Consider the following 57,671-nt stretch of genomic DNA (forward strand, 5'->3'; position numbering starts at 1 on the left):
GTGCGCCGTGAGGGAATCGAACCCCCAACCCGCTGATTAAGAGTCAGCTGCTCTGCCAATTGAGCTAACGGCGCGGTGGTCATGCGACCAAGTGGATACTTTACCCCTAACCCTGTGGGGAACTCAAATCAACACAACGAGGATCAGGACACATTCACCTCTAGGGCCACTACTTGCAGCACAAGTATGAGGCGCTACGCTAAGTGAAGCACATACTGAGGAGGCCACATGTTGGAACCTGCCCCCCAAGCGGCAGCATCAACCGTTGCTCAGGACTACCTCAAAGCCATATGGGCAGCAGAAACAGACGGGGGAGTGGGCCTGAGTATCAATGAACTGGCCCGCCGCACGGGGGTGGTTGCATCAACAGCCTCAGAAAACGTGCGACGCCTAGCCGACCAAGGATTAATCGACCACACTCCCTACAAAAAAGCGCGCCTGACCGCAGCTGGCCGTGCCGTCGCAGTCGGCATTATTCGACGCCACCGCATTCTGGAAAGCTACCTGCATGAAGTGCTTGGTTTCGAATGGGATGAAGTACACGAAGAAGCCGAAATCCTTGAACACGCCATCTCCGACCGCCTTTTGGACCGCTTGGATGCTGCGCTCGGCTACCCCACACGAGACCCGCACGGAGACCCCATTCCATTAGCGGATGGCACATTGAAACAACCAGTGACGATCACCCTCAGTGAACTCCCACACCACGTGAAAGCCCAAGTGTCGCGTGTCAGCGATGAAGACCCAGCCGCCATGCGAGCCATCAACGACGCTGGCCTACGCCTCGACGCGAAGATCAGCATCGAGGCACGAAGCCTCCACTCATTGACCCTACGCATAACAGACAGCGGCGCCCTTGGCGTCCTTGACAGTGCCTACAGTCACCTAGTCCACGTCGAAATCGTCGACCACTAAGCGGTCACGACCACCAAGCCGTCTCGGTCGCTTAGCCCGCTCGACCAATCAGCCCGCTCCAGCGGTGGCCTGAGGCCATTCGCCACTTGAACACTTATAGGAGCGCGTCGATGCGGGTAGGCACATAAGCCCCGTGCCCCTGCGTCTGCAAAGTCTTCCGCAAACGCTTGGCCGCCTCGTCAAGCTCCTGCGCTGATGCTGCCTGCGCATTGCCGAGGTGACAATCCGCTTCGCTGCGCGCAGGAATTACGTGCAGATGCGTGTGCGGCACCTCAAAACCGGCAATAATCAGCGCGCAACGATCCACCTCAAAGGTTGTTTCCTGCGCCAATGCAATAATGCGAGCCACTCGCATGAGATGCTCAGCGATATCGGATGGACAGTCAGTCCATTTTGCCCACGGCTGACGCGGAATAACGAGCGCATGACCTGGCCCTACCGGCTCGATCGTCGAAATCACCACGCAGATATCGTCTGCCCACAGAAAACGCCCAGCCCACTCGCCCGAGATAATCTTTTCAAAAACAGTGCTCATGCGTGTAATTGTCTCTCGCCTCACTGCCTCATGTCGTGGATTCGAGCGGGTTTGGGACGCATCATGGACTACCCTAGGATGACGTTAGATCAGTGAAATCACCGTTGGACCGACAAGGAACGTGCGCATATGTCCTCGACTCAGCCCGCCATCCCCGCCCATCGCTATACGGCCGAGCTTGCCGAGACGATTGAACTTAAATGGCAAGACCGGTGGGAGGAGCGCGGCACGTTCCATGCGGATAACCCCGAAGGTGACCTTGCGGGCCCATTGGCGGACAAACACCCCTTCTTCCTGCTCGACATGTTCCCTTACCCGTCAGGTAAAGGTCTACATGTGGGGCACCCGCTGGGTTATATCGCCACCGACACGGTGGCACGCTTCCACCGTATGAAGGGCGACAACGTCCTGTACACCATGGGCTACGATGCATTCGGCTTGCCTGCAGAACAATACGCTGTCCAAACGGGGCAACACCCGCGCGTGACAACGGACGAAAATATTGCCAATATGCGGCGCCAACTGCGCCGCCTAGGCCTGTCTCACGACCAACGCCGCTCGCTGTCGACAACCGACGTTGACTACGTGCGGTGGACGCAATGGATCTTCACCCAGATTTTTAACAGCTGGTTTGATCCAGAGGCAATCGCTCCTGACGGTTCACAAGGAGCCGCCAGGCCAGTATCCGAACTGCGTGACAAACTAGCTGCCGGCGACGTTGCACTTCCCGATGGCCGCCCCTGGGAGGAACTGAACGCAGTTGAGCAGGCACGCGTCGTCGACAGTTTCCGCCTGGCCTACATTTCCGAGGCGCCCGTCAACTGGTGCCCTGGCCTGGGAACTGTCCTTGCCAACGAAGAAGTTACCGCTGACGGACGCTCAGAACGTGGAAATTTTCCTGTCTTTAAACGCAACCTCCGCCAATGGATGATGCGGATTACCGCTTACGGTCAGCGCCTCGAAAATGACCTGGACACCATTAACTGGCCTGACAAAGTGCGGTCTATGCAGCGCAACTGGATTGGCCGAAGTGAAGGTGCCACCGTCACCTTCCAAGTACCAGGCGCCACCCAGGCAGGTAGCGTCGTCAACGAACTACAGGTGTACACCACACGTCCTGACACCCTTTTCGGCGCCACTTTCATGGTGGTCGCCCCCGAACACCCACTCCTCGGTGGCACCATCGGCGGCGAAGCGGACGATGCTGACGCGCTGACAGTGCCTGCCCTTTGGCCGGACGGCACCAAGGAGGCATGGCGCGGAACCTACGCTTCGCCTCGTGACGCAGTTGCTGCCTACCGCGCACAGGCGGCCCGCAAAACCGAAATGGAACGCACCGCGGAAGACCGCGAGAAGACCGGCGTATTCACCGGCTTTTACGGGACGAACCCCACTAATGGCCACGCTGTCCCCATTTTCGTTGCTGACTACGTCCTGTGGGGTTACGGTACAGGTGCCATTATGGCCGTACCTGCCCACGACCAACGCGACTGGGATTTCGCGCGCGCCTTCGACCTTGACGTGATCCGCACAATCGGTGACGCGAACGATCCCTATGGGCATGATCTCGATGACAGCGCATACACGGGCGACGGCATTGCGGTGGACTCGGCGAATGATGAAATCAGCTTGAATGGCATGTCAAAAGATGAAGCCAAGGCAGCAATGACCCAGTGGCTGGAGTCGAAGGGACTCGGACACGGTACGGTCACCTACCGCCTCCGGGACTGGCTGTTTAGTCGTCAACGATACTGGGGTGAGCCTTTCCCCATTGTGTGGGACGACAACGGACTTCCTCACGCATTGCCTGAAGACATGCTGCCTGTGGAACTGCCGGAAATCTCTGACTATTCACCGCGTACCTTCGACCCGGATGACTCCCAGTCCTCACCGGACGCGCCCTTAGGTCGAGCAGACGAATGGGTTGAAGTGGAACTTGACCTTGGAGACGGCCTGAAGAAATATCGCCGTGAAACCAATACGATGCCGCAATGGGCAGGGTCATGCTGGTACGAAATGCGTTATACCGACCCCAACAACGACGAAGCTTTGGCGTCTGCGGCGAATTTGGACTACTGGATGGGCCCCAGGGAAGGTAAACCCAGTGGCGGCACTGACCTTTATGTTGGCGGTGTTGAACATGCGGTACTTCACCTGCTGTATGCGCGTTTCTGGCAGAAAGTACTGTTCGATTTGGGCCACGTACCCGATGCCGAGCCTTACCACACACTTTTTAACCAAGGGTATGTGCAGGCCTACGCTTATACCGACGAACGTAAACAGTACGTGCCTGCCGACGAAGTTGAAGGTGACGAGGCTACCGGATTTACGTGGAATGGCCAACCTGTTAACCGCGAATACGGCAAGATGGGGAAGTCTCTGAAGAATATCGTCACCCCAGATGAAATGTATGACGCCTATGGTGCAGACGTATTCCGTGTCTACGAGATGAGCATGGGACCACTCGACGTTTCCCGTCCGTGGGAAACGCGTGCAGTGGTTGGTTCGCAGCGCTTTTTGCAGCGCCTATGGCGTAATGCTGTCGACGAAAATACCGGTGAAGTGACTGTCACTGACGAGGCCGCGGATTTGGAAACACGGCGCCTGCTGGCTCGCACTATCGCCGACGTCACCGTTGAGTATGAAAATATGCGGGTCAATACGGCGGTTGCGAAACTCATCGTGTTGAATAACCACATCACGTCGTTGCCTGCAGTGCCACGCGAAATCATGGAGCCACTAGTACTGATGGTGTCTCCCGTTGCCCCGCATATCGCAGAAGAACTTTGGGAACGACTGGGCCACGATGAATCATTGGCGCGTGTTCCCTTCCCTGTGGTCACTGATGAGTCGCTGCTGGTTGAAGACACGGTTACTGCCATTGTTCAAGCCAACGGAAAGGTACGTGCACGTCTCGAGGTGTCGCCAAGTATTAGTGGTGATGACCTGCAGGCTGCCGCGCTGGAGTTGGCGCCAATTCAGCGACTCCTTGACGGACGCGAGCCGTTGAAGGTGATTGTGCGCGCACCGTCACTGGTCAATATTGTGTTGCCGAAGAACTGACGATGCCTGAGGGAGATGCGGTCCGTCGCCTTGCCGACACATTCGACCATGTCTTTTGTGGGTATGCGTGTGAGGTGACATCACCGCAGGGACGTTTTGCTGCCTCGGCGGCGCGTATTAATGGGATGGTACTTGTTGGTGCGCGTGCCGTGGGCAAACATATGTTCCTTGGTTTTGCTCCACCTGAGCTTGCGGTACCTACTGTCAGCGAATATGCGCGTGCGGTGCGGCCAACGCAACCTATCGACGGTGTCGTGCACTGGGTGCATATTCACCTGGGGCTTTATGGTTGGTGGCGTTTTAACGGCGATAGTTCTATTGACGACGCTGGACATGGCGTTGTACGTCGCAACGTGAGTCGGGTTGGTCCTAAAGATCGTCACCGCCCTATGAAGTGGGGTGGGGGAGCAATGAATGACGATGACGTGCCCATTGACGAGGCCGAGGCGGGGCATCCGTGGCAGGTGCCCGAGCCGGTGGGGCAGGTTCGTTTGCGCCTTGTTGCACCCCATGCGGTTGCCGATCTTGCAGGTCCAACACGATGTGAGTTGGTCAGTGATGAGCAGCGTTGTGTGGTCGAGGCGAAATTAGGTCCTGATCCGCTGTGGCCTGGTGCGCGTGACGACGCCGAGGCGATGGCATGTTTCGTTGTCGCTGTACGCAAAACAAAGCGGGTCATCGGCGAATTATTGATGGATCAGTCGATACTTGCAGGAGTTGGCAATATTTACCGGGCTGATGCACTGTTCTTGGCGGGGATTTCGCCGATGCGTCAGGGGCAAAGGGTGTCGCGCACCAGGTTGGAGGACCTGTGGCGTATTGTGTGTGACCTGATGAATCGTGGCTTTGAGGCTGGTTATCTCATCACGATGGACCCGCTTGAAGCACCTGATCCTCCGATCGAAGGTGACGAGGAAGCATCCCGTTGGTATGTCTATCACCGTACTGGTAGGCCGTGCCTGCGGTGTAATACTCCTATCGCGGAAAAAGTGTTGCAGGGGAGGCGCCTTTTTTGGTGCCCGTCATGCCAGCGCTAGCGGGGCTTGTGACTGTGCGAGGTTTGCAGGTTGTTCGGACTGTGCGAGGTGCGCTGGTGTCTGACTATGCGAGGCGCACTAAGGTACGCTGACGGGCCACCGCACGGGTGTGGGGCTGGCCCGGCGGAGGCGGCCGGCACCTTCTTAATCCTCGTCGAAACCTAAAGTGTCGTAGAGGCTCGCGGCAGCGCTGTGGTGCGCATCGAGGCGCAAGGTGAGGGTTTCCTCGCCCCAGGCGGTACACCGCCGCGCAATTTCGCCGACGAGTGCTGTGGCGATGCCGCGGCGTTGAAACTCTGGGTCAACCATGAGATCAAGAACAACGGGTCCTTGTGTTATTTCGTCGTCCCACTCGGGGTGCGTCACTGCGAAAAGTGCGCCGACGAGTGTGCCTTCAAACCAAGCGCCAACAAAGGAGTCGTCGCGAGGCTTTCCAAAGGCGCCATCGAAGGTCATGCGTATCTCATCGGTGGCTGACCACAGCGCCTCTGCTGTTTCAGGCTCACCATATGCGGCCATGTGGAGGGCAGCAATTGCCGGAATGTCGTGGCGCGTAAGCGTCGCGATCTCGTAGTCGGCTGGTCGTTCGACATCAGCCAACACATCTAACTGTGCTCGTAACGTTCGCTGTGTCATGAACCCAGTGTAAGTGACCTGATGCACATTTGGCGGGTCTTATGTCCAGCACGTCGCCTGTTCTGTCATGATGAAGTGAGGCAACGCGGGAGTTGCCCAGAATGCCCGTCAGGAAATACCGATCGACATGGTACATGTTGGAGAGCAAAACTCCCACGACGCTGCGAGTTTAGTGATTCGGACTGGTGCTGCGCCAGCGTCACCCTAGCGAGGCGGGTCTGCCTGTCAGATGTGGGGGAGGCGGACAGATGGTTCCACGCGGCGCGTTGCTAAATGTAGACCGATGGGTCCTCATAGCAGCATGGGTCAACGATGAGGTCTTCATCGCGTTGGCGTGGCTTCGATGTTGGACGAATCTTCGCGGGAATGCCGATAGCAACTGAATCTTCCGGCATATCTTTGGTGACCACAGCATTTGCTCCGACTTTTGAGCCTGAGCCGATGGTGATAGGTCCGAGGATCTTTGAGCCCGCCCCCAACATCACATGGTCGCCAACAGTAGGGTGTCGTTTACCTGGCGTCATTGACACGCCACCAAGGGTGACACCGTGGAAGATGACCACATCATTGCCGACCTGCGCGGTTTCACCGATGACGACACCGGTCGCGTGGTCAATAAAGACTCTGCGTCCGATGCGCGCTGCGGGGTGAATGTCGACTCCGGTGAAGGAACGTGCAATTGACGACAAGATACGGGCAGGTGTGACCATGCCGCGATTCCATAACGCGTGGGAAATTCGGTGCGCCCACAGCGCATGAAGGCCGGGATAGGCCAAGGCAACCTCAACTTTTGAGCGCGCTGCAGGATCACGGCGCCGCACCGTGCGCACATCTTCCCCAAGTAGGGCGAAGGCGCTGGGGGTGTTGTGTAATTTCATCAGGATCCTTGTCACAGGGACCGTGTTGTGGGGCGACGAGGCGCTTGGTGCCGCGCCCCACAACGGCTAGTCGCGAAGGTCTTCGAATAGCTTAGTTGAAAGGTAACGTTCACCGGTATCGGGTAGAACCACAACGATGGTCTTGTCTGCGTTTTCAGGTCGTGAGGCCACCTCGATAGCTGCATATAGTGCAGCGCCGGAGGAAATGCCAACGAGCAGTCCCTCCTCGGCGGCGGCGCGACGAGAGGCATCCATCGCCTGGGTAGTTCCGACGGAAATTACTTCGTCAACGACGCTGGGGTCGTAGTTTTTGGCCACAAAATTTGGGCCAATGCCTTGAATCCCGTGCGGAGCAGGCGATCCACCTGTCAGTAGTGGCGATTCTTCCGGTTGGACGGCAACGATGTGCACCTCTGGTTTACGCTCTTTGAGGACCGCGCCGACACCTGAAACGGTACCGCCGGTCCCGACACCGGCTACGAGAATATCGATATTACCGTCCGTGTCAGCCCAGATTTCTTCCGCCGTGGTACGGCGGTGAACCGCAGGGTTAGCGGGATTGTCAAATTGTGAGGCGATGATGGACCCGGGACGCTCATCGCGTATACGTTCAGCCTCTGCCACGGCACCTTTGATGCCTGTAGCGGGGTCGGTGAGAACCAATTCGGCGCCGAATGCGCGCATGAGGATGCGTCGCTCAATACTCATTGACGATGGCATGGTGATCACCACGTTATAGCCACGCGATGCGCCCACCATAGCTAATGCCACACCAGTATTACCTGAGGTGGCTTCAATGATCGTGCCGCCCGGTACCAGTGCACCTGAGGCTTCGGCAGCGTCAATAATCGAGGCGGCAATACGGTCTTTGACCGACGATGCGGGGTTGAATGCTTCAACTTTTGCCAAAACCTTGCGGTGAGCTCCAGTGAGTCGGTTCAGGCGAACGAGGGGGGTATTGCCAATAAGTTCTGAAACATTGTTCGCGATACGGGGCATGGGGTCTCCTTAAGACAGATATTTGAAAAACATGGTGTTGCGGCACAGCTGTCACTACATGGGCGAACGACGGTGCACAAAAGCACCTGTAAGGCCATTCGCCCTACAGACAGGAAAGACAAAAAAGGGTGCGATAGCGCGACGTGTGACCCAAGAGGGGGTAGACGCTTCGCAATTCCAACATGCTGCAACCTTAAAACGAGTCGTCGCTTGCGTCCACTTCAACGCATGTGCTGCCCGCCCTACGGACGATTGCTCTACCTTGGCTAAGGCGTGCCAACAGGCTGACAAGGGCTTTGTGGAGTGTGTTGTCAATGCCTAGCCGTAGTCTGACATCGTCGCCCCATGCCACGTCAAGGACCCGCGCACCCAGATGACGCACCTCGGCCTCAATGCGTCCCGCCTCCATAGGGTCAAGGTGAACGTCATATACCTCAACCTGTGTCCGCAAGGAGCGGGGGACAGTATGGAGACATTGCGCTACAGCGCCGGAGTAGGCGCGGATTAAGCCACCAGTTCCAAGTAGGACGCCACCGAAATAGCGAACCACGACCGCAGTAACATTCCACATGTCTGATGCACGCAGTACTTCAAGTATTGGTGTGCCAGCAGTGCCGGCAGGCTCGCCATCGTCGCTTGAATGTTGGTGAGGGCTGTGTCCTTCTTCGGCAATGAGGTAGGCACTGCACACATGTCGTGCCTGGGGATGCTGCTGGCGAATACTGTCGATAAAGGCACGTGCATCCTGCGGGGTATCGGTGCGCGCGATGTACGAAATAAAGCGGGAGCGTTTAACTTCCATTTCGTGTACCGTGACGCTAGCCGCCTGTGGTACAAGGATTGCCGCATTATGCATGTGTGTGTCCAACCTCCATCGCACTACTGTAATTGTCCCACGTGGATGCAGGTGTATCGACCTCGTTGGCATTGCGGCAGTAGAGGCGTCCCGAAAGCGTCTATGTGGATGGAGGTATTTCGACCCCGTTCGCCGAGTACCACAATGACAACACAGCCGGGCATTAGTCGTGAGGCGTGAACCAATGACTGAGCCCGTCGTCGGCTCCGATCCACTCGAAGGCATGATGGAGTTCTGTGTCATTCATGAGGATGCGCTGAAAGGTTGCGGTTATTTCGTCACGAAGGTATGCCACGTCCTGTGTGCCGGTGACGATGATATGTGTGTGCGCTGAGTCGTCCCAAGAACCTGCAACTCCTACACTGGCACTACCGCCGCTAACTTCCCAGGTGCATACGGTATCGGGGCGTGACGGTAACCAGAAACAGCCTCGTGCGCAGGTGCTGTGTGCTGCCAAGTCGGCGGCGAATTGTGCTAATCGCTCAGGATGGAATGGTCGATCTGAATGTAGGTCGAGGGTCCATACCCCATGTGTATGGGGGCCGCCCCATGCGAGTGTTGATGCTGGGTGTATGCGTGCAATGGCGGCGTCGGGATCGTGGCGATGATCAAAAAGCAGCGTGTCGGTGACATCGTCAAGGTGGTGCACCATGAGTGTGTCAAACGGTCGTAGATGCTCAGCGAGTTCGCCGCCCACGGGATCGTCGCCGAGGCTCAGTACAAGATCGGCGTAACCGATGCCGTTCATTAGCACTTCTCCTGCGCAGCGATCGTCATCATCGCTCAGATGGCATCCCAGCTCACGTAGCGGCGTGTGAGTGAGAAGGTCGCGTTTAACGGTATCAGTGTTGACCGCATGGATGCAGGTGGTCAATACGCAGTGATCTAAGTATTGGCCAGGTGCAGTGTATTCATGAAGGAGGGGAATGACCGTAAGAGCCTCAGCTGCGGGTGGAAGGGCAAGGACGAGGCGGTCGACACCCATGTGGGCAAGGTTTGACAGAGCAGGGATGATGGCTTCGCGTAGTGAACAACTCAGGCAGGAATGGGCAAGGTCCACCGTGCTTTTCGAGGCAAGGTCGAAGGTGTGGAAGTGGCGCAAGGTCACGCTATCGGGGGAGAGGTCGCATACGAGGACGTCAGCCTGATCTGACAGTGTCAGGGTGATGAGATCACGCAAGAGTGGTTCGGTGGTTGTCAAAGTGGAGATATGCATGAATCCTCGAATGAATAAATTTGCGATATTGAGAACGGTTATCAATAATAGTGGAATGAGTAGAAAATGTCAGGTCACCCAAGCGGAACCAGGATTCGGTAATAACGTCTCTCACTCTCACCGTCGTACACGTCGGCGCTGGGACATTAATTTGCAGCGCAAACGATACTGGGTGCCATCACTGGGACGCACCGTTACGCTGCGACTGAGCACCAAAGGCATCAAAATCATTGATCAACGTGGCATCGACGCAGTGATTGCCGACATGCGTGCACGAGGAGAACGATTCTGAATATGGCTCGCTCACAAGGAAAAGACCTCCGCCCAGTCATCACGCTCCAATCAACGGCAGGAAGCGGATACCGGTACGTCACACGAAAAAGCCGTCGAAATACACCTGATCGGCTTCGCATCAAAAAATACGACCCCATCGTGAGGGCTCACGTCGAATTTGTGGAGATACGCTGATATGGCAAAAAAATCTAAGATCGCGCGCGAACTACAACGCCAAAAAATAGTCGAACGCTACGCTGCTCAACGGATGGAACTAAAAGCGCGCAGTATCAATCCTCACCTCAGTGAGACAGAACGTCAGGAAGCGATGCGCGCCCTTCACGCATTGCCGCGCGACGCCTCGCCAACGCGCCTGCGTAACCGCGGATGCAATGATGGTCGCCCGCGGGGCTACTTGCGTAAATTTGGCCTATCCCGTGTCCAATTCCGCCAACGCGCGCTGAACGGAGAACTTCCCGGCGTTACCAAATCCTCTTGGTAATACCTGCTGTCAACAGAAAGAAATATGACATGAAACCCGGTATTCACCCTGACTATCATCCCGTTGTTTTCCGTGACCGCAGCGCAGGATTCGCCTTCCTCACACGCTCCACTGTCACCTCGTTGCAAACCATCGAATGGGAAGATGGCAATACCTACCCCGTAATAGATGTCGAAATATCATCTGCATCGCACCCATTTTGGACAGGTAAACAACGCCTTGTCGACACCGAAGGACGCGTCGAACGTTTCTACGCACGCTATGGACGCAAATAGCTGCGCCAATGTATTACGAAAGGCCAATGATGAAAGTACGTGCATCGATACGATCCCTCGCTCAACAACCTGGATCAAAGGTGGTGCGTAGACGTGGGCATCTGTACGTGATCAACAAGAAAAATCCTCGCCTTAAAGCCCGCCAAGGATGAGACGAGTATCGCAACACTCCTTCCCGCCTGTAACTGTCGTCGGATGGGAAGAACATGCTAGTATTTCCGGGTTGCCAACTGCGCGCGTAGTACACCAATGCGCCGCATTCGCCGAGCCGAGGATGAGGGTCCGAGGATCGTCATCCGGCACGACATAGGTCCACGACAAGAGAGGGGTAGGGAAATGGCAGTTCCAAAGCGCAAAATGTCCCGCGCCAACACCCGCACTCGCCGGTCTGCTTGGAAAGCTGACCTCACCGAGCTGAACACCATCAAGGTTGCCGGCCGTGAGGTTCGCGTGCCGCGCCGCCTGGCGAAGGCATACAAGAACGGTCTCATCGACGTCGAAGCCTGATCTTCGACGCTACATGAGGGCCTGGCACATTGTGCCGGGCCCTTTTGTCATACAAACACCCGCTTTCAACCGCCTGCCGCCCCATTAACCTCGGCCTTTGCGAGCCAAACGTTTGACACCGCTACCATTGATGCGGCCTCAACGAAGAGGCTGCGAACACTGACGTTCGCACACCTATCCACCCAGAAGGACGAGTATCACCGATGTTGAGAAGAAAAATTCTCAGCGGATTGGCGGCGCTTGCACTGATCACAGGAGGTTCAGTGTCACCTGCATTGGCCGACCCGCCATCCGCACCAACCACCGACGAAACCGTCACAGGTATACCTGCCGTCGTGCCGCGCTCCGACGATCCCCGTATCGCGGCATGGCAAGACCTCCAATTTGGCCTATTCATGCACTGGGGGGTCTACTCACTCTACGAAGGCCGCTACAACGGTCGTGATCAAGTGCGCGGTTATCCTGAGCAAATCAAAGCCTGGATGAGAATTCCTCGGGACCGGTATCTGCGCGACGCTGCAGCAATGCAGGCTTCTCAATGGGATGCAGCCCAGGTCTGTGCCAGTGCAAAAGCAGCGGGCATGAAGTATGTGATGATCACCTCGAAACACCACGATGGCTTTGCCATGTGGGACACAAAAACGACGGACTACAACATCGTTGACGCCACTGCATTTGGTAGAGATCCTCTGAAAGAACTCGAAGTCGAGTGCGGAAAAATTGGCATGAAGCTTGCCTTTTATTTCTCCATCATTGACTGGGAGAAACACGCCGCTGAACCCAATGCGAACCTTAATCCGATATCGGATGAACACCACCAGTACAACCTTGCTCAGATCGACGAGCTCATGACTAACTATGGGCCAATCGCCGAGTTTTGGTTTGATATGGGTGCCCCCACGCCTGCCCAATCGCAAGAATTGGCTGAAAGAGTCCGGCAACACCAGCCCACCACTACCGTCGTGAATTCGCGAGTGTGGAACGAGAAAGGTGACTTCGAAGTCGGCGGTGACAATGTTGTCCCAAAGACATTTAGACTCGGACCGTGGGAATCAATCCTGTCAATCTTCCCCGACTGCTGGTCCTATTGCTCAACAAGCAAAGCAGACCGCAGTGAAGACAACAAGGCTGCGAAAGTACGTGAAGCGGTCGACGGGTTAGTCACAGTAATATCAGGCGGCGGCAACTATGCCTACAACATCGGACCTAAAGGTGATGGTTCGATTCATCCCTTTGACCAGCATGTATTATCGGAAATCGCTGCTTGGCGCCAACGTCATCCTGACGCCATCGACGGAGCTCGGGCTACATGGTTCCCCATCCCACAGTGGGGACGTATCACCACCAAAGGTAATGCCCTTTACCTGTTCCCCAACAAGTGGAGTGCAGGCAGCATCCTTTCCCTACCAGGTTTAGCTTCGAAGGTCACCGGAGTGACCATCGACGGAACCGACACCGCTCTCGAATACGAACACGACGGGGGTACTTTGCGCGTTGTCCTTGCAGGCGAAGCCCCAGATGCTGTGAAACCGGTCATTAAGGTCCAGCTAGATGGGCCCGCCATGATGCTCCCCACGACGGTTGTCGACGTGGCCAACGGTACAGCAACTATTGGTCACGACCAGATCACAGCACTGCGCAACGCGCAGGGGAGCGACACCGCTGCCTTGGATGCCTACATCGTTAATCGCAGCGACACGACCTTTGCAGATCTGTCCCTGACATTAACTGCGAACAGCGGATTAAGTAGCCCAACGCTATATAAAGTCACAGTTGGCGACACAACTGTCGTCGCCTCCGGCGCTGAAATTGCTGCTGGCCCTATCGGAGGCTTCGCCCTGGCCGCACATGCTGCCGCACGTATCCGGATTGAGCTTGCCACCCCGACATATTACGCAAGCCCGATGCCGCTTACGTTGCGATCCATCGGCGTACAAGCCACGCAGAACGCTCCTCAAACCAGCGTCCCGCAGTTTAGTGCCCAACCGGCCTCCGCCTCGGCACGCGTCGAACAAACGGTGACATTCAGCGCTATTGCCACCGGCAGCCCCAAACCCACCTATCAGTGGTACCGGCAAATAGCTGGCGGTGAGCGACAAGCCATCGAAGGAGCCACGCACGCGGTCTATAGCTTTGTTGCGAGCACTGCCGACGCGAACGTGTCATTCAGCGTCGATGCAATAAACTCAGCGGGACGAGTAACCTCCGATTCAGCGCTGCTCACCGTACTACCAGCAAGCCAAAGTATTGCCTTGGGCAAGCCGACCAGTCAATCGACCACGGCCAACGGATACATGTCGTCACGTGCGGTTGACGGTATTACTGACGGCGTGGGAGAAAACGGTTCGGTCGCGGCCACGACGAGTACAACCTTTAATTCGTGGTGGGAAGTTGATCTCGAAGCGCCTCGGACGATCACTGCCATTGACCTGTGGAACCGCCATCACGATGACCAATGCGGTTCACGTACATGCGCGTCAAATATGGCAAATGTCTATGTACTGCTGTCGAAAAAGCCCATTGATGGCAATATGTTCCTCAATGAACTCATCGCCTCGCCCGACATCACCTCACACAAAATAACCGAGGAAATTGGCTATCCCACGCGCGTCGAATTTAATTCAGTACAAGCGCGGTACATTCGCATCTACCTTGAACGCCGTGGCCGCCAACTAGGCTTGGCAGAAGTCGAAGTCTTCGACAAGCCGCTGAGTCAGGCTCCAACAGTAGGCGCCATCACTGCGACAGGCACACCTGAAGAGAGCTTCGTGACCTCAGGCGATGGTCAACATCGGACAGTCACCGGTCTTCCAGGAACCCAGGTAATGCTGGAGGCGCCAATCACAGGCACACCTGCACCGACGTTGCAGTGGCAGCGTGCAGATAGCGAAGGGGGCGCGTGGCGAGCAATCGACGAGGCTCAGGCAGATCGTTACACCTTCACTTTGAGTGACGCTGATGATGGGGCGCAGGTGCGACTTGTCGCAAGTAACGATGCGGGAAGTGCTGCGTCACAAACGGTATCGCTGCGAGTCAACCAGGCGCCGACGCTTGTAGGACCTGAATTGCTTGATGTCGAAGGTGAAGTCGCCTATCAGGACCCGGATGTCGATAGCGATATTAGGCAACTGAAGGCTGCCTCGGGCGCGCAATTCACCCTCGCTGCCGAAGCACAAGGGCGGCCGACACCAGCGCTGCGTTGGCAATATCGGGTAGCGGAAGATACGGATGCGGCCTGGATCGATATCACTGAGGCGAGTGGATCAACAATGACGTTGACGGCCACTGGGGAATGGAATGGACGTCACCTTCGTGTTGTTGCTCGTAACTCGGTTGGCGAGACGGTTTCACCTACCGTTGCCATCACCGTAACCTCGAACGATGAGCCGGGCACAGACGATCCGCAAGAACAACCACCTTCAGGTGGTGACGACAGTGGCACGCCAAGTCAGCCGGGCAGTGGCGATGACAATCCGGGTGAGCCGGGTGAGCCGGGTGACAAGGATGACAACCTTGACACCCCGGGCGATTCCGGAGGAAGTGAAACACCAGGTGAAACCCCCGGTACAGGAGGCGAGGATCCGTCAACGGGAAATGGTACAGACGGTTCCGAGAATGACCCTGACACCCCCCACGACACTCAGGTTGAAGTTTCAACGCCACAGGTAGCACTGGGTGGCACTGTGACCTTTAGCGCGGCGAATTTTGTGCCAGGAGAACTCGTCACGTTCACGGTGCATTCAACCCCACGTGTCATAGGCACAGCAACGGCCGACCAGACTGGAAGGGCAACACTCACCTGGACGGTTCCTGTCGAAATGGAATTAGGTGCACATCGCATTGTGATGAGCAGCGCTCACCATGAGACCAGCGGGACATTCACCATCGTCGCCACTGGCAGCCAAGCGGGTGGCACGACACCTTCCGACGGTAGCCAAGGGGTAGGCACCTCCACATCGAAGGAATCTACTGGGACCACGAAGGTCGCCGCACCGACGCGACTGACTCAGGGCACATCTGCTCTGGCAAAGACCGGTAGCGACGCTGCGCTACTCATTAGCGCAAGCGCAGTCATCGCACTTGCCGGAATAGCGCTGAATTTGCGCAGGCGACACGGATGACTCATGGCGGGCTGGTGCACGTTTAGTGTGCCAGCCCGCTCAGTCGCACCGCCCCCCCAATTGTGGGGATGGACGCGAAACACCCACAGCCCACACCTCCTCGTTAAGGTGACGCAATATGCGTCGGCGTACGCTACCCTTAATAGGTCGCCGATTGGCGCATGCCTCCATAGCTCAATGGATAGAGCACCGGCCTTCTAATCCGTAGGTTGCAGGTTCGAGTCCTGCTGGGGGCACTTTTCATGTCTGAGGACATCGTTTTGCTCGCCGCGTAGTGTCGATATGCCTCGCGCGGTGAGCGCATCGTGTTACAAAGGTTTACTCCCTGAGCGTGGACGTCGCCCTGGCGCATGGGCACGCACACTTACATCATGATGATGCGCGCACAGATTCTCGGCCACCGTCACGGTGGCATCCGTGCACGAATGTGCTCCTGAGACACCGCCTGTTCATTTTGCCTCCACACGGGGTCGTTCTATCAGGAGAAATATGCTCACCACATCCGATCTGTATGCCTCGCCGTGTCGGCACGACCACGAACCGACCCTAGTCTCGTTTGAGGTCATGCCGCCACGAAAACCTGAGGCGGCACCTCAATTTTGGTTAACAGTTGACCAACTGATTGAAGCACGCCCCGACTTTATGTCGGTCACCTACGGTGCGGGAGGCAAAGACCGTAGCAGCGCCCGCGCAGTTGTCGACCGCCTCGTCCATGACAAACCAGTAACCCCGATCGCGCATCTGACCTGCGTGGGCACGACCCGTGACGAAGTCGTCGCGACCGTCGCGGACTACTTGGATTCAGGTGTGCGTACCTTCCTTGCTTTACGAGGCGACCCACCGCAGGGTCAACCGGATTGGCAACCGCCACGCGAAGGTGTGCACTCGGCAACGCAACTCATCCACCTCATTCGAACAGTCGAAGCGCGGCGATGTGCCGCTCATCCGGGCGAGGCGTTGCGAGCGGCAGTTGCCCCACTCGCCATTGCGGTGGCGACCTTCCCGGCAGGTAACCCCGCTGCAGGTACAACGCAGGACGAAGAAATCCAACGTCTATTGGTCAAACAGGCTGCAGGTGCGTCTTTTGCGATCACGCAACTTTTTTGGGAAGCAGACATCTACCTCAGTTTCGTTGATAAAGCTCGACAAGAAGGGGTGGGGATTCCCATCGTCGCAGGTGTTTTGCCGCCCACCGATCCGGCTCGCCTACATCGCGTTGCGCAGCTTACCGGGGTGAGCGCCCCCAACAGCATTATTGACACACTGGCCTGGGCCGATACCCCTGCTGCACAACATGATCTGGGTGTGGGTGTGGGCGCACGACTCGTCGACGAGGTTCTTGATGGTGGTGCCCCAGGTGTGCACCTTTATACCTTTAATCGGGCACGGCCTGCTCTTGACATTCTCACGCTACTTGGACGCAATCCCGCTAAGTTTACCGCCGACCATGGACAGGACTGAATACCTCTTCACCGATAGCGACGCCATCATAGGTCGCCCCCAAACACCATCATCCACCCCGGAACACCATGAGATTTGAACCCAACAGAACGGATAATTCCATGTCATCATTTCCTTCAGCTACCATCCTTGGGTACCCGCGGATTGGACGTGGCCGCGAACTGAAAAAGGCCCTCGAATCCTTTTGGGCAGGCAAGATCAGCGAATCTGACCTTTTAGATTCCGAGGCGACGCTACGCAAAACCAACTTGGCGCGCCTCGTTGAGCTGGGCCTTGATGCCCAAAACTCGTCCTTGCCAGAAAACTCAGCATTGTACGATCAAGTGCTCAATATTACGGCGCTCCTTGGTGCTACTCCTGAGCGTTTCGCGGGTCGCACAGGCCTGGACCTTCATTTTGCTTTGGCGCGAGGTGACCATGGTGTAGCTCCGCAAGAGATGACGAAGTGGTTTGATACTAACTACCACTACCTTGTGCCAGAAATTGGACCGGATACACCTATTAATTTTGCTGATAATGCTATTGTCCGACGCTTCGTCCAAGCCAAAGAGTGGGGGTATCTGACGCGCCCTGTGCTGGTTGGGCCGGTGACCTATCTTGCGTTGTCGAAGGTTTGCGAATCTGCCCCCGAAGGATATGATCCCTTCCTTCGTCTTGATGAGGTTGTGGCGGTCTATCAGCAGCTTCTTGCTGAACTGTATGCCGCAGGCGCGCAGTGGGTACAGCTCGACGAACCCGCATTGGTGACGGATAACCTCACGCACCCCCGCTCACGCCTCGGCGAATATGCAGGGCAGGTGTACCACCAACTAGCGTCGCCCAGCCTCGACGAACGCCCCCGTATCCTTGTGACGACCCCCTACGGTGATGGCCGCCTTGCGTTGCCTCATTTGCTTGCCAGCGGTGTCGAGGCTGTACATCTGGATATTGTCCGCGGCGCGTTGCCGACGGGCGGACTGTTGGATTTTTCGACCGTAGATTTAGTCGTTGGCGTGGTTGATGGACGTAATATTTGGCGGACCGATTTGGCTCAGGCACGCACACTCCTTGACGAGGCTGCGCGTCTTGGTGCGGCAAGCGTGAGTGTGGCGACAACGAATTCTTTGCAGCATGTGCCACACGACACAGCTTTAGAACAATGGGATGATGCCGAGCTCAACGCCAATCTCCACAAATGGTTGGCTTTTGCTGATCAAAAGGTGTCTGAGATAGTGACCTTAGCTACCGGTGTGACACAGGGATGGGAGGCGGTCGACGGCGCCATCGAGGAGGTCACTCGTGTCCTTGCGCAGCGTGCCGAGGCGGTAGGGGTTGTACGTTCGGATGTGCGTGCGCGCGTGGCCGCCTTGAGCGCAGCTGACCGTAGTCGCGGGGAGTACTCGCTCAGAGAATCGGCCCAGGCACAGCGTCTTGAACTGCCAGATCTGCCAACCACGACGATTGGATCTTTCCCACAAACGGTGGAAATTCGTCGAGCACGCGCTGCCTTTGGTCGTGGTGAACTCACCGAAGCAGAGTATCGACAGCGCATGGAAGCAGAAATTGCGCAGGTAATCGCGTTGCAAGAGCGCCTCGGTCTGGATGTTCTTGTGCATGGGGAGGCAGAGCGCAATGATATGGTGCAGTATTTTGCTGAGCTTCTTGAAGGTTTTGCTGCGACACGCCATGGGTGGGTTCAGTCCTACGGTTCGCGTTGTACCCGTCCATCCATTCTGTGGGGTGATGTTGCACGTGTTCAGGCGATGACCGTTGAATGGGCGACCTATGCGCAGTCGCTGACTGACAAGCCAGTCAAAGGCATGTTGACTGGTCCGGTGACTATTATTGCGTGGTCGTTCCCACGCAATGACCTGTCCTTGGGTGAGGTTGCTGATCAGATTGGTTTGGCGTTGCGTGATGAGGTGAATGACTTGGAAGCTGCAGGTATTGCGGTAATCCAAGTGGACGAGCCTGCATTGCGTGAGTTGTTGCCTTTGGATGCGGATCAGCATGCCGATTACCTCCGTTGGTCTGTCGATTCCTTCCGCGTCGCAACTGCCGGTGTACGGTCTGATACACAGATACACACGCATTTGTGTTACTCGGAATTCGGTCAGATTATCGACGCAATTGCTGCGCTTGATGCTGATGTCACATCAATTGAGGCAGCGCGTTCGCGTATGGAGGTGCTTCCTGAACTGGCTGCGCATGGTTTCAATCATGGGATTGGCCCAGGGGTGTGGGATATTCACAGTCCACGCGTGCCTTCAGTTGAGGAATTGACCGAATTGATCGAGGCGGCGGTAGCTTCGGTTCCGCGGCAACGACTGTGGGTCAATCCAGACTGTGGATTAAAGACCCGAGGGTATGACGAAACCGAGGCGTCGTTGGCCAACCTTGTTGAGGCAACAAAACGAGTGCGGGAGGTGCGTCGCTGACAACCAACTGATCGTCTACGCGTCATCAGGATAAGACGTGGCAATTGACAAAGGGGTGGCTTCTGCAGCATGTGTGCTGCAGAAGCAGCCTTTTTGTGTCGGGTGCGCATGTGCACATCCGTTACTGAATGTCAGTATGTGGACACCTGTCGCCGTGCGTGAATAATTGACGATACTTGAAACATGACTGCTTTCGAGATGCGAATGTGCCGCCCAATGTGCGGCTCCATGTGCTCTCGAATGTGTATGTGATCGACGCTCGTTGCCCTTAGTCGATCTAGCCGCAGATTTGCCCCAATTATTTTGCTTCCCTAAGTGGAGTGGGCCTTGCGGCTCCGTGAGAAACGGATACACCAATGACACTCGTTTACACCCCTGAAACTACTGCGACCTGCGCAGAACCCACATCATTTGATGCCTTTCTTGCCGTGCTTGACGGACTTCGACTCAGTTCGGTTCGCGTCGACCTCGACCTGGACAACCATGTGGTGCGTATTGGCGGCAAAGTGGTGGCATTGTGCAATAAGGAATACGAGCTCCTCACCCATTTGGCCGCTCGCTGCGATCGTGCAGTATCGCGTGAAGAGCTCTTTGAAACCGTGTGGCATGGGAGTGGACTGAGCGCGGATAATTCACGCACGGTTGATGCCCATATCCGACGCTTGCGCGCAAAACTCGCCACACCGGACCTGATTTCGACCGTTCGCGGTCAAGGCTACCGCTTCAATTCTGCCGCCGACGTGCGCGTCACCCTGACGCCAGTACATACTCTTGCGGCGTAGGACGCCTCGGTGTTGCTGGGAGACACTCTGGCTGGATAGTGCAAGTTGCAGTGTCGCAGGCGGATACCCTGCCTGCGTAACGCGCCTTGTGGTGGCGTTGGTGCATATCCTGGCGCGTCCAGCTGTTGCGCATATTCGCCTTGTTAAATGACGAGCCGGTAGAAGTCAGAATCCGCTTGTAGTTCTTCGACGTGCAAGGGAGAGGCTTCCATACGGCGCCGCAGAGGATGGATGTCATCTTTGCACGACAGATCAATGCCGACCAGCGCGGGGCCAGAGTCACGATTATTTTTCTTCGTGTATTCGAAATGCACGATGTCATCATGAGGACCCAAGACGTCTTCGAGGAACATGCGGAGCATACCGGGTTGTTGAGGGAAGGTCACTAAGAAGTAGTGACGCAATCCCTCGTGGCGAAGTGAACGCTCCATTATTTCTGCATAGCGTGTCAAATCGTTGTTTCCTCCAGATACAAGGCACACGATCGCGCCATCCTTACCACCAAGCAGGCGTTCTCGGACATCGCGATTCGCCAGGAAGTGGAGTGCTGCTGTTGATGCTAAGGCACCAGCAGGTTCGGCGATGACTCCATCGGATTGGTACAGCTCTAACATTTCGGTGCACACCGCGCCTTCGGGTACGACCAAGACGTCGTCGACCTGTGCGATGACGGTGTCGAAGGGGAGGGTACCGATTTGTCCAACGGCGGTACCATCGACGAAGGGATCAACAGAGTCGAGGCGGACTGGTTGTCCAGCGTCGAGAGCTGCGCGCATACTCGCTGCCCCTACAGGTTCGACACCGATGATTTTGATACCTGGTCGTCGTGCTTGGAGGGACGTCAATACGCCGGCAAGAAGGCCGCCTCCGCCTACAGGGACCAGAACTGCCGCCGTGTCGGCCGGCATTTGGCGGTCAAGTTCAACACCGATTGTGCCTTGTCCTGCGATGGTCAATGGGTCGTCGTAGGGGTGAACATAGGTGCGTCCAGAAACGCGAGCAGCCTCCTGCGCCAAAGCATTGGCTTTGTCGAAGGTGCCGTCGACAATGACTTGTTCAACCCACGCGCCGCCGATATCGGCTATGCGATTGCGTTTTTGCCGAGGAGTATTCGACGGAAGGTAGATGGTGCCACGTACGTGCAGGTGGGAGCAGGCGTAGGCGACACCTTGGGCGTGATTACCCGCTGAAGCGCACACCACGCCTCGTTCGCGTTCAGTGGGGGATAGGGCTGCCATTCGCGCGTAGGCACCGCGCACCTTGAATGAGCGACATTTTTGTGTGTCTTCACGTTTGAGATATACCCGAGTATCTATGGCGTTGGTCAGTCGGGCCGAAAGATCAAGGGGGGTTTCACGCACGATGCCTTGCAATACCGTCGCTGTTGAGTCGACGAGTTGTGGACTCACCAATGTGATGTTGTGTGGCGTGGTCATGACGGGTCCTTCCAAACGTGTGCCCAATGATTGTAGAACCCACGGGCATTAATGTGGTGCAATGATCATTGCGCGGAAACGGCACTAGCACCATGTGAGGACCCTCTTGAGAAACCGGGGTTGACAGGCGCGGACGCAGGCGTGGCAGCTAGAGGCAAGTGAAAGCCTGGCAAGTAGTGCGGTATCACCATGCACGTACCGACGGCATGGAGTGGAATTAACTGACGTTGTATGCGGCAGCGTCTTACACTTACCGGGTGAATAAAACCCTCAAAGACCCACTCGTGTGGATTGACTGTGAAATGACCGGGTTAAATGCCGAGACAGACGCCCTGATCGAAGTGGCGGTCGTGATCACGGACGCGCAACTCAATGTGGTTGCACCAGGTATCGATGTCCTTATTGCCCCAGAACACGGAGCACTGGACCGCATGAATGATTTTGTTCGCCAAATGCACACCGCTTCGGGTCTCCTTGAGGATCTTGAGGCAGGCGTGACAATGGAGCAAGCATGCGACACAGTGCTTGCCTACGTGAAAAAATACGTGCCTGGAGCAAATAAAGCGCTGTTGGCGGGTAACTCTATTGGCACTGACAAGCGTTTTCTTGAAGTGAATATGCCGCTGCTCATTGATCATTTGCATTACCGTGTCGTCGACGTGTCAACACTGAAGGAACTCGCGAAACGTTGGCATCCTGTGGCCTATGAATGCGCGCCGACCAAGCAGGGTGGGCATCGCGCATTAGCAGATATCCTCGAGTCCATCCAAGAGCTCGCCTATTATCGCCGGGTTTTGTTCCCTCCCGTGTCCCTGGTACGTGACGACGTTATTCGCATCCGAGACGAGGTGATGGCGCAGTACGCTCCTATTCTTTCCACAGCGGCGTCTCAGTAAGCCATTTTTACACACCCTTTTTCACCCTCGTCCTGTTTCCACAGGGCGAGGGTATTTTCGTGTCACTAGTAGGTGATTTCCGTCATTGTTGAGGCATCACCCTCATGTCACGAAAGGACGGAATATCATGAGCGGACAAACACTGACACTGCGCGGCCGTGTCGCTACCGACCTGAGCAGCCAACGGACAATACATGGGCATACCAGTGTACGTTTTCGTTTGTGTTGCCCCCAGTGGCGCCTCACCGATGCGGGCGAGTTCCAAGAAACATCGACACAGTGGTACACCGTGAAAGCCTGGGACAAACTTGGCGACAACCTGATGGCATCACTACGAAAAGGTCAAAAAGTCATCGTGATTGGTCGACCTGTTGCTGAGGCGTGGGCTGACAAATCTGGAGAGGTCCGATCAGCGTTGAGTATTACCGCTGTGGCAGTTGGACATGACCTTAGCGCTGGGATTGCGCAGTTCTATTCGCCACCGCGCACTACTCGCCAAAGCGATGAAGAGGCCAACCTAGAAGCACCAATGAATGAACCACGATTAGTACAGGCAGCACCACAAAAGGATGACCCATGGGAGCTCACACCCTCGCCGCCCATCATCGACAGAAACACCCATGACCAGAAAGCACCGTTCTCGGCCACTTCACATGACGCTCAGTGTGATACTGGTGTAAATATTGAGCCGAGTCAATGCCCCGGTGGCGAGATAAACGGTGAGCAGGAACGACCCGTAGTTCATCGTGGCGCATTTGCTGACGAATATGGCGGTGCGATTGGCCACTTGAGTGACCAGGACGAACCGGAAGAGGCGCCAGTGTCTTAGCATTGGACTGGCAAGCCAGAATCACACAACCTTGGATGGAGCGAAGTGGCTGAGTACATCTACCAGATGATTAAAGCGCGCAAGGCGCACGGCGACAAGGTAATCCTTGACGACGTCAGTATGTCATTCTTCCCCGGCGCAAAGATCGGCATGGTTGGCCCTAATGGTGCCGGAAAGTCATCGATCCTGAAAATCATGGCAGGTATTGACGAACCATCCAATGGTGAAGCTCGGCTTACACCTGGATATACCGTCGGCATCCTCCTGCAGGAACCAGAACTTGACGACACCAAGACGGTTGTAGAAAACGTGCGTTTAGGCGCGGCAGACATATTTGCCAAACTTGACCGTTTCAATGAGATTTCAGCTGAAATGGCAAACCCTGACGCTGATTTTGACACGCTGATGGATGAGATGGGCAAGCTTCAAACTGAGATCGATGCTCTTGACGCATGGGATATTGATTCGCAGCTTGAGCAAGCAATGGAAGCATTGCGGTGCCCACCTCCAGATCAGATGGTGAGTGTGCTTTCTGGTGGCGAGCGTCGCCGTGTAGCCCTGTGCAAACTTCTCATCGAAGAGCCTGATCTTCTACTACTTGATGAGCCGACTAACCACCTTGATGCCGAGTCGGTTCTTTGGCTGGAAAAACACCTCGCTTCGTACCCTGGCGCGGTCATTGCCGTTACCCACGACCGGTATTTCCTTGACCATGTTGCTGGTTGGATTGCTGAAGTTGACCGCGGTCACCTGTATCCTTACGAAGGAAACTACTCCACCTATCTGGAAACCAAAGAGAAGCGCCTTCAAGTGCAGGGACAGAAAGACGCCAAACTTGCTAAGCGTTTGAAAGAGGAACTTGAGTGGGTACGGTCCAACCCTAAAGGACGCCAAGCCAAGTCCAAGGCCCGTTTGGAACGCTACGAAGAGATGGCCGCGGAAGCCGAGCGTACCCGCAAACTTGACTTTGAAGAGATTCAGATCCCGCCAGGTCCACGTTTGGGCAGTGTTGTTATTGAAGCGAAAGACCTGAAAAAAGGCTTCGGTGACCGTACGCTGATCGACGGCCTCTCGTTCTCGCTGCCACGTAACGGCATCGTTGGTGTCATTGGCCCCAATGGCGTCGGCAAAACAACACTTTTCAAAACCATCGTCGGATTGGAACCTCTTGATGGCGGCGAATTGACTATCGGCGAGACAGTAAAAATCTCCTACGTCGATCAGAGCCGTGCAGGTATTGATCCCGACAAGAGCCTGTGGGAGGTCGTCTCGGACGGATTAGATTTCCTTCAGGTGGGCAATGTTGAAATGCCGTCACGTGCCTACGTTTCCGCTTTCGGTTTCAAAGGTGCGGATCAGCAAAAGCCTGCTGGTGTTCTTTCTGGCGGTGAACGCAACCGACTCAACCTTGCCTTGACCTTGAAGCAAGGCGGTAACCTGTTACTTCTTGACGAACCAACCAACGACCTTGATGTTGAAACCTTGGGTTCGCTTGAAAATGCTTTGCTGCAATTTCCAGGTTGTGCTGTTGTCGTCACCCATGATCGTTGGTTCCTTGACCGCGTCGCAACCCACATCCTTGCATGGGAAGGTACTGACGAAAACCCAGCGAACTGGTTCTGGTTTGAAGGAAACTTCGAGTCTTACGAAGCCAATAAGGTCGAACGACTTGGTGAAGTGGCCGCTCACCCGCACCGTATGACACACCGTAAACTCACGCGCGGCTGAATTCAAAGGCGCAGCTGATTTCTGAAGTACCACTGAAATCGGTAGTGCCACGGCATACGCAAGTGCCGTCTACGGGGATGTCCGATCCTCGGTAGACGGCACTTCGTCGTATATCGGCCAATATGGCACACACCTGCTAAGCCATTGCGCTCGTCAGTTTGCCCGTTACTGGATCAACACCAAAACCCCAACTGGACGAACCTGAATGCTCCTCATTGGGGATGCGGAGCATCGCCTGTTGTTCAGCCTCGGCTACGAGTATGCCTTCACGTGTGAAGATGCGCGTGCGAGTAAGAACTTTGCCGCTATTGATATTGGAACAGGTGCCTTCATACAACAGCCATTCGCTCGCATCAACGTCCCTGTGGAACCACATTGCGTGATCGAGGGAGGCCGCTGACATGCCTGGCGTCATCCACGACAAACCTAGAGAACGCATAGCAGGTTCCAACATCACCTGATCAACCACATAGGCAAGTAATGCCCGGTGAATATGCTGGGATAACCCTTGGGGGAGTGGGCTGCGTGGACGCATCCACAAATGCTGGGTGTTCTTCAACGTGGGATCGGCTGACGCGTACAAACTTTGTTCCACATGGCGCACATCAAAGGATGCAGTTTTACCGAGAAAACGCCCAACAGGATGATCCATCATTCTGAAAATCTCGAACGCGGATTGAAGATCCTCAGGCTCAGGCACTTCTGGGCCGCGTTGATGCCATTCTGCCCCTGCCTCCGTGGCAACGAAGGACGCTGCCAATGACATGATTTCACGGCCGTCTTGTTGTGCTGTCACACGCCGTGCCGTGAATGATCGGCCTTCACGTAGGCGGTTTACTTCCAGAGTGAAGGGAGTATTGGGGTCACCTCCCCGCAAAAAGTAGGCGTGTAGTGAGTGGATCATCCGCGAAGGGTGATCTAGTGTCGCTGCTGCTGCCAATGCTGCCTGCGCCAATACTTGTCCGCCGTAGACCCGTGTTACCTGCGGCAACGAGTGTGCGGTAAATATGTCATCGCCAGCTTCCGTTAGCGAAATAATACGCAGCACCGAGGCAATCGGTTCGTCGCTCGTCAGCGGTACGGGGATAGGACGTGTCATAGGTCTATTGTCCGTGTCTCTTTGAGGTCGATGCACCAGCGAAGGCTAGGAAGTAACTCACAGGCACATTATTTGCTCCTTTGTCGACATGATGCAGCCGTGAGAATGCAGAACATAGTGATATATCACGAAGAAAAAGGCTGTCATGGCGTCCTGATCGGGCTTTGGGCGACTAGGATAAGATAGCACGCTCTTTAAAACCAGCAAGGATTATCCATGGCACTGAATGCACCTGCAGGCGACGACATCGAACTTCTTCGCAATCTCGCTCAGCGCAATGGGGTTGCCACTGGCTTTTGGGATTGGTATGGGCAACGCAAAGATGTGTCGGCTGATTCTCTTTTGCGTGTACTACAATCTTTGGGCTTACCTGTAGATCCCTCCTCAACGGTCGCTGACGTGCATGTCGCAATGAACGAGACCGAAAATAATATTTGGCGCGCCACGCTTCCTCCCACGGTTGTCCTGCGTGAAGGCGCCGATACAGAGATCAACGTCCATGTTCCCGACGGTGAGTGGGTCAGCGTCGAATGGATCACTGAAAACGGAAACCGCGGCTACTGTGATCAACGCGATAACTGGGATCCGCCTCGTGTCGTTGACGGCATATTAATGGGGCGAGCAACCTTCCACATCCCATCCCATCTCGGCTTAGGGTGGCACCGCCTCGAAGCGCATACGCAGGGTGGACATCACGCGCACGCAACCCTGATTGTCGTACCGAATGCCTTAACGGTGCCCACGAAAGACGGGAAACGTCGTTGGGGTATGGCCGCGCAATTGTATTCGACGCGTTCACGGACCTCGTGGGGGATGGGCGATGCGGCGGACCTTGCTGATCTGCTTGCTGTCAGTGCCGAGGCGGGGGCAGATTTTCTGCTGATGAATCCAGTGCATGCGTCAGCGCCCATCGCGCCTATTGAAAACTCGCCGTATCTTCCCGTTACCCGACGCTGGGTTAACCCTATTTACATTCGACCCGAGCGTATCGACGAATACGGCGCCGCCCCAGAAAGCGTGCGCCGATACGTGGATGCGCTGCGTGAACGGACCGCGTGGCATGACGGCGACCTCATTGATCGTGATCGTACGTGGGCCGCAAAATGCGCGGCGTTGGAACTGATTTTCCCGTTGCCGCGTAGCGTGGGACGTCAAGCGCAGTACGTGCATTTTGTGCGCCGTGGTGGTGCTGATCTGGAGAATTTCGCACTGTGGTGTGCGATCGTTGAACGCGAAGGCACAATTCAACTGCCAGATGAACTTGCTGACGTGAATGCACCCGCTGTTGCGCAGGCGCGCCACGACCTGGCTGAACGCATCGAATTTTGGCGCTGGTGCCAGTGGATCGCCGCAGATCAGTTAGCACATGCGCAATACGTGAGCCGTCGTTTGGGTATGGATGTGGGTGTGATGGCCGATCTTGCCGTTGGCGTTCATCCTTACGGCTCAGAAAAGTGGTCCGATCCTGCGATGTTCGCACCCCGTATATCTGTGGGCGCGCCTCCTGATATGTATGCGCAGCAAGGCCAAGACTGGTCGCAACCTCCGTGGTCACCGCGTGCCCTTGCCGAGGCGGGTTATCGTCCGCTCAGAGAGATGATGCGTGCGACGCTTGCTAACGCGGGCGCTGTGCGTATTGATCACATCCTCGGGCTTTTCAGACTGTGGTGGATCCCAGAGGGCCAAGGTGCCGGTGCAGGAACATACGTCAGTTACGACCACGAAGCAATGGTGGGCGTTATTCTGCTTGAAGCACAGCGTGCAGGTGCACAAGTCATCGGCGAGGACCTAGGTACCGTTGAACCGTGGGTGCGTGGCTACCTTCATGACCGGGGTATCCTTGGCACCTCGGTACTGTGGTTTGAAAAAGAAGGATCCGGTTGGCCTCTCCACGCTGACCAGTACCGTGACGCCTGTTTGGCGGCGGTGACGACCCATGACCTGCCTCCAACGGCTGGGTATCTTGTCGGCGTACAAACGACCTTGCGGGATCAGCTTGGTTTACTCGTTGACGACGTAAAGATCATGCGTGATGCTGACGAGCGTGAACAAAGCCAAATGCGTACGAGGCTCCATGAGTACGGGTTACTTGAAGAAGGCGAATGCTGCACGCAAGAACATGTGGAAGCGCTCCACGCGTACGTTGCACGCACACCGGCGCAGCTCGTTGTTGCTTCACTCGTTGATGCCGTCGGTGATACGCGACCTCAAAACCTCCCTGGCACAAATCGGGAGTACCCGAATTGGTGCGTGCCCTTATGTGACGGTGACGGGCATGAAGTACTTATCGAGGCGTTACCCACCAACAGCGCCCTGGCATCCTTGGCCAGCGTGCTCAATCGCGAAATGTTGCCTCAGGAGCGCTGACTTTCCGTAGGTGTCAACTGCGCCTGCGGTGTGGTGTTACTTTCCCCAGGGTATGGTGTTACTTTCGGTGCGGTACGTATGGTGAGACATATGCGTGTATCTGACAACGACTGCCTGCAAGGTGCGTAACGGCATTGGTTAGGTCAGTCAAGGTACCTCAAGATAGGGCTACCTGCGATCACAGGCGTACCAGGCCATACACTCGGTTCGGGTTCAACATTTGTGTCAAGGACAATCACCGGCACGACCGTGTCCTTCCCAATGCGCATCGCCTCGGAAAGATCCCAATGCGCCATGATGTCGCCGATGCTCACCTTGTCTCCTGACGTGTGATAGACCGTGAACCCTCGGCCTTTCAACGTGACAGTGTCGATACCAAGGTGCACCAAAATATCGTGACCGCTGCTGGTGTGAATAATGAAAGCATGCGGGTGCATTTTCACGATGGTCCCGCTGACGGGCGCAAAAACAGGGATTACTGACTCCTCAGTTGGGGTGATAGCGACGCCGGGACCCACGATTGCTCGAGCAAACACAGGATCGGCGACGTCGCTGAGCGCTGTAAGAATCCCAGCGATCGGAGAACAAATATCCACACTTACCTCAGTGCTTGAAGGTCAGCAGCGATTTCTTCTGCACGTGGGCCCATGACGAGTTGGAGCGAACGGCCCAGTCCCACCACGCCGAAGGCGCCTGCGGCTTCAAGAGCTGCTTCATTAACCGCTTCGGTGTCTTTCACGTCGACACGAATCCGCGTAATACAGGCCTCAACTGAAGCAATATTATCGCGTCCACCCAGCGCCTCGAGAATCGATTCTGCTTGGCTCATCATTGCCCCCTCACAGTAGACACCACCAATACGATGGAAATATCTCCCTTTCAAGGATAGTCGGGAAATGGTGCCCGTGGAAGCGCATGGATACGATGATTACTAAATGAGCCCCAAATAATCGAAGGCCAATGCTAGACCGTCAGAGGCGACATCAGCGGTCACATAGTCTGCGGCATCGCGTACTTGCGAAGGAGCATTACCCATGGCAACGCCTACACCAGCAGTGGAGAGCGCTTCGATGTCATTATGGGAATCACCTAAGGCAATGGTGGCGTCAAGAGGAAAGCCGAGGCGGTGAGCTACCGCCGTGATTGCGGCGCCTTTTGATACGCCTTCAGGCATAAATTCTGCGACGAGGGTGCTGCCCGCACCGATGGAGCCTGGAACCATCCGTACTCCAGATGGAACGCGCATCGCCAGTTCCTCGTAAGTAATTCGTTGACGGTCAATATAAGAGGTACATTTCGAGATGGTGGTGGGAAGACCAGGCTTGAGGTAAGGGGTAATGGCCTGCGTGTATTCGTCCCAGGAGTCGTTATTGCGTTGCTTCATCGCTGTATTAAAAAATTCGAAAAAGCCCTGGGAATGGTAAAAGGCGTCGGTTCCCTGCCAAATCGTCTGTGCACCAAGCGAATCCAACAGTGCGTTCACGCGTTGAATATCGGCTGCCGACAGTCGCGCGTCAACGAGTACATGTCCGTCAACTTTCGCGTAGCCTCCGCCCGAGGCGATGACACCGGTAAAACCAGGTTCCCACAAGCGCGGGTATATTTCGGGGATAGAACGGCCCGAGCACAGGAGCAATCGGTGTCCATTAGTTACCGCCTGCTGGCACGCATCGAAAGCGGAATCCGGTATCTGCTGATCATGCGTCACTAAGGTGCCGTCAATATCAATGAATACAAGGCGTCGTTTGTTGTCGGCACAAGGATGCGAGATCGGGGAATCCATAAGCATATTCTCCCACGTTGGCAACGTAGTGGCGATGTTGACGATGCGATTGCGATATTGAAAATGTCGCGGCGACGTTGGCCTGTGTTGCTGTGGCGAGATGTCGGCCTGTGCTGGTGTGGTGGGATGTGTCGATGTGTGGCGTGGGGTGGTGCACTTCGATACGAAGACGTGTTGTCTAGGGTGCGTGGTTCGGCGTATTTTGATGTCGCGCTTCGATTGCGACTATGTCACGAATTGGTAACGGCGTGACAGATTGTGCACCGTGTGTAACAGATCATGCAGATTCTCTTTACCCGCTGCGATCCACCTCATAGGGTCACCTCAGGTGCCCGGTGTGGACGCAACTGGTGCGTCCATCGTTGCCCGGCCTGCGGCGAGGCTGTTGCAGGTTGTTGGCATTGCGGACACCAGCCCAAACACAAGCTCCCGAAGTTGTGGGACGCGAAGCGAGGAGAACCGACCAATGCGTAAGACACGAGGTGCAATTGCAACTGTAGGCGCAGTTGCCGTTGTGCTGGCAGGATGTACTGCCGCGAATGACACGCAAAGCGCCACTGAAGGTAGTGAAACTACGTACACAAGCACTGAACTCACCGACGGCAAAACTGCTTTTACCCGTGTGGTGAACCCCAATGGTGGCGCTGTTCTGAGCTATGCCACCGGCGGCCAAATGAAGATCGTTGAGGCTCAAGACGGCGATTACACATACGCCTTCAAAGATATCAACGGCAATGGGAGCCTCGATACCTTTGAAGATTGGCGTCTTGACGCAGCCGCTCGTGCTGCTGATCTTGCACCTCAACTCACGAAGGAACAGCAGTCAGGTTTGATGCTTTTCTCTTCCCATGAGCGCGCCCCTGGCGATGGTCTTACCGACGCCCAAAAGGAATATCTCTCGACCTCACATCTACGCGCAGTGCTTAATGCCGGCACCTCAGATGCTAAGCAGAACGTCCAGTGGGTCAATGAAATGCAGGCCTATGTGGAGACGTTGGCAAGTGCTGAAACGCCATATGTGCCCGTCAACTACTCATCCGACCCGCGTTCAGACGCATCGAATACAGGGTCATTCACCGAGGCAGGTGAAATCTCCAAATGGCCGTCCTCTCTTGGTTTGGCAGCAACATTCTCCCCTGAAACGGTTCTGCAGTTTGCGCAGATGGCTTCAGCCGAATACCGAGCCCTTGGCATTGGCACCGCGCTTTCTCCACAGATCGACCTAGCCACTGAACCACGCTGGTTACGTGTATCGGGCACCTTCGGTGAAGATTCGACTATGGCCGGCGAAATGGCTGCTGCCTATGTTGAGGGCTTCCAAGGCACTTTTGCTGAAGATGGCACGAACCAAGGGTGGGGCGACGAATCCGTCAACGCCATGATTAAACACTGGCCGGGTGACGGCTCTGGTGAAGGTGGACGCGAATCGCATACTAACGCTGGAAAATACGCCGTGTACCCTGGCGATAATGCTGCCGAACATGAATCCGTATTCAAGCAGGCTCTGGACTCAGCGGCAATTATGACCTCCTACTCGGTTGGTGTCGCCGCAGATGGCAGCGCCGAATACGCTGAACTTAAAGGCACTTCCTACGACTCAGGTAAACTCAACGCCTTACGTACCGACAATAACTACAATGGTGTTGTCGTCACCGACTGGGGTGTGACACGTGCCCTCACCGACGAACCCAAGCCTCGTATCGCAACGGGATGGGGTATCGCCGATATGACCGTTGAAGAACGCCACTTTGAAATCATTAAACTGGGCACTGACATGTTCGGTGGCAATAACGATGTCGCTCCCGTCCTTGCCGCCTACGACATGTGGCAAAGCAAGTATGAGGCCGGTGAACTCGATGTCGACGCCGCAACCCGCTGGGCAGAATCTGCAAGTCGTATCCTCACCATGAGTTTCGCCAATGATGGCTTCGACAACCCCTTCTTGGTACTTGAGGACTCACAAGCCACCGTTGGTTCTCAGGACAAGGTGGATGCTGGACGCCAAGCTCAGCTCAATTCTGTCGTGATGCTGAAGAATGCCAACGGTACCGTCACCTTCGATCCCAATGCGGATTACTCCGATAAGGTCGTTTACATCCCGCAATCCTTCGACACTGGTTTCAACAGTATCTTCGGGGAGGCGCAGTACACCGATGGGCCAACTATCGATATCGACACCGCCAAGAAGTTTTTCAAAGACGTTGTCACCGACGAAGTTACCTACGATGCAGAAGAAAAGGTCACCGAATACAAGGCTCCAGATCTGTCCAATGTTGACATGGTGATCGTTGGTTTGGATAGCCCCAATAACGGCAACAATTTCTCTAACGCCGGTTGGATCGAAGCCAGCAACACGTGGTACCCGCTGAGTCTGCAATGGGCACCGTACACTGCCAATGGACCCAATGTTCGCACCACATCAATTTCGGGCGACACCTTGGCTGATGGCACGAAGGAGAATCGCAGCTACCTTGGAAACACCTCCATTATTTCTAACGCTGCCGATATTGACGCCTTCAATCGCGCGGTGGCCGCTGTGGAAGCCTCCGGAAAAGACATTCCGGTCATCACCATCGTCAAGGCAAAAAACCCGGTGATACCCGCCGAGTTCGAAGCTAAATCAGATGCCATCTTTGTCGGCTTTGGTACCGCTGACGAGGCGCTGCTGACTGTCGCACTTGGCAAGCACGAACCGGCAGGCCGTCTGCCTATCCAATTCCCCAAGGATATGGACACGGTTGAAGCCAACTTGGAAGACGTACCGAAGGACGTCACCCCCTACACCGACTCTGAAGGTAATAGCTACGACTACGGCTTCGGACTTGGTGCAGACAACCAGCCCATCACCGGATGACAAGATATGACCTGGTCGGGGAGGTCTTGTGCCTCCCCGACCAGGGAGCACCCCACCTCACCCTCGGACAGAAAGCGATAGACATGAAAAACTCACTCCTTCGAATCACCCTTGCCGTAACGCTCGCGCTGGGATTGTCAGGCGGCCTTGCAGCATGTTCGTCGTCAGGGACAACAAGTAACAGCGACACATCCTCAAGTGCGGCTGCCGACAGCGAAGACGCAGAAACTAAGGCTGACCTTGAGTTAGCTTTGACAACGGTGAAAGAGACACTGGAAACTAACCCAGATCTCACACAAATCTATTTGGCGAATGACGTTGACAAGCCAACCGAAAAATACGGCATGCTTGTCGTTCCCTACGATCATTCAGATGCCACTGAAAAACTCACCACATCAATTGTCGAAATCCAAGACGGAAAATTCATCATTGGTGCGGTGGCAGCAGCATCGCAGAAAACCTGGCAGATCGATCAGGACGGCACTATCACCGAAGTCACCGAGTAAACCCTCCTTTTCTGAGGAGTTGTGTGGGGAAAACCCCTGGGCCATACAGTACCGCCCAGGGGTACCCACCACATATCGAAGATCCTGCACCAATAGTTTTGACCGTCAATCAATGGGGAGCGCAGTCACGTGTCCACACAAAAGAAACCTATGAGCAACAAAAAATACCTGGGCATTTGGGTGCCTGTCCTTGCACTACTCACAGTGATCGTTGTCGTGGCCAATATCGCCATCGGAGTCTTCGATAAGTGGATCGAAGGTGTCCTTGGTGCGGGCACATACACGGTGGAAAATAGCGAGGTCGGTGCCACGTGGGATACCTCGTACTACACGGCAGATTACGCCAGTGAAGAGGAACATACTGCTGCCGCCTCGCAACTCATTGAAGAGATCGTTGCAGAAGGAACGGTCCTGGCCAAAAATAGCAACCAAGGCCTGCCCCTTGCCGCAGGAGCGAAGGTCACGATGTTGGGACGCGCAGCAGCTGACCCCGTCTACGGCGGTTCCGGCTCAGGGTCGGTGGATACCACCACTGCGGTGGACGCACGAAGTGGTTTGGAAAACGCCGGCTTCGAGGTGAACGACGCTGTGTACCAAACGATCGCAGCATACGCGGAAAGTAATGACCGCGCTGAAATCGTGATGGACAACGAAGCGGAATCAACGTACTACATCGGTGAGCTTCCGGTGGCACAGTATGAAGCACAGCAGGCAACATTTAGCCAATATGGCGACGCAGCCTTGGTATATATCGGCCGTGGCGGCGGTGAAGGTGGTGACCTCGCGCGCGATATGAACGGCTGGGATGACAACTACACCGAAGGACAACATCAGCTTGAACTCAATAAAGATGAGCGCGACCTGATTGCCTTGGCTAAAGCACATTTTGACACGGTTGTCGTCATCGTCAATGCCTCCACAACGATTGAAATGGGACCCATCCAGGACGATCCGGGTATCGACTCGGTGCTGCTTATTGGTTCCCCGGGCCTCTCGGGTTTCAACGCTGTAGGCAAGATATTGTCGGGCGAACTCAATCCTTCTGGAAAGACCACAGATATTTGGGCAGCCGACTTCACCAAGGATCCAACATTTGTCAACTTCGGTGATTTTACCTATGAGGACCTGGCAGTGTCCTATCCATCAAGCGCGCTTGGTTCTGTAGCATCTAACGCCACTGTTTCTGAAGAAGCGACCTTCGTGAACTATCAGGAAGGGATCTACGTAGGTTACCGCTATTACGAAACTGCAGCGGCCGAGGGCTTTATCGACTATGACGAAGCTGTCGTCTACCCCTTCGGCTATGGTCTGAGCTACACCACCTTTGAGTGGAAGATCGTTGACACTTCGCTGGGTGAAGTCGATGGCACCATTAGCGTCGACGTTGAAGTGACTAACACTGGTACGACCCCAGGAAAAGACGTTGTGGAACTGTACTACAACGCGCCTTACACCAAGGGTGGCATCGAAAAGGCTGAGGTGGTCCTTGCAGGTTTCGCCAAGACCGATCTTCTTCAAGCAGGCGCCTCGCAAACCGTGACGGTGCAATATAACGTCGAAGATATGGCTTCCTATGACTATGAGGATGCAGGTGCCTACGTCCTAGAAGCAGGCGACTATCTCATCACGGCACGCACAGATTCGCATACCGTTGCCCCAGGCACTGAAGCGGTCACCTACACCGTTGCTGAAACGGTGGTGTATGACCAGACAAACCCACGTTCTTCCGACAACACTGCGGCCACCAACCGCTTTGATGATGTTTCAAGTGCATTTACTGATGACGCCTCACAAAACAACAAAATTGTGAATATGTCTCGCGCAGATTTCGCTGGCACCTTCCCCACAGCCCCCTCAGGCGACCTCTTGAAGGCATCTGAAGAAGCGAAGGCAGGCTTTGCGGTCTATGACCACAAAGCGGCAGCAAGCGCCTCGTCAGTCGAAATGCCCACCACCAAAGCGGATACGGAGCTGACACTGGTAGATCTGCGTGGCTTGCCCTACGACGATCCAAAATGGGACGAACTCCTTGACTCTCTCAGCGTCTCAGATATGACCGATATGCTCCTCAACGGCGCGTATAACACAGCGGCCATCCCGTCCATCGCCAAGCCTCAAGTGACGGACTTGGATGGACCAGCGGGCTTCTCCTCGTTCATTAATGCCTCAGTCAATGGACCTGCTTACCCGTCAGAATTCACTATCGCCCAAACGTGGAATACTGAGCTTGGCGAACAAATGGGTGTCATGATGGGTAATGAGTCCCTGCTGAAGACAGTGTCGGGCTGGTATGCACCAGCGATGAACCTTCACCGGAGTCCTTTTGCTGGCCGTAACTTCGAGTACTACTCAGAAGACCCCTTCCTGTCTGGGGCGATGGCCACTGCCGTGTCGCAAGGTGCAGCTACGAAGGGTCTGTACACCACGCTCAAACACTTCGCGCTCAATGACCAGGAAACAAACCGCGTGAATAACGGTGTGGCATCATGGGCGAACGAGCAAACGATTCGTGAAATCTACCTCAAGCCCTTTGAAATGGCCATTAAAGGCGTGCAGATGCCGGTGAGCTACATTGCTGATGGCCAAGGGACCCTTGCTGAAACCCACATTGGTCCAACCGCTATCATGAGCTCTTTCAACCGTATCGGTGGAACATGGGCGGGCGGAAGTCGCGCGCTGATGACTGATGTCCTAAGAGGGGAGTGGGGTTTCAATGGATTCGCCATCACCGACTTCAACCTCTACAACTACATGAGCCCTGACCAATCCATCGCGGCAGGGACGGACCTCACCCTTTCTTTCGCACCATCGAAGAGCTTTGCGGACACCTCCTCGGCTTATGCAGTCAGCAATATCCGCCAGGCCACCAAGAATATTCTCTTCGCTGTGGCCAACTCTAACGCGATGGTCGGACAGGCTCCAGGTGCCACAGTCACCTATACGCCACCAACGTGGAAGTATGCCCAATGGGGTCTGACCGCACTCCTTGGCCTTGGTATTGCGCTAGGCGCAGTCTTAGTGACGCGTCGAGCACTGAGGCATCGGAGCGCCTAAGACATCACTTCAAATACACAGAGCTGGTGGGGTGTTAGCCAGTGAAGGCTCCACCCCACCGGCCTCCTTGTCGACGTATCGCAGACACGTTACCGGCGCCAATCTGTAGTGCTTTCACATCACCGCCAGGTTCTTGTTGCAGCAGGAAAGGATTTGTCATGGCTGAGACCCAACTGAGCCTTATCGAGGCAGCAGCGCTCCTGTCAGGCTCATCAGAGTGGGATTCACGCCCGCTACCCGGTCGAGGTATTGCCTCATTCGTCATGTCCGATGGACCCCACGGCATCCGACGCCAACTAGGGTCGGGTGACCATCTGGGCATCGCCGCCTCGCAACCTGCGACCTGTTTCCCTACAGCCGCGACCGTTGCGGCATCGTGGGACCCTGGCCTGGCCGAAAAAATGGGACAAGCTCTTGGGCGCGAAGCACGCGCCCTAGGGGTTGATGTTGTCCTAGGTCCAGGTCTCAACATCAAACGCTCACCTCTATGCGGTCGCAATTTTGAGTACTACTCGGAAGATCCGCTGCTGTCGGGTCGTATGGCAGCAGGACTGGTCCGTGGGATACAAAGTGAAGGGGTGGCTGCTACACCAAAACACTATGCTGTCAACTCTCAGGAACTACGGCGCCAAGCGTCAGATTCCATCGTTGATGAACGCACGATGCGGGAAATCTACCTGACAGCCTTCGAAATTGTTGTTCGGGAAGCTCATCCACAGGCACTCATGTCGTCCTACAACAAAGTCAATGGAACCTACGCTCATGAGCATCCGTACCTTCTCACCACAATTCTGCGCGAAGAATGGGGTTTTGACGGACTCGTGGTCTCCGACTGGGGAGGTTCTAATTCGGCACCAGCGGCGGCGGCTGCTGGCGGGAGTCTTGAAATGCCCGCTCCTGGCCTGCATTCGGTACGTGAGATCGTTGCCGCCGTCGAAAGCGGACAGATTAGCGAGGCCGATGTGCGTGCACGGGCACGTGAAGTACTCGCAATGGTGGCGCGAGCAAAATCCCATTTGCCGCGGCCCGATTATGACGCAGAAGCACACCACAACCTTGCCCGTGACATCGCGCGTCAATGTGTAGTCCTGCTGCGCAATGAGGAACAGATATTGCCTTTCAAAGCCCACACACGTGTGGCCATCATTGGCGATATGGCCCATACGCCACGTTTCCAAGGTGCAGGATCCTCCCTGGTCAATGCCACTCGCGTTGAGAATCTGCTTGAATGCGCAGGACAGACAGAATTGACCGTTCTTGGATACGCCCAAGGATATGACCGACGTGGACATGCACGCCCTGACCTCATCGATGAAGCGACAGCATTGGCCACGGGGGCTGATGTCGTTGTGGTGGCAATCGGACTGGATGAGTTGTCTGAGTCTGAAGGACTTGACCGCGCGCATATGGATCTTCCGCGGGTTCAGATAGATCTGCTTGAAGCGTTATATGCCGTCAATTCCAATATTGTTGTTGTGCTGTCGGCAGGATCAGTGGTCACCACCGCATGGGCGCAATACACCCGCGCTATTGTGCATACCCACCTTGGGGGACAGGCAGGAGCCAGCGCAGCGTGGGATGTGCTCACCGGAAAATACAACCCCTCAGGACGTTTGGCAGAAAGCTGGCCGCATCGCCTCGTCGATCACCCGACCAGCGCATATTTCCCTGCACGTGGAGCCTCCTCGATCTACCGTGAGGGCCTCTATGTCGGCTACCGCTACTTTGATACCGCTCAGGTTGATGTTGCCTATCCCTTCGGTTTTGGCTTGTCGTACACCACCTTTACCTACAGTGATCTTCGTATTGACGAAGCTGGAGTGCGCTTGAGCGTCGCTAATACGGGCGAGGTGGACGGCGACGAGGTCGTGCAACTTTATGTGCAGCGGCCGGGCACAGTGTGGGGACCTGCGCGTGAACTCAAAGGTTTCGTGAAGGTTCACGTTCCCGCTGGTCACAGCGAAGAGGTGAGGATTGCTTTCGATGAGTACACATTCAGGCATTTCGACACGCAGGCACATCAGTGGCGTGTCGAGCCAGGACAATGGCTCATCCATATCGGTGCCAATATTGCTGACATTCGTTTAAGCGCACCCTGGGTGTGCGCAGACGATTACGGCGACGTTGAGGTGTGCGAGGTCCCGCATCCTTATCGCACAGGCAAGGTCCTTGAGGCGACCGACGCTGACGTTGCCGTGCTGCTTGGACGTGAGCTGCCGCAGGAGCTCCACGGTCAAATACGTGCAGATGAACCACTGAGCGCTATGGAACGTTCACCAAGTTTCCTGGCACGAAGTACCGCCAAAGTATTGGCGGGACGTCTGCGCAAGAGTGAAGAAAAAGGTTTTCCTGATCTCAATCTTCTCTTCGTCACCAATATGCCCTTCCGTGCACTCGGAAAAATGACGAAGGGAGCCATATCCACGCAAACAGTGGATGGAATTGTTGACTTCGTTAATGGACGACGCATAAAAGGTCTGTGCACTATTATTCGCACATTTTTTGGTAACCGGCGTGAAAACGCACGTACTCAACGTTTAATTGACCAGGCGGCACAGGCAGATGATGCGACCGCTAAGGAAGGACACTGAGCGATGTCACGTATCAGCGCGTGGTGGAAAAAATTTGAAGACACACATCAAACAAGTGCCCAGTTCATTGTTTTTTTCATCCTGTCCAACGGCATTACTGTGCTGCAACTGGCACTGATGCCTGTGCTCAAATGGATATTCGGTCAAACTCCACTGGTTGACACCGCATTCCAGTTTCTTCCCATCGGCGTCAGCAACGGCACGACGATCTATATGTTCGACTATGCCGCTGGTCCTGTTGATGCTGACGGCCTTGGAGGCGGCCTCGCATATTTTCTCGCAGTGCAGATCACGCTGCTGATCGCTCAGGTGATTAACTTCTTTGCTCAACGCAATATCACCTTCAAGTCAAACTCATCAATTGCGCGAGCAGCATTTTGGTACACGGTGGCGTATGTCGTCATCACCGTCGTTGCCGCAGCACTACAGGTGATCTACAAGGCACCCATTTACTCCTTCTTCCAAGAACAGCTGGGTGTAGCAACCGGACAAACAGTTGCGGACGTCATCACCATGATTATTAATGCAGCCATATCCTTCTGGGTTTTCTTCCCCATATTTAAGGTGATCTTTAAATAGGGGATGAATGTGGACGTGCGTCGCGTGATATTTGGCAAGACGATCATCATGGGGCACGATTGTGCATGTGACTAACACACAACTACACGGCCCCTCAACGCAGGCACCATTGCTCACGGTGATCGTACCGTCCTATAACTCGCAGGATTATTTGGATCGCGCCATGCAATCCCTTGTGGGTTACGGCGATGAGGTGGAAGTCCTCATTGTCAATGATGGCTCCAACGACAACACTGAACAGATAGCGAACGCATGGGCCACGAAGCATCCCACCTGTGTGCATGCAATACACCAGACCAATGCTGGACACGGTGGAGCACTTAATACGGGTATCGCTGCTGCCCGAGGCACTCACCTTAAGGTTGTCGACTCAGATGACTGGCTTGACCGTAAGGCACTGCGCGCTGTGCTGGATCTGCTTCGTACGGTGCGTGACAATGGCGAAGAACTCGACCTGCTCGTCACCAATTATGTGTACGAAAAGCAAGGACGCTCCCACAAAACTGTCATCAAATATCGCAATGTGCTGCCGCAGGGCCGTACCCTCGGCTGGGAGGATATTAAGGCGTGCCGGTACGACCAGTACCTCATGATGCACTCTTTGACGCTTCGGACTGACCTTGTGCGCGCATCCGGCTTGGTGTTGCCCGAGCACACTTTCTACGTCGATTATCTATACAGTCACACGCCATTTCCGTTGGTGCGCACTATCCGTTACCTTGACGTGGATCTGTACCGTTATTTCATTGGGCGTGACGATCAATCAGTCAATGAACCAGTAATGATCAAGCGCATCGACCAGCTGCTGCGTGTCAATCGCGCCATGGTGGCGGCCATGCCTGACCCTGAGACGGTACCCCACAACCTGTATCGCTACATGGTGCATTACCTCCGCATTAACTGCGTGGTATGTACGGTGATGCTGTTACGCTCGGGCACCCCGGAACATCTTGAGGCGAAAGATCAATTATGGGCAGACCTCGAAAAGACTAACCCCCGTGCGTCACATGCGGTACGGTCTGACCTGCTTGGGCGTCTCGTGACCATTCCGGGCACGGTGGGCACAAAGATCACCTTGGCTGGCTATGCCGTATCCCGGGCAATTATGGGCTACAACTAGGCGCCGGTTACCAAGAGGGACTCCTTAGCTTGAACTGCCCGAGATTTGTGTAGATGGCAGCAAAACGGTGAGCGTGAACCAGTTTCCGCTCACCGTTTTCGTTACCTCGCCACCATATTTGTGGGCGGTGTGCTGGATAGACCGTAGGCCGATGCCATGCATATGTGCGCGTGGCTTCCGTGTTGCTAGGTGCCCTGTACTGTCGTACACCAGATGTCCGTCAAACCAGTTTTCAATCCTCAGCACCACCATAGATCCTTGGGCGTGCAAGGCAAGGGTGATGAGTCGTTTGTCGTTGTCTGCAACACGACTACATGCTTCGATAGCGTTGTCGAGGGCATTACCTAATAGAGTGGCCACATCCATCGAAGGCATCCCACGTAGCAGCGTCCCATCGGCCACAGCGGTGAAGGTGATATCAGCGGCAGCACAAGCTGTGGCTTTCGAGGCGAAAATGACGTCAAGTACCGGATGCCCGCAATCGAAACGCTGTTGAAGGGCACCAACAGAACGCTCAAGGTCTTGAAGATATTCCTTGGCTTGTTCGGAGTTCACTTCACTACGCACTAAAGCGATGTGGTGTTTGAGGTCGTGGCGTGCTCGTGCAACTGCTTCCGTATCAGCTTTCGCCTGTAGATATTGGTTGTGTTGAGCGTGGAGCATTGCCTCCATCACCGCTAATTCTGAGGCAATTTTGACTTCGCGCAAGCGTTCCTGTTGGGCGTACAACGCGACAAGACCACATAGGTCCACCAACGTGCGAATATAGAACACCTCTGTGCCCGCACGACCAGAAAATGGCGTGTCCACGGTAACGAAGGAAAGATTCGACATTGCGAAGGTGACGAGGCCGACCAGGGTGGCAGACAGCAGATTCGCGTCGGCCAGGTGGGTGCCGAATTCGGAGGAGACATGGCGCTTCTCCAGAAGCCACATGGCAACGAGTACAGCCGCATATATCAGTGCGGTAACACCAATCGATAGTGGATGAAAAGGATGGGCGTCATCGGCGAACCACATGACGATCTGCCATGCCAGGGAGGCAAGAAATTCAGCAAGGATAAATGCCCGTATTGTCAGATGCCCGACGAGACGCCATGGACCGCCGGTCGCCCAGGAAATCATTAACGCCATCGTGGTGAACGAAACGACCATGCCGAGAATCCACAGTTCGACTGGCATATGTCCAGCAATAAGGTGAATTGCTGTAAGAAGCGGCAGTCCACAACTGAGGCTAAGAAGAGGCCGTGTCCGAGGTTTCGTCTTATCCCACAGCAGGAGAATATAGACAGACACAGCGAGCCATTCTGCGCAAGCAGTGTAAATGCGTGGGATATCAGGTAGTGGTTCGAGTATCACTGTGGTACCGCCTGGCGAACACGATATCGCTGACTGTCGCTACACACGTCGTGCCCCGACATGTTGGGTGAGTGCAGTAAGGAAAGGTTTCAACCGTGGCCTGGAGATACGTAATTCAATATTGCCTGTCATTATGCAGCACTGATCGCGCACGCCTTCAACGCGAGAAAGGTTGACGAGGTAGCACGAATTGGAGCGATAGAACGGGTGGTCTGTAAGTTCGCTTTCCATATTTTTTAGTGTGCCCGCCATGGCGATCACACCGTTGATGGTGTGTATATCTAAGCGGTGTTTGACAGATTCGATGTACACGATGTCGTCAACGGGGATCCGCTGAAACTGCATTCCGCTCTGAACAAGGATGGAGGCGCCGCGGCGTTGTTTGACGGAGGCTAGGCTACGGATAAGTTCCTGTTCAAAGGCGAACCAAGGTAACGGTTTGAGTAGATAAGACAAGGCTCGCACCTCATAGCCGCGTATGGCATATTCCGGGGCTGAGGTGATGAAAATAATGATGACTTGCTCGTCCTGCGTACGGATATGGCGCGCTGCAGCAAGCCCATCCATCCGTTCCATTTGAATATCGAGGAACAATATGTCGTAGACGGGCCGATAATTGGCAGCAATATCAGCGCCGTCGTCGAATACCGAGACGTCAAAGTCTTCACCGTGTTCTGTTTTGAACCGAACAAGGTAGTCCAGCAATAACTTTCTTGAAATGGGATCGTCTTCAACAATGCCGATATGAACCATACGACGACGCGTCCTCAACAGGAAAAATACGGGTGTGAATTGTCGAGTGAGCGCTCAGCTCATGAGCGAACCGCTACCCTTCAAACGTTGCTGGGTCGGGCCCAATGCGAATCCCCGCTTCGAGTGCATCGAAGACTGCAAGTGAAGCGTTATCCAAGGTGACCGATGCCGCCTCAAGGTTTTCACGGATACGTTCGGGTGTCACTGATTTCGGAATGACAATATTGCCGCGCGCAATATGCCACGCGAGTATCGCTTGTGCTGGCGTGATTTCATTACGTCGAGCAACGTCACATACCTCGGGTAGCTCCAACGCGGCGCCGCGTCCAAGAGGACTCCACGCTTGGGTCGCAATGTTCAGACGTCGATTGGCCGCTGTCACATTAGCTTGCTGCAGCATAGGGTGTAGTTCGATTTGGTTCACCACAGGAATACGGCCGCCCAGCGCAGCAATGCGATCAAGGTGTTCAGGAAGGAAATTTGAAACACCAATTGAGGTCGTTAGTCCGTCGTCGGCGGCGCACTCCAACGCCTGCCAACTGTCAAGGTAGAGATCTTTGGAAGGAACGGGCCAATGGATAAGGTAAAGATCAACACAATCAAGACCTAAGCGTTCTAACGAAGCCTCTAGCGCCGAACGTGCCGAAACGCCCTGATCACTATTCCATAGTTTCGTTGTCACATAGATTTCGTCGCGGGAAAGTCCACTCGCTGCGATTGCTCGTCCCACGGCAGCTTCATTTCCGTAGATGGAAGCCGTGTCGATATGCCGATAGCCCGCTGCCAGTGCCTCTTCAACGCAGGCTTGTGTTATTTCTTCAGGAACGAGGAAGACACCAAAGCCGACCTGCGGAATTGAAGTCGCGTCGTTGAGCGGTATGCGTTGAACGGCCATGGTGGACCTCCGTAGGGAAGAAAATGTGCTCTACGTATCATCTCACGCCAACCGAAGCAACGCGCGACGAGGCTATCTGCCTGCCGATGCCACGAAATGGCGTGGATCGCGCAGAAATATCCGTCGGCGCAGATGCTATGGACTCATCGATGTCAAGAAACGGACGCTGACCGGAGTAACTGGAGTCAATACCTACAGTGGGGGAGTGTTCGGTGTTGTTGAAGGGTTATGTGCCATCACGATTGTCGTGTTGATTGGTTGGCTCGCCCGACGGTGCGGACTTATCCCACCAGAAGCGTCACGTGTGTTGGTTGAGGTAACGTACTGGATCACGTCGCCCGCACTGCTACTGTCAACGCTGTCGCGTAGTGATATTCATGCCGTTTTTGGCGCGCCACTTCTGTCAGCAGCAGGCGCCGGAATATTGACTGCGATAGTTACCGCCATCATTGGCTGCAGCATGCTGAAGCTTCGCGGAGGTCACCTTGTACTAGCAACGATGTCCGCCTCGGTCAATAATTCAGCACATATTGGCATACCGGTCGCGCTGTTTATCCTCGGCGATGCGGTCTATAGCCTGCCCGTCATTGTGTTCCAATTGGGGTTTTTTACACCTGCCTTTTTCGTCGCAGCAGATATCGCGGCCGCTCGACGACATATTTCCTCTTTAAAAGTTGTGCGGCTTGCCGTTGCAAACCCGATGGTGGTCGCAGCAGCAATAGGGGGCATAGTGTCGTTGGGCGAGTTTGAGCTACCGCCATTGGTGGCGCCGACCGTTGATCTTCTTGCGCAAGCGGCACCGGCATTGGTTCTCCTGTCCTTTGGTGCATCCTTGGTTGGCATGCGACAGGTAAGTCCGGGTGCTCAGCTTGACCACATCGCCCCAGGTACCATCGTTTGGATCACGGCCGCCAAACTACTTCTCCAACCTGCTTTAGCCTATGGGCTGGGAGCGGTGTTGGGAGTGAATGGTGCATCACTATTTGCGGTAACGCTGATGGCCGCATTACCGAGTGCACAAAATGCATTCATTGCAGCACTTCGTGCAAATACCGGGATACGTATAGCCCAGGTGAGTGTTGCAGTGACAACTTTTGTCTCCCTGCCGGTGATGCTATTCATCGCTTGGCTATTTCATCATGCAGGGCAGGTTTAATCGCGTAATTGTGGCCGCCGAGGAGCGACCAATTACATCGTTGATACTGGTCGGTCGGCACTTGCGCTAAGGCGGGGTCAGGGTTCATTTCGGCTTTGTGAAGAAACAATGACCGATTATTGGGCACAATGGCGCAGCAAGCGCCTAAAGATTAGCGTTACTGCTGTAATCCAAGGAGGCACAGTGTTGACGACACAGACTGCACCCGCGCAGGGTGAGAAAAAACGCGAAACGTGGACCGGACAGACCGGTTTTCTTCTTGCCGCAATCGGATCGGCGATTGGGCTGGGAAATATTTGGCGTTTTCCTGGCGTCGCGTATGAAAACGGTGGTGGCGCCTTCCTCATTCCCTATCTGATCGCGCTGCTATTTGTGGGTATTCCTGTGCTGTGGTTGGACTACGCAATCGGCCACAAATTCCGTGGGTCACCACCGTGGGCACTGCGTCGTATCGCGCCACTGGGCGAATTTCTTGGATGGATCCAAGTCCTCGTTTGCTTCGTCATCTTCCTCTACTATGCTGCGGTGATTGCCTGGGCAGCACAGTATGCGATCTTCTCAGTCAATCACGCTTGGGGTGGCGACTCACTTGCTTTCTTCGTCGAAGGATTCCTGCAGGTAGCGGACAGCGAATCTTTCTCCTTCACACCCGTTGCTGCGGTGGCGATTCCATTGGCACTAGTATGGATTTTCGTACTCCTTATCGTTGGAATGGGTGTGGCTCGCGGCGTTGAAATGGCGAATCGCATTTTCTTGCCGCTCTTGGTCTTCCTTTTCCTAGCGCTCGTTGCGCGTGCCCTCTTCCTTCCAGGTGCACTTGATGGACTCACCGCCTTCTTCACACCTGATTGGACGGCACTATCGAACCCACATGTATGGCTGGCCGCATTCGCACAAATCTTCTACTCGTTGTCAGTGGCTTTCGGCATTATGCTCACCTACGCCTCGTATCTCAAACCAAAATCCAATCTCACTGGTACGGGTCTCGTCGCAGGTTTTGCCAACTCATCATTCGAAATCCTCGCCGGTATCGGCGTGTTCTCGGCCCTTGGCTTCATGGCATACCAACAGCAAGTCGGGGTGGCCGACCTTGAAGGACTGACAGGACCTATCTTGTCCTTCGTCACCTTCCCAACGATCATCTCAATGATGCCTGGAGGCCCCCTTTTCGGAGTCCTCTTCTTCACCTCCCTCGTACTTGCTGGTGTTACCTCGCTGCTATCGTTACTTCAGGTCGTCTCCGGTGGTCTCCAAGACAAATTTGGTCTTTCTCCCAAGGTTGCCTCACTTGTCATGGGCGTGCCAGCAATGGTGCTTTCAGTACTCCTATTCGGCACGACATCTGGTTTGAATACGCTCGACATCGTCGACTCATTTATTAACAATATTGGTGTCGTCGGCTGTGCGATTACGATGACGATCTTCGCCGCCATGGTAGGACCCCGTTTGAAAGGACTGCGTGCGCACCTTAACGCAGTGTCATCAGTCAAGGTTCCGTTCATGTGGGATGTTTTTGTCGGTGTAGTTGCTCCTGCGGTGCTATCCATCATGATGTTTATGGCAATCGTTGACTACGTGACGGAGGGCTTTGGAGGCTATCCGCGATGGTACGTCGCTATCTTTGGGTGGGGCAGTATCGTCTTCGTTATCGTCGGCTCGATAATCTTCACATTGATCCCGTGGCGACATCGCGGGCATATTCGCAGCCTTGAAGAACTTGAGGCGTTGACGAAGGAGGACCAACAATGACCGCATCATCAATCGTCATGATGATTGTGACGATACTCCTTGTGTGGGGTGGACTTGTTGCCTCCATCGTTGCCTTGAAGGTGCTTCCAGTGCCCGGTGACGACGAAGCATCACGGGATGAGACATCACCATCGACGCCGCTTAGATCTGGGTCAGTACCGGACAATATTTGAGCCGTCATCACATTGGGGCGCTTCGCAACTTCGCGGAGCGCCCCAATGCGGTGTCCAGTGCATTCCCCATCGCAGGACCGAGTCGCCACGTCGAGGCGATCAGTCGCTCAAACGCAGTGCATCCCCATATGCAGCACCGAGCCCTTCTGGATGCTTGTCAGAGCGTATCTATGTGCTGGGAAGCGTGTCCTCGGCGCTGCTGAGGCGATTACGCCCCACATGGCGCGTTGCCCACAGAACAACAGCAGCTGCAGCAGCGACATTGAGACTGTCAACCCCAAAAGCCATGGGAATACGCACCGTGACATCGCAAGCAGCGATTGTCCGTTTGGCAAGTCCGTCCCCTTCGGTGCCCATCACCAACGCAATACGGGCATCGGGAGAAGTGCATGCTGGCGACTCAAGGAAAGCATCTAAGGACACCGAATTATCGCTCAACGCAAGTGCCGCTACTGTAAAATCAAGGCGGTGCAAATCGTCGATGGACGAGTAAGGCCAAGTACTCAATCGCGTCCACGGCACCTGAAAAACCGTACCCATTGACACACGAACAGCACGCCGATACAGCGGGTCCGCGCACGATGGAGTGACCAGCACAGCATCCACGCCAAGTGCAGCAGCAGAGCGAAATGCCGCCCCCACATTTGTGTGATCAACAAGATCCTCTAAGACCAGGAGCCGCCGAAGATTGCCAGAGGCGATAAGGTCAGTAAGGGTCGGTAGCACAGGGCGGTGCATCGCAGCGAGGGCACCGCGGTGAAGATGAAACCCCGTGAGCTGCTCGAGAACAGGTTCGGGGGCAACAAAAACGGGAATATCGCCCCCGTCATCGTGCCCAGTGGCCTGCGTGATAATGGGTTTAACGGTGTCAAGCCAGCGATCGGCCATTAAAAATGAGCGCGGCCGATGGCCCGCCATCACTGCACGTCCAATGACATTGGTCGATTCGGCCATATACAGGCCGCGTTCGGCTTCGATACTGGACCGCAGTTTCACATCAGTCAGCGACGTGTAGTCGGCAAGGTAGTTCTCAAATGCTGACGGCGCCTGGGATAAGGCGTGTAAAGGAATAATCATTTAGAACCTTGCTAAGGCTCGATTCATCATGCCTGGCCAACTGGGGCCTTCGTAGACAAACGCTGTGAAGGCTTCTACGAGGTCGGCACCTGCCGACAAGAAATCCAATGCATCGTCGGGCGAAAAAATACCGCCCGTGCCAATGAGAATCTGATGATCATCCAGGTGCATGGCGACGAGGCGTACGACGTCCAATGCGCGCTCCTTTAACGGCGCTCCTGAAACACCACCATCGCCAAGATCATGAGCGATTGTCGTATTCGTTGCCACAACACCAGCAAGATGAAGCTCCTTAGCTAACTGTGCAACGGCAATAACGTCGCTGTCAGCCAAATCTGGTGCAATCTTCACAAATAATGGCACCTCGCGACCCGCGCCTTCATGGCAGCCGCGTCGTGCCGCCTCGATAATGGGGCGAAGATGTTCCACTGACTGAAGATCACGCAGACCAGGTGTATTGGGCGAAGACACGTTGACGACAACAAAATCGACCCACGGTGACAGGTAGCGTGCGCACACCCGATAATCCTCAGCGGCATCAGCTTCTGACGTGGTCTTATTTTTTCCGATATTTGCGCCAACAATCGCGCAACGACCCTCGTAGCTTCGTCGCAGATCACGCAGACGTGCGGCTGCAGCTTCAACACCCTCGTTATTGAAACCCATGCGGTTGCGTAAACCGCGCTGCTGCATCAGGCGCCACAGACGCGGAGCCTCATTGCCGGGCTGAGGCTGAGGCGTAATGGTGCCAACTTCAACGAAAGCAAATCCAAGTGCAGTCAGTCCAAGGACTGCCTGCGCGTCCTTGTCCATACCCGCCGCCAATCCCAAACGACCAGGCACAACACGCTCACCGATACGTACCACGCGGCCACCTGTCGCCCCAGGCCTACCAAGGTAACCCACAGTGGCACGCATGGCGCGTCGCGTCGCAAAGAACCGGCCGGCCCGGGCAATTGCACCTAAACCATAATGGTGGGCCAATTCAGGATCGGACTTGTGAATGAATGTACGGAACAGCCACGAGTAGGTTGAGCGGATCATAGCTTTAGCCTACTAGTGAAGTGAAGAAATACCCTTAACGCGCATGTGGAGTGGGGAATTCTCCGCGAGCCACCTGTGGCCGTGGGGACCGCCAGCGACGAGCCATGATCATACGCGAATACATATAAAACCATGTTCCACGAGGAATCTCACGGTCTGGTAGGGCCACTGCGAGGCGTTTCTTCAGACGCAGCCACACAATGATTGCCTCAACGATAGACACAGCGAAAAGACCATACATCATTACCGTCGCACCGATAATCACATACTGGGCATAGGTACTCATCGCTGGAATCAGTGATACAGCCATAAGTGACGCCAAGAACAGGACCATCACCGGCAGCAGGAACTCAGAAAGCGACCATCGGGCATCAATCCAGTTGCGCACCCACCGGCGTACCGGTCCCTTGTCGCGCCACGGCAGGTAACGTTCATCCCCCGTGATCAGCGCCTCCTGCTCACGTTGGTACGCCTCGTTGCGTTTCTGCCTGGCGATCCGCTTGGCCTCTTTACGATCAGCAGGTACCAGAGGCCGCAGTTTTGCCGCCTCAGCCTGCTTACGTGAAGGCGTGGGACGTCCTTTTTTCTGTCCTGTCAACGGTGGTTGGGCAGCGGAAGTTTCATCGGGCTGGTCGGTGGGAATATGCTTTCGGCTCATCACCTGAATTATTCTAGTAGGAAATCAACGAAGCACGAGCGTGAGGCGATCACTATGACGACAACACCTTCGACACAGGAACTTCGCACAGCAGTCGAAGCAGCATTTCCCGGCCTGGTCAACGAATTGTGTGAGCTGGTGTCGATTCCCAGTATTTCCTCCATGCCACAACACAGTGACGACCTGCGCCGCAGCGCCGAATATGTGCGTGACCGCCTGGCCCAACGTGGACTTGAAGCGCGCATCACACAGGTGACAACACCAGACGGTGTCGTCGGCAAACCGGCCGTGCTGGCACATAGCTCTCACATTGAAGGTGCCCCAACAGTACTTCTGTACGCCCACCACGACGTCCAACCCACCGGGGACGTCAGCCGTTGGAGTAGCGATCCTCTGACTGCCACCGTGAAGGGAGACCGCATTTATGGACGAGGCGTCTCTGACGACGGCGCTGGCATCATCGTTCACCTGGGGGCACTGGAGGTACTTCGCCAGAACTTAGCGGTCAATGTCGTCGTCTTTATCGAAGGTGAAGAAGAAATCGGCTCCCCATCCTTTGACGCCTTCCTTCACACCTTTAGGGAAGAACTTGAGGCAGACGTCATCATTGTCACCGACTCCGATAATTGGAAAGTTGGTGAACCAGCGGTGACCACAACGCTGCGAGGCAATTGCTGTGCGACACTTACAGTCACAGTTGCAGACCATGCGGTGCACTCGGGAATGTTTGGTGGTCCCATGATCGACGCAGTCACGTGTGCCAGTTTGCTGATTGCGTCCCTGTACGACACGGATGGCAATATCTGCGTTGAAGGACTTGGCGGTATCGATACCGCTGACGTGGTGTGGCCCGAAGACGAGTACCGTGAGGCGGCGGGCATTATCGACGGCGTGCAGCTCGCTGGTACTGGTGACCTGGCAGCGCGTGTGTGGACAAAACCAGCAATTACCGTAATTGGATGGGACCAAACAAGGGTTGCGGACGCATCCAATACTATTCAACCGTCAACGCGTTTACGCCTTTCGATGCGTACTGTTCCAGGTATGGATCCTGCACAGGCTATGGAAGCGCTACATCAGCACCTACTGGCTCATGCACCCTTCGGTTGTCGTGTCGAGGTCACGGACGTGGAATGCGGGCCAGGATACCAAGCTGATCCTGCGTCCCCTGCGGTTGCGATGGCGCACAAAGCGTTGACCGAGGCGTGGGCGGTGCCGTCAGTCAATATTGGCGTTGGCGGTTCAATCCCGTTTATCTCTCAGTTCCAAGAACAATTTCCCTCAGCGCAGGTACTTGTCATGGGTGTGGAAGACCCGATGACAAACGCCCATTCAGAGGATGAATCTCAGTCCCTGTCAGATCTCAGTTGCGCCATCCTCGCTGAAGCGATTCTGCTGCGCGATCTGGCTGCGGGCGCCGCACAGTGAGAATCCTCGTTGCTGGGCATTGGGGTAATGACCCTGATGCCACAGCTGCGGCACTTAATGGTCTTGCAACTGGTATCAACACGAAAGTGCCTCGCGCGCATGTCACAGTCCAGCCTTTCGGTGTCGGTGCCGTATTTGCACACGCCCTTGGCTCAACAGGTGCGAGAGTAATCTCTGTCGATCACGGTGACACTTCAACCTACCAAGCGGGTCGTGCCTTCCGGGCTCACCTGGGCCAGGTAGGCAGGCTGTACGTGGAAGGCGGGCATCACCCGTGGCCCGATGCTGGGCTCGGATTCCTCGCAGGCGTGCTTGGCGAGGCGGAGGCTGAGCGGGCAACCCTTCTTTCCCGACTCGCCTCCTCCTTAGGTGCCCTGGAGCGCTTCGTTCAGCCACATGCGGTGTATGTGGCCGCCTCGACACGCCGTCCGCTGGTGGGGATGGCGTCGGTACTAGCTATAGACCCCGAGTTGCGTGCCCGCTCGGACTGGAGTAGTGCCGAAATCGCGACGCTCACGCAGGCTTTTGCCGCGCACCATGCCAACTCAGCACGGATGGACCTGCCTATTGTGAGTGCTCAACGTGCGACTCAAGCGGATCAGTTACCAGGGTCAGGCGCAGGTGGGGGAGTGGGCGCTGTTCTTGCTGCAGTGGGTGTGCCGCTACATGATACCGGTCGGATCTTGTCCGCTGGCATTGGACTTGAAAGGACCATGGACAACACCGACCTTCTCGTTGTCGTTGAGCCCCACGCGCATTCTCCAGTGCTTGCTGAAAGTCAGATGGGCATACTGACTGAGTGTGCGTCCCACTGCGCTATCCCAGTTGTCGCCGTTGTTCAAGAAACATCGCTGTCATCTCATGAACGCGCTCAATGGGGTATACACGGCGTGATCACACACCGTGGGGCACACACTATTTCAAGCTTTGATGCCCTTGGCCAGCGGCTTGCGCATACCTGGATCCCACGCTGAGGCACTCGTCACTGTTGTGCCTCAAATGAAAGGTCGCATGGCAGTATGCGCACCAGAGTTCTAGGCTTGGAGAGGTTGATTATCAGAGCCCACCTTTTAAGGAGCATCATGTCTGAAAGCACCGAAACCGCGACCCACGAGGTACTCCTCACCGACGTGGCAGCAGCCAAGGTGAAGAGCCTGCTCGAGCAGGAAGGTCGCGACGACCTGCGCCTTCGCGTTGCCGTGCAGCCGGGCGGCTGCTCTGGCCTCATTTACCAGCTGTACTTCGACGATCGACTCCTTGATGGCGACGCTGTGAGGGATTTTGACGGTGTTGAAGTTGTTGTTGACCCCATGAGCGTGCCCTACCTTAACGGCGCAAGCATCGACTTCGCTGACACGATTGAACGTCAAGGTTTCACCATTGATAACCCGAATGCGGGCAATACCTGCGCATGCGGTGACTCCTTCCACTAAAAGAAACAGGTCATACGTGAAGAAAACAACGCAACTCGCAGCCCTTATTGCAACTGTGGCTATTGCAGGTGGCTCCATACTTGCCGCATGCACACCAAGTAACGACACGGCAGATACTGCCGCCACTACCACGACCACCACGGACACTGCGACACAAACCCCCGAGGTTGATCGCAGCGGCGAAGGTAATTTCCCAGAAGCTACCGGCACATTCGGCGAAGACCCCACAATTTCGGCTGGTAGCGGGCAAGAACCAACGAAGATCATTGTCAAGACCATTCATCAGGGCAACGGCGAGGTCGTCACCACTGATGACACCTTGACAGTGAACTACGAAGGGGCACTGTGGGACGGTACCGTATTTGATTCCTCCTTCGATCGTGGCGCCCCGGCGACCTTCAGCCTGAACGGTGTCATCGAAGGATGGAAATACGGGCTGGCAGAACAGCGGGTTGGTGATCGTGTCATGATCGTCATCCCTTCGCAATGGGGCTATGGCGAAGCAGGCGCAGGTGAAAATATTCCTCCAAATGCCACCTTGGTATTCGTCGTTGACATCCTTGCTGCAGTTAACCCCAATGACATTTCGGCGCTTACCCAGGCCACCCCCACAGGCAATACGGTTGCTGGTGTTGAGGTGAGTGGCGAACTCGCAACAGAACCAACGATTGCTTTCACAGGCGATGCACCGACAGAAAACCAAACGGTTGTCCTCGCTGAAGGTGCTGGGGAAGCCATTGTGGCAGGGCAAAGTGTTTTGACTCATGGCGTTGGCGTTGCTTATGGCGTTGACCAACTGGACAGCACGTGGAGTGCCTTGCCAGTTGAGATTGCCGCTGATGTCTACGGTCTGACTGGCATCAAAGTTGGCTCGCGTGTCCTTGTCATCAAGGTTCCAACTGAGGAAGAACGCACTACTCAGGAGCAAGCTGGTGTACAGGTAGCCCCAGCTTATGCCTTCGTCCTCGATATCGTTGCTGCCTTGCCAGTGCAGTAATGGCTGCTGCACCTGCAGGTGCTGTGACACGTTACGGTGGGCGTATCCCGACGGGTACGCCCACCTGCGTTTAGAATAGGAACGCGTAACCCGGGCAATATGCCCCAACTTCAAGGAGTTCCCCAGTGAGTGTATCCATCGAAGCCCTCGTGTTCAGTGATGATGTCGAGGTTCGTGAAGCAGTGATCAACGGCGTGGGCATCCAAGCTTCCAAAGACACTCCCCGTATTACTTGGCACGAAGCAGCCACAATGTTTGGTGTCGTTGAACTCGTAAAAGAACACGATTTTGCCTTCCTTGTTTTGGACGCCGAAACACAAAAACACGGTGGCATGGGGATCGCAAAAGAACTGGAAAATACTTTTGATAAGGTTCCGCCCATTATCTTCCTCACTGCGCGCCAGCAGGATGCCTGGCTTGCCACATGGGCAGGTGCCGCAGCGATTGTCACCGCTCCACTTGATCCATTGACGCTGCAGGAAACGGTCGCGCGCGTACTGAACGAGTGCTGATGCAGTGGTCAGAACTGATCGCGACGCTACTTGATGGCAGCGATCTCACCCACAGCCAGGCTTATGGCCTGATGGATCAAGTAATGTCCGGTGAATTAGGTGAGGTACGCCTTGCCTCGGCACTGACGGCGCTGAGAATCAAAGGCGTGAGCGTTAACGAGGTTCACGGTTTTGCTGACGCAATGCGTGAACACGCGGTCATTGTTGATTTGCCTGCCGATTCGCTGGATATCGTGGGCACCGGTGGTGACGGTCAGCGCACGGTCAATATTTCGACAATGGCAGCCGTAGTATTAGCTGCCACAGGTGTGCCGGTTGTGAAACATGGCAACCGTGCGTCAACTTCTGCTTCGGGATCGGCTGACGTACTTGAGGCTCTGGGCGTCAATCTTTCACTTGATGACCGCGGCATTATCCAGACCTTCAATTCAGTGGGTATTGCGTTTCTTTTCGCCAACAACGTGCACCCATCAATGCGTTTTGCCGCGCCTGTTCGACGCCACTTGGCATTTCCTACCGTCTTTAATCTCCTTGGACCACTGACGAACCCTGCTCGCCCACGTGCTGGTGCATTTGGAGCAGCTCATCGTGAAAACGCGCAGTTACTTGCTGGGGTTTGCGCGAAACGAGGTATATCTGCTCTGGTATTTCGTGGCAAGAACAAAGGTCTTGACGAATTGTCAACAACCGATGTGAACGAGTTGTGGCATGTTCACGATGGGGTCGTCGACACGCTGGAATTAGACGCAGTGTCGACATTCGGGCTGACACCGTGTTCCATTGAGGATCTTCGCGGTGGTGACGCGCACGAGAACGCTCAGGTGGCGCGTGACGTATTCGCGGGACGAGGCGCAGCGCCGATCACCGAAGCTGTTGCCCTCAATGTCGCAGCAGGTTTGGTTGCTTACGGGCACGGTGATGGTGTTGCTCCAGCTGACGGCGATGTGGTAGCGCGCTTGTCAAACGGCCTGTCCATTGCCTTAGATGCGTTGCACAGTGGTGCCGCTGCAGACCTCCTCGAACGCTGGATACAGGCAAGTCATACACCGCTGAACTGATCGTCGCGCGGAGTGAGATGGTACCGTCAGTGATATAGGTGCTCATCGCCGTGCGCGCCGCCATCGCTACCTTCATGTGGGGCGAGATGTCACTGTCGATGAAACGTGACGCTGACTAATCGAGTCCGAGATGGAAGGCCTCTTCGAGGTCCGCGCGTGAGAAAGACCGGAAGGCAATATGTGTCCGCATATGCGTGACACCCGGTACTTTGCCAATCTGATCAGATACGACCAGGGCAAGTTCGTCGTGGTGTCGTACGCGCACAAGGGCAATCAAGTCAACGTCGCCGGTCACCGAATACACGGTGTCCACCCCGTCGAGGTTGGCAAGTGCCGCTGCAACTTCAGGAATTTGATCCACCTTGGCGTTAAGTAACACGATGGCGGTAAGCACGTGACCTCCTTGTGTTCGTGGGGATTATTAGTCACTTGATGATAGCGTCATCTGTACGTGCCCTGTTGAGAATCGCGCTGCAAGGCAAGTAAGTGGCGTAGCACGTGCCACGTCATATATGTGTCAGCAAGTGCACGGTGTTCCTGTGTGCCCGGGAATGAAAAATACTGTGCCAAGGTTGCTAAGCGGTGATTGGCAACACGTGGTTTAGGCAGAAGTATCCGTGATAATTCGAGAGTGTCCATGGTGGGGAGCGATGGCCACGCCACACCTGAACGCTTCGCCGCCCTGCTAAGAAATCCCTGATCAAACGGTACATTATGGGCAACAAAAATGGGTGGGTAATCGCTGATACCCGCCTCATTTTCCAGCCAATGGTGCAAGGCACCCATGGCATGCGGTACGGAAGGAGCGTTGGCAACCAAAGCCTCGTCAATTCCTGTGATGCGTGTGACAATGGTGGGGATTGGGCGCCCCGGATGGCATAGCGTGTGGAAGGAAGACGAAACGGCATTGTTGTCAATAATAAGGGCCGCGATTTCGGTGATTTCGTCGCGTGCAGATAAGCCCGTGGTTTCAACGTCAAAGATTAACCATCGTTGCTCGTCGGCTGTAGTGCGCGTGGGCGCATGTGCACAGCTGGTCGCACGAGTGTGCCGAAGAGTGTCCGCAGACACGCGCTGGGAGGACGAATAGTGCCGCAACGTCATAGAGTGGAGTCTAGTGTGTCCAGACTTAAAGCTCGCAGGAGGTAACGTGGGTTTCTACCAGGCGTTGAAAGCCACCGGTGGTCCGCTACTCAAAGCCACCTATAAGCCGTGGATCAAAGGCAAAGAAAATATTCCTGCCGAGGGTCCCGCGATCCTCGCGTCAAACCACAACGCAGTGTGGGATTCTGTTTTCTTGCCAATGATGCTGGATCGTGAACTTGTATTCATGGGGAAAGCAGACTACTTCACCGGCACAGGCGTAAAAGGCTGGGCAACCAAGACCTTTATGCGAGCTGTTGGTACCATCCCTGTTGACCGTTCGGGTGGTCGCGCCTCAGAGGCGGCCCTACAAGCAGGCCTAGATCGTTTGGCGCAAGGCGAATTATTTGGCATCTACCCTGAAGGGACGCGCAGCCCCGACGGACGCCTATATCGAGGAAAAACCGGTGTCGCACGCCTTGCGTTATTGTCGGGTGCTCCAGTTATCCCGGTGGCGATGGTCGGTATGCACGACGCGCAACCAATTGGGCAGCGTTTCCCTAGCCGCACAGACATCGGCATGATCATTGGTGAACCACTGGACTTTAGCCGATACAAGGGGCTGGACAAAGACCGTTATGTGCTGCGTGCGATCACTGACGAAATCATGTACAACCTCATGCTGTTGTCGGGCCAAACGTATGTCGATATGTATGCGGCAGATATGAAAGCTCAACTCGCCGCAGAAGGTAAATTTGACGGGCCGATGCCCACTGGTACTACCAGTACGCCGGGTGGGCGGGCATTGCCACCCACGGATGACGACGATAACGACGAAGGAGATGCGGGACCTCGGCCCTGAATGACCGCCCGCAAGAAACCCACTAGAATAACCAATGACGTGCGGGCCAACCGGCCTGCTCCGCTTTTGTGAAAGGTGTCACCCATGACGGTCCGCCGTGTCGCCCTGCTTACTGCGGG

The 57,671-nt window shown here is 55.3% G+C and carries 54 protein-coding genes and 2 tRNA genes (1 of these 56 only partly in view); 35 read left to right on the forward strand and 21 right to left on the reverse strand.

All coding sequences use genetic code 11. The features are described 5' to 3' along the window. Position 1: 1 nt before the first annotated feature. Positions 2–74, reverse strand: a tRNA-Lys gene (locus G438_RS0108540). Between the two features lie 154 nt (positions 75–228). Here G438_RS0108540 and G438_RS12710 point away from each other — a divergent pair. Then, positions 229–915 carry a metal-dependent transcriptional regulator gene (locus G438_RS12710; RefSeq protein ID WP_034285720.1) on the forward strand — a complete coding sequence of 229 codons (687 nt, stop codon included), beginning with the start codon at positions 229–231 and terminating at the stop codon, positions 913–915. Positions 916–1,009: 94 nt separating this feature from the next. Here the strand turns inward: G438_RS12710 and G438_RS0108550 are convergent, their stop codons facing one another. After that, on the reverse strand, positions 1,010–1,450 hold the full coding sequence (locus G438_RS0108550; RefSeq protein ID WP_026460964.1) for an HIT family protein: 441 nt from the start codon (positions 1,448–1,450) through the stop codon (positions 1,010–1,012). A gap of 129 nt (positions 1,451–1,579) precedes the next feature. Between G438_RS0108550 and G438_RS0108555 the strand changes: the two genes are divergently transcribed. Then, a complete protein-coding gene (locus tag G438_RS0108555) occupies positions 1,580–4,513 on the forward strand; it encodes a leucine--tRNA ligase (RefSeq protein ID WP_026460965.1) in 2,934 nt (977 codons plus the stop codon). Positions 4,514–4,515: 2 nt separating this feature from the next. Then, entirely contained in the window at positions 4,516–5,550 is a 1,035-nt protein-coding gene (locus G438_RS0108560; RefSeq protein WP_026460966.1) for an Fpg/Nei family DNA glycosylase, read from the forward strand. Positions 5,551–5,694: 144 nt separating this feature from the next. On the opposite strand, the gene G438_RS0108565 is transcribed toward G438_RS0108560, so the two are convergent. The 5 genes from G438_RS0108565 to G438_RS0108585 form a co-directional block, all read right to left on the reverse strand. Continuing rightward, entirely contained in the window at positions 5,695–6,186 is a 492-nt protein-coding gene (locus tag G438_RS0108565; protein WP_026460967.1) for a GNAT family N-acetyltransferase, read from the reverse strand. 269 nt (positions 6,187–6,455) lie between these two features. After that, positions 6,456–7,064: a serine O-acetyltransferase EpsC gene (gene epsC / locus G438_RS0108570; RefSeq protein WP_026460968.1), complete on the reverse strand. Its 609-nt coding sequence runs from the start codon at positions 7,062–7,064 to the stop codon at positions 6,456–6,458. A 66-nt stretch (positions 7,065–7,130) separates the two neighbouring features. Then, a complete protein-coding gene (gene cysK / locus G438_RS0108575) occupies positions 7,131–8,063 on the reverse strand; it encodes a cysteine synthase A (RefSeq protein ID WP_026460969.1) in 933 nt (310 codons plus the stop codon). Between the two features lie 193 nt (positions 8,064–8,256). Beyond that, entirely contained in the window at positions 8,257–8,919 is a 663-nt protein-coding gene (locus G438_RS0108580) for a YigZ family protein (RefSeq protein WP_026460970.1), read from the reverse strand. Positions 8,920–9,082: 163 nt separating this feature from the next. Further along, the gene (locus tag G438_RS0108585) at positions 9,083–10,135 is read right to left on the reverse strand and encodes a GTP-binding protein (RefSeq protein WP_026460971.1); all 1,053 of its coding nucleotides are present in this window, start codon (positions 10,133–10,135) and stop codon (positions 9,083–9,085) included. A 55-nt stretch (positions 10,136–10,190) separates the two neighbouring features. Between G438_RS0108585 and rpmB the strand changes: the two genes are divergently transcribed. The 11 genes from rpmB (at position 10,191) to G438_RS0108630 (ending at position 20,473) form a co-directional block, all read left to right on the forward strand. After that, a complete protein-coding gene (rpmB, locus tag G438_RS0108590; protein WP_026460972.1) occupies positions 10,191–10,427 on the forward strand; it encodes a 50S ribosomal protein L28 in 237 nt (78 codons plus the stop codon). A 2-nt stretch (positions 10,428–10,429) separates the two neighbouring features. Further along, complete coding sequence (gene rpmG / locus G438_RS11535; RefSeq protein ID WP_034285723.1) at positions 10,430–10,603, forward strand: 50S ribosomal protein L33; 174 nt, start codon at positions 10,430–10,432, stop codon at positions 10,601–10,603. 1 nt (position 10,604) lies between these two features. Then, positions 10,605–10,910: a 30S ribosomal protein S14 gene (gene rpsN / locus G438_RS0108595; protein ID WP_026460973.1), complete on the forward strand. Its 306-nt coding sequence runs from the start codon at positions 10,605–10,607 to the stop codon at positions 10,908–10,910. A gap of 29 nt (positions 10,911–10,939) precedes the next feature. Continuing rightward, positions 10,940–11,185, forward strand: coding sequence for a type B 50S ribosomal protein L31 (locus G438_RS0108600; protein WP_026460974.1), 246 nt, complete (start codon positions 10,940–10,942; stop codon positions 11,183–11,185). Positions 11,186–11,214: 29 nt separating this feature from the next. After that, the gene (ykgO, locus tag G438_RS12300) at positions 11,215–11,337 is read left to right on the forward strand and encodes a type B 50S ribosomal protein L36 (protein WP_084403207.1); all 123 of its coding nucleotides are present in this window, start codon (positions 11,215–11,217) and stop codon (positions 11,335–11,337) included. Between the two features lie 184 nt (positions 11,338–11,521). Then, positions 11,522–11,692: a 50S ribosomal protein L32 gene (gene rpmF, locus G438_RS0108605; protein WP_026460975.1), complete on the forward strand. Its 171-nt coding sequence runs from the start codon at positions 11,522–11,524 to the stop codon at positions 11,690–11,692. Between the two features lie 263 nt (positions 11,693–11,955). Further along, a complete protein-coding gene (locus G438_RS11540; RefSeq protein ID WP_051259440.1) occupies positions 11,956–15,813 on the forward strand; it encodes an alpha-L-fucosidase in 3,858 nt (1,285 codons plus the stop codon). Positions 15,814–15,976: 163 nt separating this feature from the next. Further along, positions 15,977–16,049 (forward strand) — tRNA-Arg (locus tag G438_RS0108615). Between the two features lie 253 nt (positions 16,050–16,302). Next, a complete protein-coding gene (locus G438_RS0108620) occupies positions 16,303–17,274 on the forward strand; it encodes a methylenetetrahydrofolate reductase (RefSeq protein ID WP_034285726.1) in 972 nt (323 codons plus the stop codon). A gap of 101 nt (positions 17,275–17,375) precedes the next feature. Then, positions 17,376–19,691: a 5-methyltetrahydropteroyltriglutamate--homocysteine S-methyltransferase gene (metE, locus tag G438_RS0108625; RefSeq protein ID WP_026460977.1), complete on the forward strand. Its 2,316-nt coding sequence runs from the start codon at positions 17,376–17,378 to the stop codon at positions 19,689–19,691. Positions 19,692–20,047: 356 nt separating this feature from the next. Then, entirely contained in the window at positions 20,048–20,473 is a 426-nt protein-coding gene (locus tag G438_RS0108630) for a winged helix-turn-helix domain-containing protein (RefSeq protein WP_026460978.1), read from the forward strand. 143 nt (positions 20,474–20,616) lie between these two features. Here G438_RS0108630 and ilvA read toward each other — a convergent pair whose 3' ends face one another. Beyond that, positions 20,617–21,909 (reverse strand): threonine ammonia-lyase IlvA, encoded by a 1,293-nt coding sequence (gene ilvA / locus G438_RS0108635; protein WP_026460979.1) that lies wholly within the window; start codon positions 21,907–21,909, stop codon positions 20,617–20,619. Between the two features lie 302 nt (positions 21,910–22,211). Here ilvA and orn point away from each other — a divergent pair, with 302 nt between their 5' ends. From orn to ettA, 3 genes are all read left to right on the forward strand, one after another. Continuing rightward, on the forward strand, positions 22,212–22,805 hold the full coding sequence (gene orn / locus G438_RS11545) for an oligoribonuclease (RefSeq protein WP_051259493.1): 594 nt from the start codon (positions 22,212–22,214) through the stop codon (positions 22,803–22,805). Between the two features lie 127 nt (positions 22,806–22,932). Then, the gene (locus tag G438_RS12100; protein ID WP_051259441.1) at positions 22,933–23,634 is read left to right on the forward strand and encodes a single-stranded DNA-binding protein; all 702 of its coding nucleotides are present in this window, start codon (positions 22,933–22,935) and stop codon (positions 23,632–23,634) included. A gap of 45 nt (positions 23,635–23,679) precedes the next feature. Next, positions 23,680–25,362 (forward strand): energy-dependent translational throttle protein EttA, encoded by a 1,683-nt coding sequence (gene ettA, locus G438_RS0108650; protein ID WP_026460980.1) that lies wholly within the window; start codon positions 23,680–23,682, stop codon positions 25,360–25,362. A gap of 136 nt (positions 25,363–25,498) precedes the next feature. On the opposite strand, the gene G438_RS0108655 is transcribed toward ettA, so the two are convergent. After that, entirely contained in the window at positions 25,499–26,461 is a 963-nt protein-coding gene (locus G438_RS0108655) for an acyl-CoA thioesterase (RefSeq protein WP_026460981.1), read from the reverse strand. 216 nt (positions 26,462–26,677) lie between these two features. Here G438_RS0108655 and malQ point away from each other — a divergent pair, with 216 nt between their 5' ends. Further along, positions 26,678–28,828: a 4-alpha-glucanotransferase gene (gene malQ / locus G438_RS0108660; protein ID WP_026460982.1), complete on the forward strand. Its 2,151-nt coding sequence runs from the start codon at positions 26,678–26,680 to the stop codon at positions 28,826–28,828. Between the two features lie 143 nt (positions 28,829–28,971). Here malQ and G438_RS0108665 read toward each other — a convergent pair whose 3' ends face one another. The 3 genes from G438_RS0108665 to G438_RS0108675 form a co-directional block, all read right to left on the reverse strand. Next, entirely contained in the window at positions 28,972–29,424 is a 453-nt protein-coding gene (locus tag G438_RS0108665) for a PTS sugar transporter subunit IIA (protein WP_026460983.1), read from the reverse strand. A gap of 2 nt (positions 29,425–29,426) precedes the next feature. Continuing rightward, positions 29,427–29,657 (reverse strand): PTS sugar transporter subunit IIB, encoded by a 231-nt coding sequence (locus tag G438_RS0108670; protein WP_026460984.1) that lies wholly within the window; start codon positions 29,655–29,657, stop codon positions 29,427–29,429. 102 nt (positions 29,658–29,759) lie between these two features. Further along, complete coding sequence (locus tag G438_RS0108675; RefSeq protein ID WP_051259442.1) at positions 29,760–30,611, reverse strand: HAD family hydrolase; 852 nt, start codon at positions 30,609–30,611, stop codon at positions 29,760–29,762. A gap of 466 nt (positions 30,612–31,077) precedes the next feature. Here G438_RS0108675 and G438_RS0108680 point away from each other — a divergent pair, with 466 nt between their 5' ends. The 3 genes from G438_RS0108680 to G438_RS11555 all read left to right on the forward strand — a co-directional run bounded on the left by G438_RS0108680 (position 31,078) and on the right by G438_RS11555 (position 37,025). Next, positions 31,078–33,465, forward strand: coding sequence for a glycoside hydrolase family 3 N-terminal domain-containing protein (locus G438_RS0108680; protein WP_026460986.1), 2,388 nt, complete (start codon positions 31,078–31,080; stop codon positions 33,463–33,465). Positions 33,466–33,548: 83 nt separating this feature from the next. Next, complete coding sequence (locus tag G438_RS0108685) at positions 33,549–33,971, forward strand: hypothetical protein (protein ID WP_026460987.1); 423 nt, start codon at positions 33,549–33,551, stop codon at positions 33,969–33,971. Between the two features lie 150 nt (positions 33,972–34,121). Continuing rightward, positions 34,122–37,025 (forward strand): glycoside hydrolase family 3 C-terminal domain-containing protein, encoded by a 2,904-nt coding sequence (locus G438_RS11555; RefSeq protein WP_051259443.1) that lies wholly within the window; start codon positions 34,122–34,124, stop codon positions 37,023–37,025. A gap of 34 nt (positions 37,026–37,059) precedes the next feature. Here the strand turns inward: G438_RS11555 and G438_RS12715 are convergent, their stop codons facing one another. After that, on the reverse strand, positions 37,060–37,185 hold the full coding sequence (locus G438_RS12715; protein ID WP_276201379.1) for a hypothetical protein: 126 nt from the start codon (positions 37,183–37,185) through the stop codon (positions 37,060–37,062). On the opposite strand from G438_RS12715, the gene G438_RS11560 reads away from it, so the two are divergent. From G438_RS11560 to G438_RS0108710, 3 genes are all read left to right on the forward strand, one after another. Beyond that, positions 37,184–39,616, forward strand: coding sequence for a glycoside hydrolase family 3 C-terminal domain-containing protein (locus G438_RS11560; protein WP_051259444.1), 2,433 nt, complete (start codon positions 37,184–37,186; stop codon positions 39,614–39,616). The two genes, G438_RS12715 and G438_RS11560, sit on opposite strands and share 2 nt — an antisense overlap. Positions 39,617–39,619: 3 nt before the next feature. Then, positions 39,620–40,195, forward strand: coding sequence for a hypothetical protein (locus tag G438_RS0108705; RefSeq protein ID WP_026460988.1), 576 nt, complete (start codon positions 39,620–39,622; stop codon positions 40,193–40,195). A 67-nt stretch (positions 40,196–40,262) separates the two neighbouring features. Beyond that, entirely contained in the window at positions 40,263–41,315 is a 1,053-nt protein-coding gene (locus tag G438_RS0108710; protein ID WP_240471047.1) for a glycosyltransferase family 2 protein, read from the forward strand. Positions 41,316–41,339: 24 nt separating this feature from the next. On the opposite strand, the gene G438_RS0108715 is transcribed toward G438_RS0108710, so the two are convergent. The 3 genes from G438_RS0108715 to G438_RS0108725 all read right to left on the reverse strand — a co-directional run bounded on the left by G438_RS0108715 (position 41,340) and on the right by G438_RS0108725 (position 44,322). Beyond that, positions 41,340–42,611 carry an ATP-binding protein gene (locus G438_RS0108715; RefSeq protein WP_240471048.1) on the reverse strand — a complete coding sequence of 424 codons (1,272 nt, stop codon included), beginning with the start codon at positions 42,609–42,611 and terminating at the stop codon, positions 41,340–41,342. Between the two features lie 102 nt (positions 42,612–42,713). After that, on the reverse strand, positions 42,714–43,427 hold the full coding sequence (locus G438_RS0108720; RefSeq protein WP_026460991.1) for a LytR/AlgR family response regulator transcription factor: 714 nt from the start codon (positions 43,425–43,427) through the stop codon (positions 42,714–42,716). 73 nt (positions 43,428–43,500) lie between these two features. Continuing rightward, entirely contained in the window at positions 43,501–44,322 is an 822-nt protein-coding gene (locus G438_RS0108725) for an aldo/keto reductase (protein WP_026460992.1), read from the reverse strand. Positions 44,323–44,347: 25 nt separating this feature from the next. On the opposite strand from G438_RS0108725, the gene G438_RS0108730 reads away from it, so the two are divergent. From G438_RS0108730 to G438_RS12305, 3 genes are all read left to right on the forward strand, one after another. Beyond that, the gene (locus tag G438_RS0108730; RefSeq protein ID WP_165569246.1) at positions 44,348–45,478 is read left to right on the forward strand and encodes an AEC family transporter; all 1,131 of its coding nucleotides are present in this window, start codon (positions 44,348–44,350) and stop codon (positions 45,476–45,478) included. Positions 45,479–45,664: 186 nt separating this feature from the next. Beyond that, positions 45,665–47,227 (forward strand): sodium-dependent transporter, encoded by a 1,563-nt coding sequence (locus G438_RS0108735; protein ID WP_026460994.1) that lies wholly within the window; start codon positions 45,665–45,667, stop codon positions 47,225–47,227. Next, entirely contained in the window at positions 47,224–47,400 is a 177-nt protein-coding gene (locus G438_RS12305; protein ID WP_084403215.1) for a methionine/alanine import family NSS transporter small subunit, read from the forward strand. Before G438_RS0108735 ends, G438_RS12305 begins: the two co-directional genes overlap by 4 nt. A gap of 168 nt (positions 47,401–47,568) precedes the next feature. Here the strand turns inward: G438_RS12305 and G438_RS0108745 are convergent, their stop codons facing one another. The 3 genes from G438_RS0108745 to G438_RS0108755 are packed head-to-tail and all read right to left on the reverse strand — an operon-like array spanning position 47,569 to position 50,179. Continuing rightward, entirely contained in the window at positions 47,569–48,477 is a 909-nt protein-coding gene (locus tag G438_RS0108745) for a TrmH family RNA methyltransferase (RefSeq protein ID WP_026460995.1), read from the reverse strand. Next, on the reverse strand, positions 48,478–49,521 hold the full coding sequence (locus G438_RS0108750) for a quinone-dependent dihydroorotate dehydrogenase (RefSeq protein ID WP_026460996.1): 1,044 nt from the start codon (positions 49,519–49,521) through the stop codon (positions 48,478–48,480). A 34-nt stretch (positions 49,522–49,555) separates the two neighbouring features. Next, positions 49,556–50,179, reverse strand: a complete 624-nt coding sequence (locus G438_RS0108755; RefSeq protein ID WP_084403217.1) for a DUF3043 domain-containing protein — start codon at positions 50,177–50,179, stop codon at positions 49,556–49,558. Between the two features lie 54 nt (positions 50,180–50,233). On the opposite strand from G438_RS0108755, the gene G438_RS0108760 reads away from it, so the two are divergent. The 6 genes from G438_RS0108760 (at position 50,234) to trpD (ending at position 55,607) form a co-directional block, all read left to right on the forward strand. Further along, positions 50,234–51,607 (forward strand): M20/M25/M40 family metallo-hydrolase, encoded by a 1,374-nt coding sequence (locus G438_RS0108760; RefSeq protein WP_026460998.1) that lies wholly within the window; start codon positions 50,234–50,236, stop codon positions 51,605–51,607. Further along, positions 51,604–52,581 carry a glycerate kinase gene (locus G438_RS11565; protein ID WP_051259446.1) on the forward strand — a complete coding sequence of 326 codons (978 nt, stop codon included), beginning with the start codon at positions 51,604–51,606 and terminating at the stop codon, positions 52,579–52,581. The genes G438_RS0108760 and G438_RS11565 overlap by 4 nt, the downstream gene beginning before the upstream one ends. A gap of 108 nt (positions 52,582–52,689) precedes the next feature. Beyond that, on the forward strand, positions 52,690–53,040 hold the full coding sequence (gene erpA, locus G438_RS0108770) for an iron-sulfur cluster insertion protein ErpA (protein ID WP_026460999.1): 351 nt from the start codon (positions 52,690–52,692) through the stop codon (positions 53,038–53,040). Between the two features lie 16 nt (positions 53,041–53,056). Then, positions 53,057–54,037 carry an FKBP-type peptidyl-prolyl cis-trans isomerase gene (locus G438_RS11570; RefSeq protein WP_034285736.1) on the forward strand — a complete coding sequence of 327 codons (981 nt, stop codon included), beginning with the start codon at positions 53,057–53,059 and terminating at the stop codon, positions 54,035–54,037. 125 nt (positions 54,038–54,162) lie between these two features. Beyond that, positions 54,163–54,549: a response regulator gene (locus tag G438_RS0108780; RefSeq protein ID WP_034285738.1), complete on the forward strand. Its 387-nt coding sequence runs from the start codon at positions 54,163–54,165 to the stop codon at positions 54,547–54,549. Then, on the forward strand, positions 54,549–55,607 hold the full coding sequence (trpD, locus tag G438_RS0108785; protein WP_034285740.1) for an anthranilate phosphoribosyltransferase: 1,059 nt from the start codon (positions 54,549–54,551) through the stop codon (positions 55,605–55,607). Before G438_RS0108780 ends, trpD begins: the two co-directional genes overlap by 1 nt. A gap of 115 nt (positions 55,608–55,722) precedes the next feature. On the opposite strand, the gene G438_RS0108795 is transcribed toward trpD, so the two are convergent. Beyond that, positions 55,723–56,001, reverse strand: a complete 279-nt coding sequence (locus G438_RS0108795; protein ID WP_026461002.1) for an Lrp/AsnC family transcriptional regulator — start codon at positions 55,999–56,001, stop codon at positions 55,723–55,725. Between the two features lie 47 nt (positions 56,002–56,048). Further along, the gene (locus G438_RS0108800) at positions 56,049–56,711 is read right to left on the reverse strand and encodes a 3'-5' exonuclease (RefSeq protein ID WP_026461003.1); all 663 of its coding nucleotides are present in this window, start codon (positions 56,709–56,711) and stop codon (positions 56,049–56,051) included. 46 nt (positions 56,712–56,757) lie between these two features. On the opposite strand from G438_RS0108800, the gene G438_RS11575 reads away from it, so the two are divergent. Together G438_RS11575 and G438_RS0108810 are read left to right on the forward strand one after the other, a co-directional pair. Then, complete coding sequence (locus G438_RS11575; protein WP_034285743.1) at positions 56,758–57,552, forward strand: lysophospholipid acyltransferase family protein; 795 nt, start codon at positions 56,758–56,760, stop codon at positions 57,550–57,552. An 84-nt stretch (positions 57,553–57,636) separates the two neighbouring features. Next, positions 57,637–57,671 carry the beginning of a pyrophosphate--fructose-6-phosphate 1-phosphotransferase gene (locus tag G438_RS0108810; protein ID WP_026461004.1) on the forward strand. 1,183 nt of this gene lie beyond the right edge of the window, so only the first 35 of its 1,218 coding nucleotides appear in the window; it begins with the start codon at positions 57,637–57,639; the stop codon falls past the right edge of the window.

It is taken from the genome of Schaalia suimastitidis DSM 15538 (assembly GCF_000429105.1).
Lineage (GTDB): Bacteria > Actinomycetota > Actinomycetes > Actinomycetales > Actinomycetaceae > Pauljensenia > Pauljensenia suimastitidis.

Bases quoted from the DNA above. Each gene is read 5' to 3' on its own strand.
- G438_RS12710 (WP_034285720.1), top strand. From the start codon at position 229: ATGTTGGAACCTGCCCCCCAAGCGGCAGCATCAACCGTTGCTCAGGAC.
- G438_RS0108550 (WP_026460964.1), bottom strand. From the start codon at position 1,450: ATGAGCACTGTTTTTGAAAAGATTATCTCGGGCGAGTGGGCTGGGCGT.
- G438_RS0108555 (WP_026460965.1), top strand. From the start codon at position 1,580: ATGTCCTCGACTCAGCCCGCCATCCCCGCCCATCGCTATACGGCCGAG.
- G438_RS0108560 (WP_026460966.1), top strand. From the start codon at position 4,516: ATGCCTGAGGGAGATGCGGTCCGTCGCCTTGCCGACACATTCGACCAT.
- G438_RS0108565 (WP_026460967.1), bottom strand. From the start codon at position 6,186: ATGACACAGCGAACGTTACGAGCACAGTTAGATGTGTTGGCTGATGTC.
- epsC (WP_026460968.1), bottom strand. From the start codon at position 7,064: ATGAAATTACACAACACCCCCAGCGCCTTCGCCCTACTTGGGGAAGAT.
- cysK (WP_026460969.1), bottom strand. From the start codon at position 8,063: ATGCCCCGTATCGCGAACAATGTTTCAGAACTTATTGGCAATACCCCC.
- G438_RS0108580 (WP_026460970.1), bottom strand. From the start codon at position 8,919: ATGCATAATGCGGCAATCCTTGTACCACAGGCGGCTAGCGTCACGGTA.
- G438_RS0108585 (WP_026460971.1), bottom strand. From the start codon at position 10,135: ATGCATATCTCCACTTTGACAACCACCGAACCACTCTTGCGTGATCTC.
- rpmB (WP_026460972.1), top strand. From the start codon at position 10,191: ATGAGTAGAAAATGTCAGGTCACCCAAGCGGAACCAGGATTCGGTAAT.
- rpmG (WP_034285723.1), top strand. From the start codon at position 10,430: ATGGCTCGCTCACAAGGAAAAGACCTCCGCCCAGTCATCACGCTCCAA.
- rpsN (WP_026460973.1), top strand. From the start codon at position 10,605: ATGGCAAAAAAATCTAAGATCGCGCGCGAACTACAACGCCAAAAAATA.
- G438_RS0108600 (WP_026460974.1), top strand. From the start codon at position 10,940: ATGAAACCCGGTATTCACCCTGACTATCATCCCGTTGTTTTCCGTGAC.
- ykgO (WP_084403207.1), top strand. From the start codon at position 11,215: ATGAAAGTACGTGCATCGATACGATCCCTCGCTCAACAACCTGGATCA.
- rpmF (WP_026460975.1), top strand. From the start codon at position 11,522: ATGGCAGTTCCAAAGCGCAAAATGTCCCGCGCCAACACCCGCACTCGC.
- G438_RS0108620 (WP_034285726.1), top strand. From the start codon at position 16,303: ATGCTCACCACATCCGATCTGTATGCCTCGCCGTGTCGGCACGACCAC.
- metE (WP_026460977.1), top strand. From the start codon at position 17,376: ATGTCATCATTTCCTTCAGCTACCATCCTTGGGTACCCGCGGATTGGA.
- G438_RS0108630 (WP_026460978.1), top strand. From the start codon at position 20,048: ATGACACTCGTTTACACCCCTGAAACTACTGCGACCTGCGCAGAACCC.
- ilvA (WP_026460979.1), bottom strand. From the start codon at position 21,909: ATGACCACGCCACACAACATCACATTGGTGAGTCCACAACTCGTCGAC.
- orn (WP_051259493.1), top strand. From the start codon at position 22,212: ATGACCGGGTTAAATGCCGAGACAGACGCCCTGATCGAAGTGGCGGTC.
- G438_RS12100 (WP_051259441.1), top strand. From the start codon at position 22,933: ATGAGCGGACAAACACTGACACTGCGCGGCCGTGTCGCTACCGACCTG.
- G438_RS0108655 (WP_026460981.1), bottom strand. From the start codon at position 26,461: ATGACACGTCCTATCCCCGTACCGCTGACGAGCGACGAACCGATTGCC.
- malQ (WP_026460982.1), top strand. From the start codon at position 26,678: ATGGCACTGAATGCACCTGCAGGCGACGACATCGAACTTCTTCGCAAT.
- G438_RS0108670 (WP_026460984.1), bottom strand. From the start codon at position 29,657: ATGAGCCAAGCAGAATCGATTCTCGAGGCGCTGGGTGGACGCGATAAT.
- G438_RS0108675 (WP_051259442.1), bottom strand. From the start codon at position 30,611: ATGGATTCCCCGATCTCGCATCCTTGTGCCGACAACAAACGACGCCTT.
- G438_RS0108680 (WP_026460986.1), top strand. From the start codon at position 31,078: ATGCGTAAGACACGAGGTGCAATTGCAACTGTAGGCGCAGTTGCCGTT.
- G438_RS0108685 (WP_026460987.1), top strand. From the start codon at position 33,549: ATGAAAAACTCACTCCTTCGAATCACCCTTGCCGTAACGCTCGCGCTG.
- G438_RS11555 (WP_051259443.1), top strand. From the start codon at position 34,122: ATGAGCAACAAAAAATACCTGGGCATTTGGGTGCCTGTCCTTGCACTA.
- G438_RS11560 (WP_051259444.1), top strand. From the start codon at position 37,184: ATGGCTGAGACCCAACTGAGCCTTATCGAGGCAGCAGCGCTCCTGTCA.
- G438_RS12715 (WP_276201379.1), bottom strand. From the start codon at position 37,185: ATGACAAATCCTTTCCTGCTGCAACAAGAACCTGGCGGTGATGTGAAA.
- G438_RS0108705 (WP_026460988.1), top strand. From the start codon at position 39,620: ATGTCACGTATCAGCGCGTGGTGGAAAAAATTTGAAGACACACATCAA.
- G438_RS0108720 (WP_026460991.1), bottom strand. From the start codon at position 43,427: ATGGTTCATATCGGCATTGTTGAAGACGATCCCATTTCAAGAAAGTTA.
- G438_RS0108725 (WP_026460992.1), bottom strand. From the start codon at position 44,322: ATGGCCGTTCAACGCATACCGCTCAACGACGCGACTTCAATTCCGCAG.
- G438_RS12305 (WP_084403215.1), top strand. From the start codon at position 47,224: ATGACCGCATCATCAATCGTCATGATGATTGTGACGATACTCCTTGTG.
- G438_RS0108745 (WP_026460995.1), bottom strand. From the start codon at position 48,477: ATGATTATTCCTTTACACGCCTTATCCCAGGCGCCGTCAGCATTTGAG.
- G438_RS0108750 (WP_026460996.1), bottom strand. From the start codon at position 49,521: ATGATCCGCTCAACCTACTCGTGGCTGTTCCGTACATTCATTCACAAG.
- G438_RS0108755 (WP_084403217.1), bottom strand. From the start codon at position 50,179: ATGAGCCGAAAGCATATTCCCACCGACCAGCCCGATGAAACTTCCGCT.
- G438_RS0108760 (WP_026460998.1), top strand. From the start codon at position 50,234: ATGACGACAACACCTTCGACACAGGAACTTCGCACAGCAGTCGAAGCA.
- erpA (WP_026460999.1), top strand. From the start codon at position 52,690: ATGTCTGAAAGCACCGAAACCGCGACCCACGAGGTACTCCTCACCGAC.
- trpD (WP_034285740.1), top strand. From the start codon at position 54,549: ATGCAGTGGTCAGAACTGATCGCGACGCTACTTGATGGCAGCGATCTC.
- G438_RS0108800 (WP_026461003.1), bottom strand. From the start codon at position 56,711: ATGACGTTGCGGCACTATTCGTCCTCCCAGCGCGTGTCTGCGGACACT.